This is a genomic window from Bartonella sp. AP58NXGY (assembly GCF_042195785.1).
Lineage (GTDB): Bacteria > Pseudomonadota > Alphaproteobacteria > Rhizobiales > Rhizobiaceae > Bartonella.
The window spans coordinates 1-57,671 of the sequence record NZ_JBHIOY010000007.1; the positions used below are offsets into that span (position 1 = coordinate 1).

39 protein-coding genes, 1 other RNA gene and 5 pseudogenes (1 of these 45 running past the window's edge) are annotated in these 57,671 nt (G+C 38.4%); 23 read left to right on the forward strand and 22 right to left on the reverse strand.

Going from position 1 to position 57,671, the window contains the following annotated elements; all coding sequences use genetic code 11:
* Positions 1–122: pseudogene (locus ACFINC_RS05800) on the reverse strand (phage tail protein); the annotation flags it as partial.
* 196 nt (positions 123–318) lie between these two features.
* Between ACFINC_RS05800 and ACFINC_RS05805 the strand changes: the two are divergent.
* The 10 genes and pseudogenes from ACFINC_RS05805 (at position 319) to ACFINC_RS05850 (ending at position 15,764) form a co-directional block, all read left to right on the forward strand.
* A complete protein-coding gene (locus ACFINC_RS05805) occupies positions 319–1,485 on the forward strand; it encodes a tyrosine-type recombinase/integrase (RefSeq protein WP_375616497.1) in 1,167 nt (388 codons plus the stop codon).
* 209 nt (positions 1,486–1,694) lie between these two features.
* Complete coding sequence (locus tag ACFINC_RS05810; RefSeq protein WP_007347209.1) at positions 1,695–1,895, forward strand: AlpA family transcriptional regulator; 201 nt, start codon at positions 1,695–1,697, stop codon at positions 1,893–1,895.
* Between the two features lie 97 nt (positions 1,896–1,992).
* Positions 1,993–2,340 (forward strand): annotated as a pseudogene (locus ACFINC_RS05815) (virulence-associated protein E); the annotation flags it as partial.
* A 107-nt stretch (positions 2,341–2,447) separates the two neighbouring features.
* Positions 2,448–4,046, forward strand: a complete 1,599-nt coding sequence (locus ACFINC_RS05820) for a YfjI family protein (RefSeq protein WP_375616498.1) — start codon at positions 2,448–2,450, stop codon at positions 4,044–4,046.
* Between the two features lie 665 nt (positions 4,047–4,711).
* A complete protein-coding gene (locus ACFINC_RS05825; RefSeq protein WP_375616499.1) occupies positions 4,712–9,682 on the forward strand; it encodes a DEAD/DEAH box helicase in 4,971 nt (1,656 codons plus the stop codon).
* A gap of 1,455 nt (positions 9,683–11,137) precedes the next feature.
* Entirely contained in the window at positions 11,138–11,902 is a 765-nt protein-coding gene (locus ACFINC_RS05830; RefSeq protein WP_375616500.1) for a hypothetical protein, read from the forward strand.
* Positions 11,903–11,984: 82 nt separating this feature from the next.
* Positions 11,985–12,242, forward strand: a pseudogene (locus tag ACFINC_RS05835) (hypothetical protein); the annotation flags it as partial.
* 135 nt (positions 12,243–12,377) lie between these two features.
* Positions 12,378–13,304 carry a D-2-hydroxyacid dehydrogenase family protein gene (locus ACFINC_RS05840; protein WP_375616501.1) on the forward strand — a complete coding sequence of 309 codons (927 nt, stop codon included), beginning with the start codon at positions 12,378–12,380 and terminating at the stop codon, positions 13,302–13,304.
* Between the two features lie 230 nt (positions 13,305–13,534).
* A pseudogene (locus ACFINC_RS05845) lies at positions 13,535–14,356 on the forward strand (MFS transporter).
* Between the two features lie 610 nt (positions 14,357–14,966).
* Positions 14,967–15,764, forward strand: a complete 798-nt coding sequence (locus ACFINC_RS05850) for a TauD/TfdA family dioxygenase (RefSeq protein ID WP_375616502.1) — start codon at positions 14,967–14,969, stop codon at positions 15,762–15,764.
* Positions 15,765–16,434: 670 nt separating this feature from the next.
* On the opposite strand, the gene ACFINC_RS05855 is transcribed toward ACFINC_RS05850, so the two are convergent.
* Together ACFINC_RS05855 and miaA are read right to left on the reverse strand one after the other, a co-directional pair.
* Positions 16,435–18,234, reverse strand: coding sequence for an acetolactate synthase 3 large subunit (locus ACFINC_RS05855; RefSeq protein WP_375616503.1), 1,800 nt, complete (start codon positions 18,232–18,234; stop codon positions 16,435–16,437).
* A gap of 267 nt (positions 18,235–18,501) precedes the next feature.
* Positions 18,502–19,374, reverse strand: coding sequence for a tRNA (adenosine(37)-N6)-dimethylallyltransferase MiaA (gene miaA / locus ACFINC_RS05860; RefSeq protein WP_375616504.1), 873 nt, complete (start codon positions 19,372–19,374; stop codon positions 18,502–18,504).
* Positions 19,375–20,080: 706 nt separating this feature from the next.
* On the opposite strand from miaA, the pseudogene ACFINC_RS05865 reads away from it, so the two are divergent.
* Positions 20,081–20,269: pseudogene (locus ACFINC_RS05865) on the forward strand (2,3,4,5-tetrahydropyridine-2,6-dicarboxylate N-succinyltransferase); the annotation flags it as partial.
* Between the two features lie 436 nt (positions 20,270–20,705).
* Here ACFINC_RS05865 and ACFINC_RS05870 read toward each other — a convergent pair.
* From ACFINC_RS05870 to ACFINC_RS05890, 5 genes are all read right to left on the reverse strand, one after another.
* Complete coding sequence (locus ACFINC_RS05870; protein WP_375616505.1) at positions 20,706–22,232, reverse strand: Do family serine endopeptidase; 1,527 nt, start codon at positions 22,230–22,232, stop codon at positions 20,706–20,708.
* Between the two features lie 151 nt (positions 22,233–22,383).
* Positions 22,384–23,322: a protease modulator HflC gene (hflC, locus tag ACFINC_RS05875; RefSeq protein WP_375616506.1), complete on the reverse strand. Its 939-nt coding sequence runs from the start codon at positions 23,320–23,322 to the stop codon at positions 22,384–22,386.
* A gap of 2 nt (positions 23,323–23,324) precedes the next feature.
* Positions 23,325–24,464: an FtsH protease activity modulator HflK gene (gene hflK, locus ACFINC_RS05880; protein WP_375616507.1), complete on the reverse strand. Its 1,140-nt coding sequence runs from the start codon at positions 24,462–24,464 to the stop codon at positions 23,325–23,327.
* A gap of 118 nt (positions 24,465–24,582) precedes the next feature.
* Positions 24,583–25,092: a dihydrofolate reductase gene (locus tag ACFINC_RS05885; RefSeq protein ID WP_375616508.1), complete on the reverse strand. Its 510-nt coding sequence runs from the start codon at positions 25,090–25,092 to the stop codon at positions 24,583–24,585.
* On the reverse strand, positions 25,089–25,883 hold the full coding sequence (locus ACFINC_RS05890) for a thymidylate synthase (RefSeq protein WP_375616509.1): 795 nt from the start codon (positions 25,881–25,883) through the stop codon (positions 25,089–25,091). The genes ACFINC_RS05885 and ACFINC_RS05890 overlap by 4 nt, the downstream gene beginning before the upstream one ends.
* 220 nt (positions 25,884–26,103) lie before the next feature.
* Here ACFINC_RS05890 and ACFINC_RS05895 point away from each other — a divergent pair, with 220 nt between their 5' ends.
* The 3 genes from ACFINC_RS05895 to ACFINC_RS05905 all read left to right on the forward strand — a co-directional run bounded on the left by ACFINC_RS05895 (position 26,104) and on the right by ACFINC_RS05905 (position 31,731).
* Positions 26,104–27,411, forward strand: a complete 1,308-nt coding sequence (locus tag ACFINC_RS05895; protein ID WP_375616571.1) for an MFS family transporter — start codon at positions 26,104–26,106, stop codon at positions 27,409–27,411.
* Between the two features lie 1,157 nt (positions 27,412–28,568).
* On the forward strand, positions 28,569–29,879 hold the full coding sequence (locus tag ACFINC_RS05900) for an MFS family transporter (RefSeq protein WP_375616510.1): 1,311 nt from the start codon (positions 28,569–28,571) through the stop codon (positions 29,877–29,879).
* Positions 29,880–30,423: 544 nt separating this feature from the next.
* Positions 30,424–31,731, forward strand: coding sequence for an MFS transporter (locus ACFINC_RS05905; protein ID WP_375616511.1), 1,308 nt, complete (start codon positions 30,424–30,426; stop codon positions 31,729–31,731).
* A gap of 74 nt (positions 31,732–31,805) precedes the next feature.
* On the opposite strand, the gene ACFINC_RS05910 is transcribed toward ACFINC_RS05905, so the two are convergent.
* Positions 31,806–32,111 carry a DUF2853 family protein gene (locus ACFINC_RS05910; RefSeq protein ID WP_375616512.1) on the reverse strand — a complete coding sequence of 102 codons (306 nt, stop codon included), beginning with the start codon at positions 32,109–32,111 and terminating at the stop codon, positions 31,806–31,808.
* Positions 32,112–32,207: 96 nt separating this feature from the next.
* Here ACFINC_RS05910 and ssrA point away from each other — a divergent pair.
* The 5 genes from ssrA to ACFINC_RS05935 all read left to right on the forward strand — a co-directional run bounded on the left by ssrA (position 32,208) and on the right by ACFINC_RS05935 (position 36,205).
* Positions 32,208–32,564: a transfer-messenger RNA gene (gene ssrA / locus ACFINC_RS05915) on the forward strand.
* A gap of 182 nt (positions 32,565–32,746) precedes the next feature.
* Positions 32,747–33,292 (forward strand): SspB family protein, encoded by a 546-nt coding sequence (locus ACFINC_RS05920; RefSeq protein WP_375616513.1) that lies wholly within the window; start codon positions 32,747–32,749, stop codon positions 33,290–33,292.
* Positions 33,293–33,300: 8 nt separating this feature from the next.
* Positions 33,301–33,483: a DUF4169 family protein gene (locus ACFINC_RS05925; RefSeq protein WP_375616514.1), complete on the forward strand. Its 183-nt coding sequence runs from the start codon at positions 33,301–33,303 to the stop codon at positions 33,481–33,483.
* Between the two features lie 10 nt (positions 33,484–33,493).
* Positions 33,494–33,745: a ribbon-helix-helix domain-containing protein gene (locus ACFINC_RS05930; RefSeq protein WP_375616515.1), complete on the forward strand. Its 252-nt coding sequence runs from the start codon at positions 33,494–33,496 to the stop codon at positions 33,743–33,745.
* Positions 33,746–33,865: 120 nt separating this feature from the next.
* On the forward strand, positions 33,866–36,205 hold the full coding sequence (locus ACFINC_RS05935) for an ATP-dependent helicase (protein ID WP_375616516.1): 2,340 nt from the start codon (positions 33,866–33,868) through the stop codon (positions 36,203–36,205).
* 51 nt (positions 36,206–36,256) lie between these two features.
* Here the strand turns inward: ACFINC_RS05935 and ACFINC_RS05940 are convergent, their stop codons facing one another.
* The gene (locus ACFINC_RS05940) at positions 36,257–36,886 is read right to left on the reverse strand and encodes a DapH/DapD/GlmU-related protein (protein WP_375616517.1); all 630 of its coding nucleotides are present in this window, start codon (positions 36,884–36,886) and stop codon (positions 36,257–36,259) included.
* Positions 36,887–37,025: 139 nt separating this feature from the next.
* On the opposite strand from ACFINC_RS05940, the gene ACFINC_RS05945 reads away from it, so the two are divergent.
* The 4 genes from ACFINC_RS05945 (at position 37,026) to ACFINC_RS05960 (ending at position 41,952) form a co-directional block, all read left to right on the forward strand.
* On the forward strand, positions 37,026–37,607 hold the full coding sequence (locus ACFINC_RS05945) for an SCO family protein (protein WP_375610503.1): 582 nt from the start codon (positions 37,026–37,028) through the stop codon (positions 37,605–37,607).
* A gap of 26 nt (positions 37,608–37,633) precedes the next feature.
* On the forward strand, positions 37,634–38,503 hold the full coding sequence (locus tag ACFINC_RS05950; RefSeq protein WP_375616518.1) for a 50S ribosomal protein L11 methyltransferase: 870 nt from the start codon (positions 37,634–37,636) through the stop codon (positions 38,501–38,503).
* 17 nt (positions 38,504–38,520) lie between these two features.
* Positions 38,521–40,347, forward strand: coding sequence for an aminopeptidase P family protein (locus ACFINC_RS05955; RefSeq protein WP_375616519.1), 1,827 nt, complete (start codon positions 38,521–38,523; stop codon positions 40,345–40,347).
* 909 nt (positions 40,348–41,256) lie between these two features.
* A complete protein-coding gene (locus ACFINC_RS05960; RefSeq protein ID WP_375616520.1) occupies positions 41,257–41,952 on the forward strand; it encodes a hypothetical protein in 696 nt (231 codons plus the stop codon).
* A 417-nt stretch (positions 41,953–42,369) separates the two neighbouring features.
* Here the strand turns inward: ACFINC_RS05960 and ligA are convergent, their stop codons facing one another.
* From ligA to ACFINC_RS06020, 12 genes are all read right to left on the reverse strand, one after another.
* Positions 42,370–44,529 (reverse strand): NAD-dependent DNA ligase LigA, encoded by a 2,160-nt coding sequence (ligA, locus tag ACFINC_RS05965; protein WP_375616521.1) that lies wholly within the window; start codon positions 44,527–44,529, stop codon positions 42,370–42,372.
* Between the two features lie 112 nt (positions 44,530–44,641).
* Entirely contained in the window at positions 44,642–46,303 is a 1,662-nt protein-coding gene (gene recN / locus ACFINC_RS05970) for a DNA repair protein RecN (protein ID WP_375616522.1), read from the reverse strand.
* A 6-nt stretch (positions 46,304–46,309) separates the two neighbouring features.
* A complete protein-coding gene (locus ACFINC_RS05975) occupies positions 46,310–47,203 on the reverse strand; it encodes an outer membrane protein assembly factor BamD (protein ID WP_375616523.1) in 894 nt (297 codons plus the stop codon).
* 157 nt (positions 47,204–47,360) lie between these two features.
* Positions 47,361–48,245, reverse strand: a complete 885-nt coding sequence (lpxC, locus tag ACFINC_RS05980) for a UDP-3-O-acyl-N-acetylglucosamine deacetylase (RefSeq protein ID WP_375616524.1) — start codon at positions 48,243–48,245, stop codon at positions 47,361–47,363.
* A 212-nt stretch (positions 48,246–48,457) separates the two neighbouring features.
* Positions 48,458–50,215, reverse strand: a complete 1,758-nt coding sequence (ftsZ, locus tag ACFINC_RS05985) for a cell division protein FtsZ (RefSeq protein WP_375616525.1) — start codon at positions 50,213–50,215, stop codon at positions 48,458–48,460.
* Between the two features lie 65 nt (positions 50,216–50,280).
* The gene (ftsA, locus tag ACFINC_RS05990; RefSeq protein ID WP_375616526.1) at positions 50,281–51,582 is read right to left on the reverse strand and encodes a cell division protein FtsA; all 1,302 of its coding nucleotides are present in this window, start codon (positions 51,580–51,582) and stop codon (positions 50,281–50,283) included.
* Complete coding sequence (locus ACFINC_RS05995; RefSeq protein WP_375616572.1) at positions 51,579–52,490, reverse strand: cell division protein FtsQ/DivIB; 912 nt, start codon at positions 52,488–52,490, stop codon at positions 51,579–51,581. Before ACFINC_RS05995 ends, ftsA begins: the two co-directional genes overlap by 4 nt.
* Positions 52,478–53,398: a D-alanine--D-alanine ligase gene (locus tag ACFINC_RS06000; RefSeq protein WP_375616527.1), complete on the reverse strand. Its 921-nt coding sequence runs from the start codon at positions 53,396–53,398 to the stop codon at positions 52,478–52,480. The genes ACFINC_RS05995 and ACFINC_RS06000 overlap by 13 nt, the downstream gene beginning before the upstream one ends.
* Before the next feature lie 239 nt (positions 53,399–53,637).
* Positions 53,638–54,615: a UDP-N-acetylmuramate dehydrogenase gene (murB, locus tag ACFINC_RS06005; protein ID WP_375616528.1), complete on the reverse strand. Its 978-nt coding sequence runs from the start codon at positions 54,613–54,615 to the stop codon at positions 53,638–53,640.
* Positions 54,593–56,020 carry a UDP-N-acetylmuramate--L-alanine ligase gene (gene murC / locus ACFINC_RS06010; RefSeq protein WP_375616529.1) on the reverse strand — a complete coding sequence of 476 codons (1,428 nt, stop codon included), beginning with the start codon at positions 56,018–56,020 and terminating at the stop codon, positions 54,593–54,595. The genes murB and murC overlap by 23 nt, the downstream gene beginning before the upstream one ends.
* Positions 56,004–57,140 carry an undecaprenyldiphospho-muramoylpentapeptide beta-N-acetylglucosaminyltransferase gene (murG, locus tag ACFINC_RS06015; RefSeq protein ID WP_375616530.1) on the reverse strand — a complete coding sequence of 379 codons (1,137 nt, stop codon included), beginning with the start codon at positions 57,138–57,140 and terminating at the stop codon, positions 56,004–56,006. Before murG ends, murC begins: the two co-directional genes overlap by 17 nt.
* A protein-coding gene (locus ACFINC_RS06020) for an FtsW/RodA/SpoVE family cell cycle protein (RefSeq protein WP_375616531.1) crosses the window boundary here: on the reverse strand, positions 57,133–57,671 show its 3' end. 616 nt of this gene lie beyond the right edge of the window; 539 of the gene's 1,155 nt are visible here — the last part of the coding sequence; its start codon lies off the right edge, out of view — the gene reads right to left on this strand; it ends in the stop codon at positions 57,133–57,135. The genes murG and ACFINC_RS06020 overlap by 8 nt, the downstream gene beginning before the upstream one ends.

The window sequence follows — 57,671 nt, forward strand, 5'->3', positions numbered from 1 at the left end:
TGCATCATCACACGGGCGCTCTTGTTTACACTGCTAGGATGCTGCCCTTCTGACCAATCAATTAAAGCATCACAACGTGTATTATCCGCCGCTCTAAGCGACCAATCATAAATCGTCGACATCTCTCATGAATCCTAATTTCGGCAACACATTGATTTATAATGATAATTTACTGTTTTGCATATTGAATGAGAGGACTGAATATAGTAAGATTTTCTTATTCTAAACCCTCTCAGATTGAATCAATTCATATCACTTGCTTGCACGTCATAAGCGGGGTTGGCGTATGGGTAAAAACTATAGAAGAAAGGACTAAAAATGGCTCTTATGAACCGTCTTAATGCAAGATCTGTCGCAACATTGGGGGCTGGAAAATATAATGATGGTGCCGGCTTGTTACTTCATAAGCGTAAAGATGGTGGTGCTCAATGGCTTTATCGTTATACCATTCACGGGCGCCGCCGTGAAATGGGCTTGGGTGCCTTAAGACATGTTTCTTTAAAAAAAGCCCGTGAATTGGCAAACCAATGGCGTTCTGTTTTGCATGAGGGTCGTGACCCCATTAAAGAACGTGAGAAACAAAAGCGTGAAGCAATGCGTAATCTCCATTATTTAAAAGATATTGCCTTGGATACTTTTGAAAGCCGTAAAGCTGAATTAAAAGGTGACGGTAAAGATGGACATTGGTTTTTACCATTACGCCTTCATATTCTCCCTAAATTAGGCTGTCTGCCCGTTTTTGAGATTACGCAAACAGAAATACGCAATACCCTTGCTCCTATCTGGCATACAAAAGCTGATACCGCGCGTAAAGCACTGAATCGTCTTAATCTTTGTCTCAAACATGCGGCTGCCTTAGGATTGGATGTTGATTTACAAGCTGTAGAAAAAGCACGCGCGCTCTTAGGCAAACAACGTCATAATGTTATTAATAGACCAGCCATGGATTGGAAAGATGTGCCCGCTTTTTATCAAACGCTTTGCCAAAAAATAACTATGACACATTTGGCTTTGCGTTTGCTTATTCTGACAGGTGTTCGTACTAATCCCTTACGTCATATTCGTGAAAATCAGATTGATGGGGATATATGGACAATTCCTGCTGAAAATATGAAAGGAAGACGTGATACAACAAAAGAGTTTCGTGTGCCCCTATCATCTGAAGCATTAGATATTTTAAAACAAGCGCGTTTGCTCTCTCGCAATGATTTCTTTTTTTCTGCTAAAGGTCGCGGTCCCCTTGGTGTAAATTGTATGGCTCAATACATGCAACAAACTGGTCTTAAAGCCTGCCCCCATGGTTTTCGCTCTAGTTTACGTGATTGGCTTGCTGAAACAACCGATGCCCCCTATGAGGTCGCTGAAACTATTCTAAGTCATACGGTAGGAGGACAAGTAGAGCGTGCCTATCGTCGTACTGACTATCTAGAACAGCGCCGTGTCTATATGGATAAATGGGCGGCTTATGTCACTGGTCAATCTTAAGATATGGGGTGAATAACCCCATGATCTGTGGATAACTTTCTCTCTCTTCTCTCTCATTCTTTCTCAATAAGACTCATAATTTATCACATCAATAAAACTATGATAAAATATTGTTTTCTATAAATAAAATACCTTCAAAAATGAACCAAAATGTGCTTAATAAATAGGCATGATTTGTTTCTATTTTTTAAGAATGAAAGGATTTTAGAATGACAGAAAATGATATTCTTTTAACAGACCGTGAAAGTGCAAAATTGCTTCATATGAGTGTCTCAACATTTCGCCGTCATGTCACCAATGGCTCTCTCCCAAAACCTTTAAAATTTGGTTTTTTATCCCGTTGGTTACAATCGGATCTTTTGAATGTAATCGAACAAGCAAAACAGCAACGTCAAAGTGACGCGGCATAAAAAAACCTTGTCACGTAAGGACGGACAAGGCTTTCTCAAACTCATCAATCTAGAGATAGCACAATCCGTCCTATGATGCAACGTTATAGGATTTAAAATGATGTGTTCTTTTAAGAATGCGCAAGGTATCACACGTGCTTTGCGTGGGGTTTGGCATGGGCGTTATGGAACAGCCCGTTGCCCTGCTCATGAGGATAGGCTGCCTAGCTTATCTATTTCTAATGGAAATGATGGGCGTCTTTTACTTTATTGTCATGCTGGCTGCTCTTTTAGAGAGATCATACAAGCGCTTATTAGAATTGGCTTGCTTGGAAAACAAGCTTATGCTCATACGCTTTCTTTCTCAAAACAGTTTTGTGCTGATCTCAAACGAGTAAAACAGAAAGCAGAGAGAGCAAAAGCAATTTGGCAACAAAGCCAACCAATCAAAAAAACTTTAGCTGATTTTACCTTTGCTACGCGTGCTTATAGCCAAGCCTTTGAGGTCCTTATAAGGCAAGCCCCGCATAATGCATATTTTTACGATCTCCTCTATTTTCTAAGGTAAATAACATGATACAAGATAATAAAAATATTTTAGAGAATAATACTCCTTTAAATGATAACGATAATGGCTCTTTAAATGATAAGACTTGTTTAGAAGCCATTCCTTATAAGCAAGCATTGCAACAAAACGGTTGGGGGGAATTAAAACCACTTGAATATACTCTCTTACCCGTCGAGTCTTTTCATGCTGCGCAAATGCCTTTAACTTTAAGTCGCTATGTTTATGACGTTGCTGACCGTCAACAAGCGCCTCTTGATTTTGTGGCTGTCGCTGCTTTGTGTGGCTTGGCTGCTCTCATTGGCAATGGTGTGCGGATTGCTCCAAAACAACATGATGATTGGAAGATTGTCCCTAATCTCTGGGGCGCTCTTATTGGTCAACCTTCAACCATGAAAACACCTACCATGCAAGCCGCTTTAGCGCCTATCACTTGCCTTCAAAAGAAATGGTATAAAGACTGGCTAAAGCAGAAAGAGAGACAAGAAATTGAAGAGATACTTGAAACTTTAGACAAGTCTGAAAAGAAAAAACAAGCCCATAAAGCAATCAAAAAAGGAGATCTTGAAACAGCCCATGCTCTTTTGTCTGAAACCCTCTCTAAAGACAATGCGCGTGATGATGATATCTCTCGTTTTATTGTTAATGATGTGACCGTTGAAAAGCTTGGGGAACTTTTAAAAGAAAACCCCCGTGGTCTCTTGATGGTGCGTGATGAATTATCCGGTTTCTTAACAGATATGGAACGGAAGGAATATCAAACAGAGCGTGCCTTTTATTTGGAAGCTTTTAATGGAGATGGTCAATTTACTTATGACCGGATTGGGCGTGGAACCATTTTTATTCCCAATGCAACCGTCTCTATTATAGGGGGCATTCAACCCTCTCGCATTCTCCCCTTTATACGCAATGTTTTATATGGCAAAGGCAATGATGGTTTCTTACAACGCTTTCAAATGCTGGTCTTTCCCGATGAGACAAAAGATTGGAAATGGGTTGATAGACCTCCCAATCAAGAGGCATGGGAAACTTATGAAGGGGCATTTCGTTCTCTTTATGATAAACCCCTTGGTTCACCAGAACACCCTCTTGTGATGCGCTTTTCTGCTGAAGCTCAAGAGATCTTTCGTGAATGGATGCAAAAGATTTTTAAAGAAGCCAAAGAGAATAACCTTTCTGAAAGCTTACAAGCGCATCTTTTGAAAATGCCTAAGACCATAGTAAGTCTTGCGTTGATTTTTGAATTAACCGAAGGGGGTCGTTTTGAAATCAATAGAGATGCCCTTCAAACAGCCTTGCGATGGGAAAAATATTTGTTCAGTCATGTCAAAAGGCTCTATGCGGCGGCGGATAGCTTAGCAACAGAGGGGGCAAAATTGATTGTCGAGCGCTGTGATCATTTACCCGATGTCTTTACTTTACGTGATATTCATCAAAGAAGTTGGACGCATTTAAAAGATAATCAAACCGTTAAGCAAGCTTTAGAGCTTTTATGTCGCTCCAATCATATTCGTCAAATATCAGTGGAAAATAGCTCTCAAAGCGGTCGACCGACCATACGCTATGAATGGCATCCTTTCGTTAAAAACAACAGCATCAAGCAATGAAGCCATTGTAATTTTTTGTTGTCCTTAAAACCTTCAAAGATCTTATCGTACCAACAAAGGGTTTACGAAGTATCTTTGAGGGTTTTTGTTTTATCATTTTTTAAAGAAGAAACATAAAGAGTCCTTTTAACCTTGTGTCAAAGATATCCAAAACACAACCTCTATAGGTTTTGACGGGGTTTTGAGTTTTGAGGGTTGCTGCTATTATGTAAAAAAACGATAAAAATTAAAAATGTTATTTTTCAATGTGTTAAGATTTTACAGATCTTAAAAAAACAACTCATATTGATAACACAACCTATAAATTCAACTAATAATATACGTTTTGAGGGGGTTTTGACGGTTTTTACACCTTCAAAACCTATAAGCAAAATTCGTAATAAAACTTATCAAAATACTCATTCTGATATTTTAAATCCCATAGCGCATTTATCTTGATTAACCCGTGAAACGAACAGCAAATTTTACTACTTTGCTGATCTTATCCCATGTCATGGGCTGTTGATAAGCAGCCTTTATGAAATTTATTTGAAAAAATATCGGCTTTTTTTATCAGTTTTTTCCCATTTTTATCGTTATTTGCTTTAAATGCATTTAATTGAATTCGTTTTGATTCTTTTGATGATTATTGATCATATCATAAGGCAAGGGATTTTTATTACAATATGCTGCAATCTGTTAACTCTGATAATGAACACGTCACTTTACGCTCTCTGTTGGAATTCTACCGTAAAAAGGCAAAATCACCCCGTGAATTGGGAACGCTGTTTGAAAACCTTGTAAAGGTTTATTTAGCTGAAGACCCGTTGCAAAAGCAAGAATACGAAAAGGTTCAAACTTATTTGGAATGGGCGCAAGAGCATGATGAAGATGGGCGTGATATTGGTATTGATTTGGTCGCTACAATCCGTGATCAAGGAGGATATGCGGCTATTCAATGTAAATGCTACGATGCTTCTCACATCATTAAAAAAGAAGATATTGATAGCTTTATCGCTGCCTCTGGGAAAAAGATTTTTACGCGTCGTATTCTCGTTGATAGCACCGAAAGCAATTGGAGTGATAATGCTAACAACACTTGTGATGGTCAAGAAGTTCGTATTCAACAGATTAATCTGTTTGATTTAGAAAACAGTCAAATTGATTGGGGCGCTTATAAAGAACAAGGACAAGCCGTCCTTAAAGAGCAACCGAAAAAAAAGCTTTTAGATCATCAGATAGAAGCGCTTGAAAGAGTTTGTGAAGGTTTACAAGAAGCAGACCGTGGCAAGCTTATTATGGCATGTGGTACGGGTAAAACATTCACCAGTTTGAAGATAGCAGAAACCATAGCAGGAAAAGGCAAGCGTGTGTTGTTTTTAGTGCCCTCCCTTGCTTTGATGTCACAAACAATCCGTGAATGGACCCTTGATACAGAAATCCCCTTGCGTTCCTTTGCGGTGTGTTCGGATACACAAGTAGGCAAACGTCGTAAAAGTAAACAGGATGATGAATCTGGTCTTGATGCATCAGATCTTGTCTTGCCGGCAACCACGGATTCACAAGAGCTTGCGCGTAAAGCCAATAAGACCTCTCTTGATGTGATGACTGTGGTCTTTTCAACTTATCATTCCATTCAAGTGATTTCGGATGCACAAAAGGAATATGATTTACCCGAATTTGATCTGATCATTTGTGATGAAGCACACCGTACGACTGGGGTTGTATTGGGAACAGACAAGCATGAATCTGAATTTATCAAGGTTCATGATAACAGCATCATTCGAGGTAAAAAACGTCTGTATATGACTGCAACGCCTAAGATCTTTGCTGATAGTGCCAAAAAACAAGCCCATGAGATGAATGGTATTCTGGCGTCTATGGATGATGAAGCGCTTTATGGAAAAGAGCTTTACACTTATACATTCTCAAAAGCCGTTAAGAATGAACTCTTAGTTCCTTATAAGATTATTATCTTGGGTGTTAATGAAGAGGAAGTGAGTGAATCCATTCAACATCTGATGACCGATGAGAATTATGAACTTACTCTTGATGATAAAACCAAGATCATCGGCTGTTATCAAGCTCTTAGCAAAATAGATCTAAAAGTTGATCTGAGTGATGACCCTAACCCTATGCGGCGGGCTTTGGCTTTTTGTAGAGATATTAAGACTTCTGAACGTATCCGTGATACCTTCAATTCTCCAGAAATACAGAAAGAATTATATAATCTTCATAAGCTCTATAAAGAGACGCCGCCTCTTCAGTGTACCTTTGCTCATATCGATGGAACGCAAAGTGCCAAGAAGCGCAATGAAGCTCTTGATTGGTTAAAGGAAGATGCGGGAGAGCATGTCTGCCGTGTGTTAACCAATGTAAGATGTCTTTCTGAGGGTGTTGATGTTCCTGCTCTTGATGCGATCATGTTTTTACACCCGCGCAAAAGCCAAGTGGATGTGATACAGGCGGTGGGGCGTATCATGCGCCGTGCCAAAGGCAAGAAAAGAGGCTATATCATTTTACCCGTTGGGGTGCCGGCTGGGATTTCTGCTGAAGAGGCTTTAAAATACAACAAGAGATACAGTGTTGTCTGGCAAGTGATCAATGCTTTGCTTTCCCATGATGAGAATTTCGAAATCACCCTTAACCAGATGATTTTAGGGCAAGACGTTAGTGATGTTTTGGAGATTAGCGCCTTAAAGAGCATGACAGCGGTTGAGGATAAAATCTATGTTTATGAGAAACCAGAAAGCGCGGGGCTTGAGATTGGAAAAGCAGCCTATGAACCACAAAAATACATTCATAGTGTTACAGGAAGATTACCCTTTTATAAAGAGTTTCCCAATGCCCTTAAAACCCTTTTGGCTAAGAAATTTACCCTTGCCGATTACTGGGGCATATGGGCTGGCAATGTTGCTGAGATTGCACAAAATCATATCAATCGTCTTAAAGACATACTTTCTGATGAAAACAGTGAAGCCTTTCATGCTTTTGATGCCTTTCATAAGGAACTAAAAAACAATTTAAACAGTGAAATAAAACAAGAGGAAGCCATTGAGATGTTAGCACAACATCTTGTTACGCGTCCTGTGTTTGAAGCTTTGTTTGAGGGCAATGAATTTGTGCAAAACAATGCTATCTCACAAGCCATGGAAAAGATTTTAGCTGAGTTAGATAAAACCAATATCAAGCAAGTATCAAAAGAGTTACAAGAGTTTTATGACAGTGTGAAATTCCGTGCCTCTGGGATTACCTCCCCCCAAGCAAGACAAAACCTTATTATCAAGCTTTATGAAGATTTTTTTACAAAGGCATTTAAGAAAACCACCGATAGGCTTGGGATTGTTTATACCCCCGTTGAGGTTGTTGATTTTATCATTCATTCTGTTGATGATGTATTGCGTAATGAGTTTGGAAAAAGCTTGGGGTCACGGGGTGTCTCTATTCTTGACCCTTTTACAGGTACAGGAACCTTTATCACAAGGCTATTACAATCCAATCTCATCAAACCAGAGGATATGGAATATAAATTCCGTCATGATATCCATGCCAATGAGATTGTTTTGCTTGCCTATTACATAGCTGCGATTAACATTGAATCGACTTATCATGGTCTTATGAAAGGTGAATATATTCCTTTCAAACATATTGGTTTGACTGATACGTTTCGGATGCTTGAAGAGAAAAACTTGCTACAGGAATTATTCAAAGAAAACAGTGAATATTTGGAACATCAAAAGAAACTGGATATTAAAGTTATCTTTGGTAATCCTCCTTATTCGGTAGGACAAAAAAGTGAAAACGATAATGCAAAAAACACCTCCTATCCTATACTCGATAACCGTATTCGTGAAACTTATGCTGCTCAATCGAATGCAACAAATATGCAAGCTCTTTACGATAGCTATATCCGTGCTATTCGTTGGGCTAGTGACCGTATTGATAATGCTGGCGTAATTGGTTTTGTCACAAATGCAAGTTTTATCAATGGAAGTTCCATGGATAGCTTACGAAAATGCCTCGTTGAGGAATTTAGCAGCCTTTATATTTTCCATTTGCGGGGAAATGCGCGGACTTCTGGAGAACAACGTAAGAAAGAAAGTGGTGGGATTTTTGGTGAAGGATCACGAGCTCCCATTGCTATATCTATTCTCGTAAAAAATCCAAATGCACAACAGCATGGTAAGATATATTTTCGTGATATTGGAGACTATCTCAATAGAGAAGAAAAGCTCACGATAATTGAAAAATTTAGGAGTATTGATGGCATTACACGGAGCAAAGAAGGTTGGCAAATAATTACACCGGATAAACATGGAGATTGGATTAATCAACGTGATGATAATTTTAAAGCATTTTTAGCCATAGGTTATAAAAAAGGTCATGGTAAAAAACTTTTTGAAAACTTCTCTCGTGGCATTATGACAAGCCGTGATGCTTGGGCATATAACTCAAGCCGTGAAATAGTGGCAAAGAATATGCATAATATGATTGCTTTCTATAATAGTGAAGTAAAACGTTTTAACAATACTTATTTATCAGCTGATCATAAAGTACGTGCAAATGCTGTAAACGATTTTGTCAATTCGGATGAGAGCAAAATAAGTTGGAGTTATAATCTCAAAAAAGATTTAGTAAAAGGAAAGTTTTTCAACTTTAAGGAAAAGTGCCTTACCAAAAGTTTGTATCGTCCTTTTACTAAGCAGTGGCTTTATAGTGATTCTGTTCTCAACTGCGATGGTGCTTATCAGACGCGTATATTCCCGACAGGACAAGTGGTTGAAAATAAGATGATACAACTTACAGGTATAGGAGCAAAGAAAAACTTTTTTGTACTGATGATTAAGACTGTATCTGATCTCCAAGTGATAGAGAATGGTCAATGCTTTCCACGCTATATTTACGAAGATACTACAGTTTCAAAAGATAAAAACAAAAAACAATCCCATTTATTTACAAACTCTATAGAGGAAAACAAAACATCTGGTTTACAAAGGCGTGATGCTATAACTGATGAAGGATTAGCACATTTTAAAGCGGCTTATCCTAATGAAAAAATCACTAAAGATGATTTATTCTATTACGTTTACGGTCTACTTCATTCGGAAGATTATCGTGCCCGTTATGCTGATAACCTCTCTAAAGAACTACCTCGTATCCCTTGTGTAAAGAGTGCTGATGATTTTTGGAAGTTTGTGACAGCAGGGCGTGAACTGGGACATTTGCACGTAAATTATGAAACTGTAGAGCCGTATCCAGTGACCTTTAAAAAGGGTAATCCAAAAGTTACAGAGATCTCTAATCCCGAAAAATTCTATTATGTAACTGAAATGAAATTCGCAAAAATTAAAAATAGTAAGGAAAAGGATAAATCAACAGTTATTTACAATAGCAATATCACAATAACAGATATCCCTCTTGAAGCTTATGAGTATATAGTCAATGGTAAACCCGCTCTTGAATGGGTTATGGGGCGTCAATGCGTTAAGACTGATAAAAAGAGCGGCATTGTTAATGATGCCAATCGCTATGCTGTTGAAACCGTTGGCAACCCTGCTTACCCATTGGAGTTGTTTCAAAGGGTTATTACCGTAAGTTTAGAAACAATGAAAATCGTAAAAAACTTACCAAATTTGGTATTAAGAGAAACTGAATAACTTATAAAGCATGCTCATATAATGGGTATGATAAACTCACAAGGGGTATAAGGTCTTATACCTATAGGTTCTATACCCCTTTATACATTGCTTACATACAATCTTTAAAAGGATAATTTATCATGCGTTATTCTAAAAAGAAATCATTTGCACTTTTAGATACTCTTATTTGGATTGCTTTAAGACTTTTAAGAAATCCACTCTTAAATAGAATTAGATTTTTTTACATTGCCTTTAAAAGATTATACCGTAATTTAAAATGATAGCTTTATTGTTTTCAAAAGCTTTGTTTAAAGAGAGTTATGTATATTCATTTTGCTTAGAGGTTTTGAAGGTGTAAAAACCGTCAAAACCCCCTCAAAACGTATATTATTAGTTGAATTTATAGGTTGTGTTATCAATATGAGTTGTTTTTTTAAGATCTGTAAAATCTTAACACATTGAAATATAATGTTTTTACTTTTTATCATTTTTTTACATAATAGCAGCAACCCTCAAAACTCAAAACCCCGTCAAAACTCATAACTATAATGATCTTGATAGCATCTCTTATGAGTTACAAGCTATCTTTTGAAAAGCTTTAAAGGATCATATGATTTTCATAAAGCACGTTGTAATCAATTCTCTAAAATCATAAGGTTATCATTCAAAAGAACTGATTAAAATTCATAAAAGGGATTTTGCTAATCTCTATAATTATCAGTTTCTATTGAGATGTTTTCATAACAATCTATAAATCGTAATTATCCTATATCCTATTTATCGTTTCTCTTATGAAAATGAAAAATGATGCGGTGGCTATAAAGCAGATAACAGCTATAGAGAATGCATAAAAACAGCAAGGTTTTATAATCATAATGCAAATGAAAGCATTGATTATAAGAGTGCCCTTATAAAAAGCTGTTAAGTTGCAAATGTGTTATAAACAAAATTCACAAAAAAAATTAAAATTCATTTAGTAAAAAAGCTAATAGGTTATAAAGCTAAAAAAAACGCATTATGAGAGCGTTTCTAAATATTATAAATGTATAGATTCAAAAAACAGCGCAATCGTTTCTAAAGCCCATAATATAGATTTAAAAGCATATAAATATAAAAGAAGCAATTCATAAGAACATGATAACATTAATACATAATGCGATTTAAAAAATACAAAAAATATCAAAAAAGATAAAATATTATTTGACAATAAATACGTATTTTGTTATATAAATAATCAAGTGATAGAAACACTTAACGATTAGCGGATAGGTTACGAAACAACCTCTCCCATGTCTTTAAAATACTGACTATCTTTTATGCTATGATTAGCATATATGATGATTTTGTCGGGTGTAGTTACGCCATACAATACTCTTATGAGAAAAGCGTAACAACGGACTAATCGCCGTGTTTCTAGCGCCCGATGCTCTTATAGGGTGTCAATAGAAACTTTCTAACGATTAGGTTTTAAATATGACAAATATATCAAACAACACCCCCGTTCTCTCTAACATTGCAAATGAAACCACGCTTGTTAATAAACAAGAGCCTGCAAAAAAATACGAATTTATTGATGATGGTGAATATATCGATGGTCATTTCTTAACGCGTATTAGAGCCTTAAGAGATTTTGATGATGTAAAAAAAGGCGACCTCGGGGGCTATATTGAAAGTGAAGATAATCTCTCTCATGAGGGAAATTGCTGGGTTTATAATAAAGCACGCGTCTTTCAAAATGCACGGGTTTTCGGAAATGCGAAAATCAAAAGCTTTTTTGTTGACGTCTATGGCAATGCTCAAATTTATGGGAATGCTATTTTTGAAGGAAGGACATTAAAGGACAATGCTAAACTTTCAGGCAATGCTCATGCTAGCAATGCCGTTGTAATTGAAGGCAATGCACAACTTTATGATAATGCCTATGTAACTGATTATGCTCATATTTCTGATAATGCCGTGATTTGTGATAATGCCCATGTTGGGGGTAATGCAAAAATAAGTGGCTCTGCTTATATTTGTGATGATGCACGGGTTTTTGATGATGCCATGGTTTGTGATGCTCTTATCTCAGGTAATTCTTATATTCATAGCAATGCCTCTCTAACTGCTAATGAAGATATTTGTGATGATGCATATCCAGAATTTGGTAGTGAAGATGATTATTACCGTCATGAGTATTATGCTGATTGTGAATGGTACTATGACGATGATAGCGAATATGAAAATGATGCTGCGTAAATAACGCGCGGGCGCGGCGGGGGCGCCCTCTTTTAAACATCTCATTTTAAAATTTATCAAATATGAACTTAGGAAGATACCTATGTCCACTATAACTGTATCTAAAAAATATGAATTAACTAATGAAAATCATACTTTTGAAGGGATTACTATACACCGCATTCGTGCTTTAAGAGATTTTGATGATGTTAAGGCTGGTCAATTGGGTGGCTTTATTGAAAGTGAAGATAATCTCTCTCATGATGGCAATTGCTGGGTCTATGATAATGCTGGTGTTTTTTGCAATGCTGTCGTTTCTGATAACGCAAAAATACGTAATGATGCCATTATTGCTAGAAATAACAATGAAATCAAGGGGGATAATTGTTAATAGGCTTGGCGTTATGTCAAAATATCAGTGGTGATATTGCTTTTTGGTTGTTTTAGAAATGAAATAATGAACTCAAATATTGATGAATGAAACAGGAGGTTTAAATTGAAAATATTAATTCCAGATGACTATCAAAAAGCTACCCTAACATTACAGTCTATTACAAAATTAATGAAATCGCATGAAGTGCTGGTTATAAATAATTTAGCTAAAGAATATGATTTAGAAGATAGGCTCAAAGAGATAGATATTCTGATCTTAATCAGAGAGCGGACTATAGTTGATAGAAATCTTCTCCTGAAACTGCCAAATTTAAAATTAATCTGCCAAACAGGCCCTATAGGTTCACATATTGATATAGAAACTTGTAGAGACTTAGGAATTGAAATATTAGACGGTGGTGGAGATCCAACTTCTGCTGCTGAATTTGCGTGGCTCTTAATTATGTCTGCGCGTAGAAAACTCTGTAAATCTGTATCTGATATGAAAAAAGGACGATGGCAAACAACATTTGGCAACCAAATGAAAGGGGCTACTCTTGGAATATTCGGGTTTGGCCGTATTGGTAAAATGGTTGCTCAATATGCTCAAGCTTTTGGCATGTCCATTTTGGTTTATGGGAGCGAGCGTTCAACGCAAGAAGCAAAAAATTTAGGTTATCATTTTACGCATTCAAAAGATGAATTTTTTACACGTCCTGACGTTATATCCGTCCATTTACGTTTAAGCGATAAAACCAGAGAAATCATAAAATTAAATGATCTATTGAGCATGAAACCTCATGCTATTTTTGTCAACACAGCGCGTTCAGCTTTGGTTGAAAAAGGGGCGATAGAAAAAATACTCAGTTTGGAAAATTCAACTTACTTTGCACTGGATGTTTATGACAGCGAGCCAATATATGAGAGCAAATTATTGCAATCAGATAGAGTTCTTTGCACACCGCATCTGGGCTATGTAACTGAAGAAAGCTTTGAGAGTTATTTTGAAAAAGCTTGCCAAAATATAGCTTCTTTTATGAAGAGCACTTAATGCCGGCTGAGCCAATGTTTGTAAAATTTATCTTATATCGCTAGCGTATCAAATTTGTACGACACATAATAGCTTATTTCCTTAAATTAAGCATATTCCTTAGCTTTCATATTAATACCAATCGTATTGACAGATTTTTATGTAATCAGCATAAAATACCTCATTTATTGCTGCAATCATTATTAAAAAGGCTACCTCATTGGAATACACTTTAATTGGAGGGGGGCATAGTGAGCAATAATAAATTTATAGAAAACAATTATTATAGATGGATTGTATTACTTGTTGCCACTATCGTTCAAGCATCAGCCTGCTTCTTTGTTCAAGGGATTGGTCCTTTAGCTGAATTTTTTAAGAAGGATTTCTCGCCTAGTGACTCTCAGATAGGTTTGCTGTCTTCAGCAGCGCAGTTCCTACCTATTATTGGATTACTTGTAGCTGGTGAATTACTAGACAAGTTTAACGAGCGCTATATTATTGGAGTTGGCGCACTCAGCGTTTCTATCGCTCTTTTATTGGGAGCAATTGCAGAAAACTATATTTCCCTTTTGGTTTGTTTGCTCATTGTAGGGGGATTTTATAGTTCTGCTCAACCTGGTGGCGCTAAATCTGTTTCTGCATGATTTCCACAATCGCAGCACGGATTTGCAATGGGAATAAGGCGAGCGGGGCTACCATTAGGTGGGACATTAGCTGGGATGGTTCTTCCTGCGAGTGCGCTTGTCTATGGCATACAAGGTGCGTTTTTGGTCGGTGCCATCGTTTCTTTTTTAGGGGGATGTATATTTATTATTTTTTATCACTCACCAACAAAAGTTGTAGCTATCGTTCCAGAAAGCAAGGCAAAAGTTTCGTTCTATGCAAATGTAAAGTCTCGTCTTGCGATGTTAACTGCACCGCATATGAAGAATATTATTTTTTCAGGCGTTTCACTTGTGATCGTTCAATATGTTTTAACCATTTTTATAACGATTTATTTTTATAGAATCGATCACCTGTCTTTAGTAGAAGTGCTTATTTATTTTTTGTCTTACAAGCTTCTGGTGCCTTAGGAAAAATTATTTTAGCAGCGTGGAGTGATCATTGTAGAAAAGAACGATTTTTTCCTGTCTTGTTTTGCGTGATTGCAGTCGTTTTTGGATTTTTAATATTAATTTTAGGCATGAGTGGATCCATAATTTATTTAACTATTTTATCTGCTTGGTTAGTTTTTGGGGGAATGGGATAGTATGGCCCTTGGGTTGCTTATATTGTAGACTCTTCGCCGAAAGAAAGCGTTAGCTTTTCTCTGGGTTTAGCAATGTTTGTAAATCAAATCGCAATTATTACTGCTCCACCATTATTTGGATTAATCCAAGATTTTACAGACACTTATTTACTAACATGGCTGATTTTAATTATTGTTTTTTCACTTTTCTTAATAAAAAAGTAGGGGAATATAATTGGGGAGGAAATTATAATGATAAATGAAAGTACTTTTGAGTTGAGCAATGTCGAAAGAGATAAACTTTGGGAGGCTTTAGGCCATGTTATTTATGATCCATACAGTGGTATTGAATATTCGGTTGAGCTAAAAAATAGCATTTTCGCTGCTATCTCATAGAATATTGATAATTCTTATGAATCAAAAGATGCCGATTACCCCTAGACCATATTTAATCTTTGAAAACCTATCCTATTGATAGACAAATTAATACGTCACCTAATCCTTATAATTTAGATGTGTCTTGTAAAAGTGGCTATATTAGCAAAAATTTAATTATGATGTTTTCTTTATTGATCGGAAAGCCTTATTCAATTAAGTTTGAAGGCGAACATATAGCAAATAACCTAGTTCCTTTAGAAGATAATAAAAAAGATTATACAGGATTAGGATCTGAAATTGAGTTAGATTTTCATATAGAAAATGCTGCACTAAAATTTATAACGGGTTTAAATTTATCTCCTGAAGGGGTCCTTTTATCTGGTGTTCGCAATGATGTTGATGGTCCGTTAACGAGAATATTTGATGCACGTCTAGCTTTAAAACTTTTAAGTGAGGAGGATTTGAGGAGCTTAAAGGATAATTTATACATAATTAATGTTCCTTATAGATGGAGAAAAAATGGGGTAACCTCTACAAGTAAAGTACCCCTCGTTCAAGGGGATGGTGAATTCCCAGATATCAGCGCTGTTTTTTATCCAGGCATGTTAGAACCACAGTCAAAAAAAGCCAAGGAAGCTTTAGATCATTTTTATGAAGCTATTAAGGCTGTATCTTTTGGAATTGATGTACAACCAGGAAGATTATTATACATTGATAACAGAATGGCTCTACACTCTAGAGATAAATTTTCTGGATCATTTGATCGTTATAAAAATCCAATGCGGTGGATTCAAAGAGTGTTTGTGTCTGCAGATTTATGGAATCATAGATATGTAGAACAAATAAAAGAAAGAGTATTTGATTTTCAATGCTAATGTCCTGATAATGATATAATGGTGAGTATTATTCTGGTTTATATATATTGACGATACATCTCATATGTATAGATTTCTCCCACATAATCAGGTGAGGTTACTACCTGATTATAAGCTGTGGTGGCCAATTGATGCTCTATGGTTGCATTTGATCTTTATTATTTCTTCCCTTCCTTTCAAGCGCTAAGGGAACTCTCCTATCAAGCTCTTGAAAGAGCGATTTGGAATAATTTCATAAGGCGAAATAAAAACATAGTGACAAACTTTTCTATTGTTTTCACAAGTATGACGGCTTGCATGGTTGCCCCCTTCAAACACGGAAGCTTTTTTCTTGCACGATGGAATCTTTCATATATGAGACAACATAATTAATTTATAACAGATAATTCAATGTATTATCTAAAAAATGCGCCGAAATAGCTATTAATGTGAACATATGAATTAAAAAAACAAACATCGCGTACAAATAAATTCACACATAATTGAGCACACGGCTTATAACATTTTTTAGATGAACAAATAATAATACACCCCATGTCTTTAAACAAAGAATGAAAATCATAAAATAAGCTCTAAGGATAATAGGGACTCTCCACAAAGAAGAGATAGAGATGAAGACTCCAAAGACTTCATCATCACCATCCTTCACTATTTTATTAATATATTCATTTTATACAAGAATCTTTCCCTCAGAAGAAATAGCATTTGCCACAGCTTCCTCGCTTGCCTCATCAGGTAATAACATCTCATTATGAGCGCATCCCGATGGAATCATGGGAAAACAATTTTCTAAATGATAAACACGACAATCAAAAAGAACAGGTTTATCACAGTCAATCATCTGTTGAATTTTATCATCAAGTTCATCGGGTTTTGAACAATAAATTCCCACGGCTCCATAAGCTTGTGCCAATTTCACAAAGTCAGGCATAGACTCCGTATAAGAATGAGAAAGACGATTACCATGCAGCAATTGCTGCCACTGGCGAACCATTCCCATATACTGATTATTTAAAATAAAAATTTTTACAGATGTGTTATGCTGAATAGCTGTTGCAAGTTCTTGAATATTCATCTGAATGGAAGCATCTCCAGAAATACATACAACAAGTGCATCAGGATGCGCTATTTGAACACCAATCGCGGCTGGCAGACCATACCCCATCGTTCCAAGTCCACCAGAAGTCATCCAGTGTTTTGGTTCATCAAAGTGATAATACTGCGCTGCCCACATCTGGTGTTGTCCAACATCTGTTGTAATATAAGGACAGACATCTTTGGTCAGAGCATAAAGTCGTTCAAGAGCATATTGCGGCATGATGACATCTTTTTTCTCCGCATATGCCAATGAATTACGAGCTTTCCAACGGTTAATTTGCGTCCACCACGCCTCACGGACTTCACTGTTAAACGCTGGTTGCTGTATCTTTAAGAGTTGCGTCATATCTCCTAAAACACAAGCCACATCACCAATAATTGGAACTTCTGCTTTCACAATTTTATTGATAGAAGAAGGATCAATATCAATATGAATAATACGCGCATGAGGTGCAAATGCATCAAGGCGCCCCGTGATACGATCATCAAATCGTGCTCCAACGGCTAACATAACATCACAATCATGCATGGCCATATTAGCCTCATAGGTTCCATGCATTCCCAGCATTCCAAGCCAATTTTTGCCAGAAGCAGGATAGGCACCAAGTCCCATGAGTGTTGATGTAATCGGAAAATCTCCCAATTGAACCAAATCACGCAAGAGCTGTATAGCTTTCATCCCCGATGAAATAACACCACCACCAGAATAAATAACAGGACGTTTTGCCTCAACTAAAAGAGAAACAGCAGATTCGATAGCCTTAATATTCCCTTTCAACGATGGAGAAGAATGCAAAGTTTCCTGAACTTTAGGTGCTCTATAAAATCCTGAAGCAAATTGAACATCCTTAGGAATATCAATCAAAACCGGTCCTGGACGCCCCGATTGAGCAAGAAAAAAAGCTTCATGAATAATTTCCGCAAGATCATTGACGTTTTTGACCAGCCAATTATGCTTCGTACAGGGCTTTGTAATACCAACCGTATCAGCTTCTTGAAAGCCATTTGTTCCAATTATTGTTGTCGGTACCTGACCAGAAAAACAAACAAGAGGGATAGAATCCATGAGTGCATCTTGTAAAGGTGTAACAGCATTCGTTGCCCCTGGACCAGAAGTCACAAGCATAACACCTACATTTCCAGTGCTGCGTGCATAGCCTTCAGCCGCATGCCCTGCCGCCTGTTCATGGCGCACTAAAATATGCTGGAGTATATCTTGATGATAAAGAACATCAAAAATAGGTAAAACAGCCCCACCAGGATAACCAAAAATATGTTTAACCCCTTGATCTATAAGAGCCTGAACCACTATTTCAGCGCCAGACATTATTTTTCCATCTGCACTCTCTTGCTTTCTTGGATCATTTCTCATTTTTCCCACTCACCTACTTGATAGGACAATAAAAAAGCCCCTAACGGAGCCCATAAAAAAAGACCCCAAAGGAGCCTATTACACAACACATATTGTATGATCACCCCACTATTGCAACGCATAAAGTATATAAAAACATTCCTTATAGAAAGATTTTTAATTCCATTGATACCATTCGTCAATAAAAAATTATATTTTCTAAAAAATTTCTCCTTCACGAATTATCTTTTATCTTTCGCAATTTTTCTGCAAAGCTCCAGTTTTTCATCAAGAAATAAGCATCCAATCTTCATCAAATTGATTACGAAACCATGTCATTTGTCTTTTTGCATACCGCCTCGTTTGTTTTTTCACATCTTCAAGAGCATTCTCAAAGCTTCTATATCCATCCAAATAAGCCATAAATTCAGGTATACCAATAGCCTTCATTGCTGGTAACGAAGGAGAAAGCATAAGATTCTTCATGGCGACCACCTCTTCTAACGCTCCTCTTTCAATCATAGAGTCCAAACGTTTATGAATGCGTTCATAAAGCAGAGGGCGTGATGGCATGAGAAGAATTTTTTCAGCGAAATTCGACGCAATGAGAGGCGTTGTTTTTTGCTTCTGCCACCAACTGAGCTTCTTACCGGTTGCATCATAAACTTCCAAAGCACGAACAATACGCTGTCTATCTTGCGAAGAAATTTTTTCAGCAACACCAGCATCAATCTGTAACAACTGGTCATAAAGACTTTCAGGTCCCTCTTGATCAAGCAGCAGACGCCATTTCTGCCGCACAACATCTGGAACATGAGGAATTTCCGAAATCCCCTCTAAAAGAGCACGAAAATAAAGTCCTGTCCCACCAACAAAAATAACTGATCTTAAAGAAAAAGTAGCCAATAGCTTTTCAACATCACACAACCATTGCCCTACTGAATAATTCAACGTAGGACTCACATGACCATAAAGATAATGGGGAACAATCGCAGTATCAGCCTCTCTCGGTCGTGCTGTTAAAATATTTAAAACATCATAAACCTGCATTGAATCAGTATTAATAATGAGAGCATTTTTTTCTTGAGCCATGTGCAAGGCAAGTTCTGACTTCCCACTCGCCGTTGGCCCCGCTATTAATGTAATCGTTCTCTGTGTCATGAATAGCACCCCCTACCTATCAGTAACTTATTGCAACATGCATGACAGTCCCCTAAAGCCGCTGTATTTTCTCTCCATGATCATAAAGTAAACACTTTAAACAAAAATACGAACACAAATTCTTTTTAATACAAAGAAAATCTCATGAAACTTATTAAAAAAACAAATGAACTTAATAACAACATCAAAAAAATTTCAAAGCATTTTTGTTATCATCATTCAATAACAATCCACAGCTATAATAATTCTTTCCATTACATCAAAAACATACTCTTTGTCATCATTGGTGAACATAATACGGAAGCTTAATCTATACAATCAAACAGCTTTATTTTGTCCTATAAAAAAAGCATTCTAGGCTGATTTATAATAAGAGCCTCAAAAATTTTCTTCTTCACCCTCTCTTTTTTTTTACAACTATTTTTTTATCCCTCAAAGAAAGGTATCAATATCTATAACTGATTGAATATAATATAATTTTTCCCCAAGATGACTTTTTTAAACTGAAGTGAAAAAACATTCGCTATAGCACACCAAGCATAATCATAAAGCACTGCAAATCCCATGGAACAAAACACTCTTTATATTTACAATAGCATTTTTCAATTTGGATGAGAATCTCCAATATCATATGATTTCCTCATTTTTCTCTTCTCATAAAGCATCATATCAATACCATTGGCGTACACATCACAAACAGAGATAAAAATCGACAAAGATTATTGATCGTACAACAGGTGAAATTTTTATTGGTAAAGTACCAAGCCTATTCAATGGTCGTGCTAGATTTTCTCTCTGGAAACCATTACCAAATGGTAAAGCGAATCCAAGCCTTTATTGTTTTGCTATAGTAAAACGCGTTGATCAAAAAACACGAAAGAAAAACATTCATTAATGATCTTTGACACAATGAGACACAGTATTGATTTATAATGATAATTCATTGTCTTGAACTTGAAAAACAACCTCGAACAAAAGAATTCTCTCATTTCAAATCTATTCTATGTTGAATCAATCTTCCCTCTTGCACACATCACAAGTGGGATTACCGTGTGGATAAAAACTATATAAGAAAAGATTAAAAATGCCTATAATGAACCGTCTCACTGCAAGAACTGTTGCAACATTGAGAACGGGTTAATGCTATATGATAGTGCCAACTTATACTTTTATTCAGCATCAAATATGATTGTTCTCAATGGATTTTATGTTACACAATCCATGCTCTCCGCCATGAAATGAGTGTGATAAATATTAGAGGCTACATGCCAAACTTACAAAATACCCCATATACTAAAGCTGCTAAAAAACAAAAAATAATTTTTCAAACATCAATCCATTAAGATCGTTACGAACCGTAACTCTCCATCTGGACGCGCAACAATAAAGAGAGCATTTTTGCGTCCAGCTTCACGTAATTTATGAATACGTTTTTTAGCCTCATCAATTGTTGTGATAGAACTCTGATTGATATCAACAATCACTTCACCAACGCGAATACGCTTTTTATCCGCTGCGCTATTTTGTGCAACAGATGTCACCACTAGTCCTCGAAGTTTATCTGAAATTGAATAACGATGACGCAAATCCTCTGTCAGTTCAGATAACGTCATTCCCATAAACTGCATTGTCACATTTTCCAACAGATCTTGATTTTTTTTATCATTAACTTCTTCTTTTGTATCTTCATTTGGATCTGTTTCAACCAAACGTCCAAGCTTAACTTTTACTATTTTTTTTTGCCCATTCCGTAAAATAGTAACATCCACCACTTCTCCTTCTGAACTCTCTGCAACTAAACGCGGCAAATCACGTGCATGCTTAATTTTGGAATCTCCAAAGGAAAGAATAACATCTCCGGTTTGCAACTGGCTATTATCTACATTATTTTCTTTTGTCTGTTCTATTTTACCAGCCACCAATGCCCCTACAGCATCATCTAATTTTAAACTTTTTGCAATATCCTCTGTCACCGGCTGAATACGAATAGCCAACCAACCACGCCTTATTTCGCCAAAATCACGCAATTGATTAATAACAGAAAGGGCCATATCCGATGGAATAGCAAACCCAATACCGATAGATCCTCCCGAAGGTGAAACAATTGCTGTATTAATGCCAATGACTTCACCATTTCTATCAAATAACGGACCACCAGAATTGCCCCGATTAATTGCTGCATCTGTTTGAATAAAATTATCATAGGGACCAGCATTAAGGTCACGGTTACGTGCAGAAATAATGCCAACCGTTACACTTCCACCAAAACCATAAGGGTTTCCAATAGCCATAACCCAATCACCAATACGTGCCTTTTCTGAATCACCAAAACGCACAGCTTTTAATTTTTTACTTCCTGCATCGACTTGAAGCAACGCCAAATCAGTTTTGCTATCCTTTCCAAGAAGCTTTGCCTTTAATTTTGTTCCATCCGTAAAATTAACTTCAATATCATCAGCATCAACGATAACATGATAATTTGTAACAATAATCCCTTTTTGCGCATCAATTACAAAACCAGACCCTAAAGAACGCACTTTTTGGAATTGACTATCTTTTTGACCATCTTTAGGTGTAAAAAAATCACTAAAATATTCCTCCAACAATGAATCTTTTGGGATAATGGGTACCGCAGTATTTTCATCCTGTTCTGTTCCTTCAACAGTCTGTGCTGTGGAAATATTCACAACTGTTTCCAAAAGCTCAGAAGCTAAATCAGGAATAGAAAGCAATGCCTTGCTTGTCTCTGCGCCCCAAGACAAACTCACTGATCCTGATATGAACAAAGTCACAAAAAAAACAATTCTTGTGATAAAAAACTTCAAAAACGTACTTTTACTCACGACACTTCTATCCATGATATGCCTTTAACCAAAGCCGTAAAGAGCCCTACTAAATTTATCTATGTAAAACCCGCACGGCTCGATACTCTCTACCACTTTTATCATAAAAGAAAATGCTCACTGATTATTCTTTTCATGCAAAATCTCGTATCTGCAATCCATTATTTTATCTATTCTCTCCCGATTTTGAATCAGTTTTACTAAGTCCAGTATTCATTGTCGGTAAGAATGCTTTATTTGCCTGCGGCGGATTACGAAAATAGAAAAAGAAATCCTCATTTGGTGAAATCACCATCGGTGTTTTCTCTAAATTCTTGTATTGTTCCATCGCCAACCAAAAATCGTAAAAAGACGGATTAGCCTCCCGCGCATTCAATAAAAGACGAATACTTTCAGCTTGACCTTCACCACGGGTAATTTCAGCATCACGCTTTGCCGCTGCTACAATTTCTTCATATTCACGATTAGCTTCTGCTACAATACGATCTCGTTCTTGTTGACCACGAGCTCGAATATTTTCCGCAGCAGCTTCACGTTCAGCTGCCATTTGCCGATAGACATCTTCTGAAACAGCATCGGTCAAATCGGTTTTACGAATACGCACATCAACAATGGTAATACCCAACGAGCCTGCATCTACAGAAAACTGCTTCTGTACCTCAGCCATCATCGCTCCTCGTTCATCCGATAAAGCTGCTTTAAATTCTCGCTTACCATAAACAGCGCGCAAAGCATCAATAAAACGCGGCGCAAGATTTTCACGGGCTGCAATTTGCGGCCGTCCAGAAGCAATGCGCTGTAAAAACAACTTAGGATCTGTAATACGGTAAATAAAGAATGCATCCACTTCATAATACGCCCCACCACGAACCTGTACAGATTGTGTAGGAACATCGTAACGCAATAACCGATTATCAACAATGATCATCTTATCGATAAAAGGCGCCTTGAAATAGATTCCAGGATTAGATTCTACCTGAACAATTTGTCCAAAACGCTTAATTGCTACTTGTTGACGAGGATAGACGATAAAAACGGACATCCACAAAATCATCAAAACAAACACTATAGCACTCAAAACAAACAAAAAACGAGATTGCTGCATAATTAATCTCCTCCAGAAATGCGAGAATCTAAGAGTACTGCAGGACGCATTGATGTTGCCTTTACTTTTTCCGATGATTTGCTACGCAACAATTCGTTCAAAGGTAAATAAGGCACCGCTGGAGAATTTGCTTGATCAAGAACCAGCTTATTGGGTGAAGACAGAATCCGCCCCATCGTCTCCATATAGAGACGGTAGCGCGCAGCTTCTGGTGAAACCGCAGCCTCACGCGCTATCGCTTGAAAACGTTCAGCACGCCCTGTTGCTTCTTCAACCATTTGCGCCTTTTCACCTTTTGCGATTTCCCGTGTGCGTGAAGCTTCACCATTTGCTAAACCAATTTTCGTAAAACGCACACGATTCCCCTCTTCAATCATTCTTCCACGTTCCTGCTCCGCCTGCTGAACAGAATTAAACGCAGCAGCAACCTTTGTCGGAGGAGCAGCTTCACTGATAGATACACGACTTATTTCAACACCAAGCTGATATTTATCTACAGTCAACTGGATAATCTTTCTAACGTCATTAGCAACTTCTTCTTTTTTATCACGTAAAACATCATCAACCGGCCGCGAACCAATAACCTCACGCATTGCACTCTCGGCAACTTGGCGAACCGTTCCCTCTTGATCATTCACATTAAATAAAAACTGACTAGGGTACGCAATCCGATAGTAAACAGAAAAATTAACATTAACGATATTCTGATCACTCGAAAGCATTAAGCCATCACTTTGTTGCGCCTGACCAGGCTTTCCACCAATCGCGATTGTTTTTTCCGTTAAAGGTACTTTCATATAAGTCTCAATTGGCCAAAAATGAAAATGCAAGCCATCACCAATAATGCCTTCTTTAGGGATGCCAAAGCGCAGCTCTACCGCTTGTTCATTTTGCTGAACAATATAAATTGACTGGTATAACCAAAAAAACGCAATAAGCAGAAGGAATAAAACAGAAAGACTACTTCTCCCAAATTGTTTAAACTGATCCTGCCCTTTGCGCAAAATATCATTAAGATTAGGACCATTTTCGCTACCATGATTGCCACCAGAACCAAAGATATTCTTAGCTGGTGTTTTTTTGTCACCACTGTTTTTATCGCCACTCCACGGGCCACCACCATTTTGATTTGTCCAGGGCATTATCACCTCTTTAACTGATTACCACTACTCGAACACCAACCATTTGCTTGATCTTATAGGGTGCCTATTACCTCATTATAATACAACTGATAACCCCTTCCACTTCATATTACAAAAATTATTTCCGCTCATAAACAACAAAACGTGTCGGATGACTATCTTTATCCCCTTTTGGAATATCTTGTGTTTGCACAATAGTCCACTTTTCTTTATCAAAAACAGGAAAAAAACTATCACCTTCTATAGAAGCTAAAACTTCTGTAAGGAATATTTTATCAGCCATAGGCAATCCTTGTTGAAAAATTTCTCCTCCCCCAATAATAAAAATTTCCTTTACATCATTTTGAGAAGCAACGCTTGTTGCAAGAGAGCAAGCTTGCGATAAAGAGTGAGCAACAACAGCCCCTTCAGCGTTGAAGGTACAATCACGCGTAACGACGATATTTGTACGCCCAGGTAAAGGGCGCCCAAGAGAATCCCAAGTTTTTCGCCCCATAATAATGGGCTTACCCAATGTCAAAGCTTTAAAGCGTTGCAAATCCGTTGATAAATGCCAAGGCATGGCACCTTCACGACCGATAACACCATTTTCTGCAACCGCAGCAATGAAACAAATGGAAATCATCATATTGCTACCGGCGCTTTAATATGGGGTTGTGCTTCATAATTAAGCAATTCAAAATCCTCAAATTGAAAAGAAAAAAGATCTGTTACCACTGGATTTATGCGCATAGATGGCAAAGTATTTGGTCTACGAGACAATTGATATTTTGCCTGTTCAAAATGATTAGAATAAAGATGAGCATCCCCCAGAGTATGAATAAAATCACCTACTTTAAGACCGCTTACTTGCGCAATCATCATCGTTAACAATGCGTAGGACGCAATATTAAATGGAACACCTAAGAAAATATCCGCCGAACGCTGATAAAGCTGACAGGACAATTTCCCCTCCGCAATATAAAATTGAAAAAGACAATGGCACGGAGGTAAAGCCATTTCCTCTATTAATGCAGGATTCCAAGCAGATACAATCAAGCGACGAGAATCTGGCATTTCCTTAATCATTGTTAAAAGATTACTAATTTGATCAATATGGCGCCCATCAGGAGCAGGCCAAGAACGCCACTGATAACCATAAACAGGACCAAGATCTCCTTTTTCATCAGCCCACTCGTCCCAAATTGATACACCATGCTCTTTCAACCATGCAATATTTGTATCACCTTTAAGAAACCACAAAAGCTCGTAAATAATTGAACGTAAATGTAGTTTTTTTGTCGTCAACAATGGAAATCCTGCTTGTAAATCAAAGCGCATCTGATATCCAAAAATAGATCGCGTTCCAACGCCCGTCCGATCTGTACGATCAATACCCTGATTTAAAACGTGGGATAAAAGAGCCAGATATGATTTCATGAGGGTATTATGTCCGATTCTCCTCATTATAGAAAATAAAAACTGTAAAATTCGTACAAACATAATTCAAATCTTTATCCGAAAACATCTTACACAAGAAATTATCGTGATCTGACTAAAATTTTTATACAAAAGATAAAATACTATAGACAGCTTCTTAAGAAAAGAACATAGAGTGATAATGAACAAAAATGGTGAACGTGAAATGAAGGGATTGACTATGGAAAAACAAGAATCTTTAGCACCACATGATACGCAAAAACGTATCTGGGCTATTGTGTCCAGTGCATCAGGTAATCTAGTAGAATGGTATGATTTTTATGTTTATTCTTTTACATCCATTTACTTTGCATCACAATTTTTTCCCTCAGATGGCGATGTCGTTGCACAACTTTTAAAAGCCGCTGGTGTCTTTGCTATTGGTTTTCTTATGCGCCCAATCGGCGGATGGCTCTTTGGCTTCATTGCTGACCGCTATGGACGTAAACGCTCAATGCTTATTTCTGTTGGTATGATGTGTGGTGGTTCTTTCTTAATCGCCATACTTCCTACTTATGAAACTATTGGAATGGCAGCAGCAATTCTTTTACTTTTACTCCGAATGCTTCAAGGACTTTCTGTCGGGGGTGAATATGGTACGACAGCCACTTATATGAGTGAAGTGGCACTCAAAAACCGCCGTGGATTTTTTAGCTCTTTTCAATATACCACACTGATTGGTGGACAACTTCTAGCCAGTCTGGTTATATTCATTCTAGCACTTTATCTTACAGAGGATCAACTAAAAGCGTGGGGATGGCGTATTCCATTTGCCATTGGTGGCCTAGGAGCAGTTGTTGCAATTTACCTCCGCCGTACACTTCATGAAACAACCACAGAAGAAAATCGTTCTAAAAAGCAAGCTGGTAGTCTTTTAGAGCTTCTACGCAATCACAGAAAAGCTTTTTTTCTAGTTGTTGGCTTTACAGCTGGGGGATCGCTCACATTTTATACCTATACAACTTATATGCAAAAGTATCTGATCACAACCACCGGCTTTGATAAACATACTGCAACAACAATCATGACTGCTGCGCTCTTTGTTTTCATGTTACTTCAACCTGCATTTGGTTTTATGGCTGATAAAATTGGAACAAGAACTTCACTGCTTATTTGGAGTGTTTTATCTATTATCTTTACGATTCCTGGACTTCATGTAATTGGTAACACTAATGAAACATGGATTGCTCTATCAGTCATTATTGGAATGCTATGCATTATGAGTTTTTATACGTCCATCTCTGGTATTGTAAAGTCAGAAATGTTTCCCGCTTCAGTGCGAGCAACAGGTGTTGGATTCTCTTATGCTATTGCCAATGCACTGTTTGGCGGCTCTGCTGAATACGTAGCGCTTGAATTAAAAGACCTTGGATACGAATCTGTCTTCTATTTTTATATAACTGGCATGATGATTATTGCATTCATTGCAGTTCTCTTGATGCCCGATGCGCGCAAAAAAGGATATTTACAAGGAGACGATATTCATTAACTTTTGATGTTAACAAAAAAGCCCAGTATTCTGGGCTTTTTGTAATTCTTTCCTATAGAAGTTTAAAGCGCACGATTTTTTATCTCTTCAAAAACCTAAAGAAGAAATTTTCTCTCTTGCATATACTGCTTATAAAAATAAACAGCTGCATATTATTATTAATAAATACTTCTTTTGCTGAAGATAAAGAACTTTTGATTTATTTTAATACCCCCATTCCTAATCAAAATGGAAGCAAAACGATTATCTTGCAAGAAATTTTATCAATAATAAAGAGAATACCTTACCTTAAGTTTTTGTTTAATACGTTCTTAAGTCCCCTCATACAAAGCAGCAAATTGATTTATAGAGTGTTCATTGTTTTGCATATTGAATGAGAATTCCCGAATATCGTAGGATTCTCTCATTTCAAACCTGTTTATCTTGAATCAATCAAAACCATTCGCTTGCACATCACAAGCAGGATGAGTGTGTGGATAAAAACTGCACAAGAAAGGACTAAAAATGGCTCTCATGAATCATCTTAAGTCAAGGGCTGTCGCAACATTGGGGGCGTGGCAAAAAAGCCACCCATGAAAAACAGAAAATACTATTATGCTATGAATCCGCTCACTTTTTTAAGAAACATTTCTCAATGCACCCAACTCCATTTCACGAAGGCACCCGTGAATGACATAATGTAAAAGCCCCGTAAAGTATAAACATGGGCATTACTCTCTTTACACTTAATAAAAATGCAAGCCCCTATCATTATACTATTGACGAACTCTTAATATTGTACTCCCCCTTAACACTTAAGATCATTCATAAAAAGTATTTTAACTGATACACCAACCTCGCATGCAATAGTCAATAACATCATTTTACGAAACAACATCAAGCATATAAACTAAAGAGTATTATATCTTCATAAACACTCTCACATGCAAATAATTCACAATCAAACAAAAAATAATATTTCCTTAAGGATAGTAAAAAGCTCATGATTTACGCAATATAACAACACCGTAAGCCCCAAACAACATTAATAGCTCTAGAAAAAATCTTTACAATGATATTTCTCTAAAAAATTATCGTGATACAATAGCATTTTTATAATGCACATCGTAAACAACTTTAAAGAGAAAAAAATTATAAATCTAAAAGGGGAATATTTCATGAATAACCAAACAATTTTAGATCCACATGATACAAGAAAACGTATTTTTGCTATCATATCGAGTGCATCAGGTAATCTGGTAGAATGGTATGATTTTTATGCTTACTCCTTTGCATCGGTTTATTTCGCTTCACAATTTTTTCCTGAAGATGAGGATATCGTTACACAACTGTTAAAAACTGCAGGAATCTTTTTTATTGGCTTTCTTATGCGTCCAATTGGAGCATGGCTTTTTGGCTTCATTGCTGACCGCTATGGACGTAAACGCTCAATGCTTATTTCTGTTTTTATGATGTGTGGAGGCTCTTTTCTCATTGCCATACTTCCCACCTATGAAACCTTGGGAATAACAGCAGCATTCCTTCTCCTTTTAGTTCGTATGTTTCAAGGACTTTCCGTTGGCGGTGAATATGGTACAGCAGCAACATATATGAGCGAAGTTGCGCCCAAAAACCGTCGTGGTCTCTTTGCTTCTTTTCAATATGCAACAACGATCTCAGGTCAACTTCTGGCAAGTTTTATAATATTTATTTTAGCCATTTACCTTAACGAGGATCAATTAAAAGCGTGGGGATGGCGGATTCCCTTTGTCATTGGTGGTTTTGGAGCAATCGTTGCAATTTATCTGCGTAGTTTTCTCCATGAAACAACAACCCTCAAAAGCCGCTCTGCAAAACATACTGGTAGCCTTAAAGAGCTTTTTCGTAATCATAAAAAAGCGTTCTTTTTGGTTGTTGGTTTTACAGCTGGCGGATCACTCACATTTTATACATACACCACTTATATGCAAAAATATCTGATAACAACTACTGGCTTTGATAAACAAACCGCAACAACAATAATGACTGCCGCCCTCTTTGTTTTTGTGTTACTCCAACCGCTTTTTGGTTCGCTAGCCGATAAAATTGGAGCAAGAGCTTCACTCATCAGTTGGGGTGTATTATCCATTATCTGCACCATTCCTGTACTTAAAATGATCGGGAATGCCCATAATCCATGGACAGCACTCTTAATCATTATTGGAATACTCTGTATTATGAGTTTTTATACGTCCATTGCTGGTATTATAAAAGCAGAATTATTCCCTGCTTCAATCCGAGCAATTGGTGTTGGATTTGCTTTTGCCATTGGCAATGCACTGTTTGGTGGTTCTGCTGAATATGTAGCGCTTGGATTAAAAAATATGGGACACGAATCTGTTTTCTTTTATTACATAGTTGGTATGATGGTCATTGCACTCATCTCTATTCTCCTTATGCCCGATATAGATAAAGGAGGATATCTCGATAAGGACGATAGACTTCATTAAACTTATTTTCTGGATAAAAAAGCCCAAAAAATTGGGCTTTTTTTGATCTCCTCTCCACCCTAATAAAGAACGAAAAGCCCACCCCGTATTCGTCTTACAAACAACTCATACGGAAAACCTTATCTGAGCCTTACCTCACCCTCCTAAATGATGATGTGTTATGATACAACAAGATAAGTAAGGACACAAAAATCTCCTTTTTCATTATTTAAGCTTTATTAAATATTTTCAGTTTTGGGGCTTTCCGCTCATAAAGACCATCTCTTCTATGATCTTCCGGTATGATGCCAATAATTGCATTCTTCTCATCAAGTTTAAAGGTATCTTGATCTACTTTTCAATGTTCTCTCCCTTTAAATGCAATGTGATAACTTTTTATTCTACAACACAAGTAAAAATCTTAAAACGAATGACAATAGAACTCTAATAAATCATCTTAAAGAGTTTCCCTAAGAAATTGTTATAATACAATTGAATTTTTCTGGAAATCATAAACAATTATGTTTAGAAAATATGAACTATAAATCCAAAAGGGGAACAATTCATGAAAAATGAAACAACTTCAGCATCACAGGATGCAAGAAAACGTGTTTTTGCTATTATAGCAAGCGCATCAGGAAATCTCGTAGAATGGTATGATTTTTACGTTTACTCATTTGCATCAATTTATTTTGCATCACAATTCTTTCCCTCCGATGGTGATACGATTACGCCACTGTTAAAAACCGCAGGTGTGTTTTTTATTGGCTTTCTTATGCGCCCTATTGGAGCTTGGTTTTTAGGATTTGTCGCCGATCGTTATGGACGTAAACGCTCGATGCTTATATCCATTTTTATGATGTGTGGTGGCTCTTTTTTCATTGCCATACTTCCCACCTATGAAACCTTGGGAATAACATCAGCAATCCTTTTACTTTTAGCTCGGATGATGCAAGGACTTTCAGCGGGTGGTGAATATGGTACAGCAGCCACTTATATGAGTGAAGTTGCCCTCAAAAAACATCGTGGGCTTTTCGCTTCTTTCCAATCTGCCACTCTTATTACAGGTCAACTTCTTGCCAGCTTCATTATATTTATTCTAGCATCTTATCTCTCTGAAGATCAGTTAAAAGCATGGGGATGGCGCATTCCTTTTGTAATTGGTGGTTTCGGGGCAGTGATTGCGATTTATCTGCGTCGTTCTCTCCACGAAACAACCACGAAAGAAAGCCGCTCTCACAAACACTCTGGCAGTCTTAAGGAACTTCTCACCAAGCATACAAAAGCCGTTGTCGTAATTGCATGCTTTGCATCAGGAGGATCACTCACATTTTATACCTTTACGACTTATATGCAAAAATATCTGATCACAACCACCGGCTTTGATAAACATACAGCAACAACGATTATGACAGCTGTACTATTTATTTTCATCCTATTCCAACCCATAGCTGGTATCATAGCCGATAAAATTGGAACAAAAACTTTACTTATCATTTGGAGTATACTCTCTGTCATCTTTACATTTCCTGGACTCTGGATAATCGGTAATACGCATAGTATATGGGTTGCCTTTTCCGTCATTATTGGCTTGCTCTTCATTATGAGCATGTATACATCCATCTCTGGTGTCGTCAAATCAGCAATGTTTCCCTCTTCAATACGCGCATTAGGCGTTAGCATCTCTCATGCCATTGGTAACGCCTTATTTGGTGGTTCTGCTGAATACGTTGCGCTTGGGTTAAAAAAGTACGGTCATGAATCACTCTTTTATTTTTATATAACTGTCGTGATGATCATGGCATTCATTGCTCTTCTCTTTGTTCCGAGTATGCGTAAAGGAGGCTACCTCCAAGAAAATGAAAAACATTAACGCACTCTATAAACAAAAAAGCCCAAACAATTTTGGGCTTTTTTATTATTGAGCAAAATTTAGTTTAAAATTGTTTAAATTTTATGAAGTGCATTAAGTTGCTTAGCAACTAGATAATAAAAAGTCATACGACTTTTTCTACGCTCTCCAGACATCATCTCTGCAACTTTTGAGACAGCCATTTTAGCACTCTGTTCATCAGCTTCTAAAACATCTTGAACCCATTTTTCAACACGTTCTAACTCTTTTGGATCTGATGTAGCAACAAGCGCTGCATCCTGTTTTTTCATCACCAAAGCTAAACGATGGCTAAGTCGTTCTACTGCTGCTTCATCAGGATTTGGATCATATAGTTTAATATCTGCTAGATTATTTGTCATTTTTCATCATCTCCTCTCCAAAAACGAGCGGCCTATACTTTAAAACCGCATCATATAGCTCCATAAATAACTAGAGGATTAAAAATATTAACAACCCCCCTTTTCCTGAGACCATTCTTCATCTATATTTAAGAGGCTGGCTTACCAGCTATGGTAATAAATGGACGGTGAAATAAACCTATTGGACCCGGGGGCGGTACCCGGCGCCTCCACCAAAGTATAAGAAACCCAAATTATATTTTGCTGGGGGCGAAATAGGATCGACAAGGGTGTAAAGATCGCTCTTTTACTCGGCATTGTACCACCGTTATCGGGCTAAATGAGTAGTTGCAAATGACAACTATGCGGAAGCACGTCTCGCCGCTTAAAGTGGTGTGAATGTTTCAACTTGACTCTTAAACCGTCGCAGGTTTAAGCGGGGTTCGAAGGCACCTGGCAACAGAAGCCTTCACTTTTTTAAATGTTATTGATTGATCTTTCAGGCATTATCAGACATTATTTATCTTAGAGTTTCGTGTTTTTTCAATTCATTGAGGTGCATCGTAGATAAAATATTGCTAGTTTTAAAATACATTTCTATTACACAACATCAATACGACCCATTCTGCTACGTGAAATAAAAGGAATAAACTTCGATGGTTAAAGATCAAATCCGTTACGATATTCTCGTTCAGGATGCGCTTCGTGGAGTTATCCGTAAAGTTTTATCGGAAGTTTCTAAAGCTGGTCTTCCGGGAAATCATCATTTTTTTATAACTTTTTTGACGAATTCCCCAGGCGTTAAAATTTCTTCTCGGCTAAAAAACCGCTATCCTGAGCAAATGACAATCGTCTTGCAACATCAGTTTAGAGATCTCAGTGTTTCAGAAACAGCCTTCGAAGTAACCCTCTCTTTCAGGGAAATAACAGAAAAACTGGTGATTCCTTTTACTTCCATTCAGGTCTTTTATGATCCTGTAGCAGCATTTGAAGCAGCATTTGATCTGCCCTCAAGTCTTACCTCTGGAGAAAGTGAAAATTCAGAAAACACCTTACCTGCACCCATTACTCTATCAAACAAACAAAAAAAAGAAAATACGCTCACAAAAGAACAAAATCTCAGTACCAATAAAGAACCTTCAAATAACGATACAAAACAAAGTGCTGATGTTGTCTCTTTAGATTCTTTTCGGAAAAAATAAACTTTCTCATGCCTGAATTAATTAACCTTCGCCAATTTCGAAAACAAAAAAAGCGTACAGAAAAAGCTCTTCGCGCTGAGCAAAATCGTTATCGTTTTGGACGAACAAAAACTGAAAAACTTTTTGAGCAACAAAAATCTTTAAAAACGCAAAAATTTCTTGATCAAAATCGTTTACGAAATGACGAATAAAGGTAGAAAAATGCACGAAAATAATTCTATCGATTGGTCAAAAGTTATTCCACAAAAAATATCTGTTCGCATTGATGGCCATGCAACAAGCGTCTCTTTAGAACCTCCATTTTTAGATATTCTAAAAGATATAGCCCGCCAAAAAGGACAATCTTTAGCCTTTATTATCACTGATATCGATAGCAAAAGACCACAACAAGTAAATCTTTCGGCCTCGTTACGCGTTTATGCCCTTCAAAGCGTTCTCGCCCAACGTCTTTAATATTTGTGTTTATTTTTTTACGTTCTCTTTCTGTCTGTTCAACTGAAACTGTTGTGACTTTTTAAGAGAAGTGTTTTTAATCTAGAAATTCAACGAAAAAAAGATTACAAAAAAGGTATAATGAGTAATTTTTCCGATCACACCATACCTTTCTTTGAAGAAGATTCCCCTCCAGACCATGATAAGAAGAGCTCTGGTTTTTTCTCCCATACTCTAAAAGAACAAAAATCATATAACACAGACTATTTAGAACAACTCAATCCAGAACAGCAACAAGCTGTTATGAATACTGAGGGACCTCTTTTAGTTCTTGCAGGTGCTGGTACAGGAAAAACGCGCGTTTTAACAACCCGTATTTCTCATATTTTACGCTCTGGACTTGCCTCTCCTCAACAAATACTTGCTGTCACTTTCACCAACAAAGCAGCCCGTGAAATGAAAACACGTATTGGTGAACTTATTGGAGAAGTTGTTGAAGGGATGCCTTGGCTTGGAACCTTTCATTCCACTGGAGCTAAAATTTTACGCCGTCACGCAGAGCTTGTTTATTTAAAAAGAAACTTTACAATTCTCGATAGCGATGATGTTCTTCGACTTTTAAAACAACTTATTCAAGCTGAAGGATTAGACGATAAGCGTTGGCCCGCACGAAACCTTGCCATGATGATTGACTCTTGGAAAAATCAAGGACTCTCACCAACACATATCTCAAAAAGTGATGCTCATTCCTTTGGTAATGGCATGGGACGTGAACTTTATCACAGTTATCAAAATCGATTAAAAGATCTTAATGCTTGTGATTTTGGTGACCTTCTACTTCATTCTATCTCTATCTTCCAACATAATCCAGATATTCTTCGCGAATATCATTCTCAATTTCGTTATATTCTTGTCGATGAATATCAAGATACAAATACAGCACAATATCTTTGGCTTCGCCTTTTGGCACAACATCCTCAAGGTCAACATGTTAATCTTTGTTGTGTTGGCGATGATGATCAATCCATTTATGGATGGCGTGGTGCAAAAGTCGAAAACATATTACGTTTTGAAAAAGATTTTCCTTCTGCTAAAATTATTCGTCTAGAACGCAATTATCGCTCAACATCTCATATTCTTAAAGCTGCCTCCCATCTCATTGCGCATAATGAAGAAAGACTGGGAAAGGTCCTTTTTTCTGCTCAAATAAAGAGTGAGGAAGAAAAAGTAAAAATTCATTCAGCATGGGATTCAGCAGAAGAAGCACGAGCAATCGGTGAAGAAATCGAACGCGCACAACAAACTGGTCATGCATTAAATCATATGGCTATATTAGTACGGGCATCATTTCAAATGCGTGAATTTGAAGATCGCTTTGTAACACTTGGCCTTAACTACCGCGTCATTGGTGGCCCACGCTTTTATGAACGAATGGAAATACGTGATGCCATGGCTTATTTACGCGTTGTTGTCCAACCAGCGGATGATTTAGCTTTTGAGCGTGTTATTAATACACCGAAACGCGGCATAGGAGATGCAACCCTGCGCATTCTTTATGAGAGTGCACGTGCACGTGCTGTTCCTCTCTTTTCTGCTGCCGCTGACATCATTGAAACAGACGAGCTAAAACCTAAAGCACGCAGTGCATTACGAAGCCTTATTGAAAACTTCCGCCGCTGGCAAAATATGCTTCAAGACACTCCTCATAGAGAACTTGCCGAAATCATCCTTGATGATTCTGGTTATACAACCATGTGGTTAGAAGATCGCTCACCAGAGGCTCCTACACGACTAGAAAATCTTAAAGAAATGATTCGTTCCATGGAACAATTTGAAAATCTTCAAAGTTTTTTGGAACATGTTGCACTCGTTATGGAAACAGAAAATAATGAAAATATGGATGCAGTCAACATCATGACCCTTCATTCAGCCAAAGGGCTTGAGTTTGAAACAGTTTTTCTTCCAGGTTGGGAAGAAGGACTCTTTCCTCATCAGCGCTCATTAGATGAAGGTGGACGTTCAGGATTAGAAGAAGAACGGCGTCTTGCCTATGTGGGACTGACAAGAGCAAAACAACATTTGCATATCTGGTTTGTATCTAATCGAAGAATTCATGGATTTTGGCAATCTGTTCTTCCCTCCCGTTTTCTAGAGGAATTACCAACAGAACATATAGAAGCCATAGCAATGGAAACATCCTATGGTGGTTATGGAAAATCTTCCTTTCAACATTACGATTCCTTTTATAATGATTATGCAATACCAAGACAAAAGCATGCACAAAAAAACAAGAATATTGAAGGAAAAGTTATCGCTCAATCAATCTCTCATGCACCATCAGATTTTTCTGTCAATGATCGGATTTTTCACATAAAATTTGGTTATGGTCATATTACAGCAATAGACGATCATAAATTGACAATAATGTTCGAAAAAGCCGGAGAAAAGCGTGTACTGGATAATTTTGTAAACAAAGCTTAAATAAAAAGCAAACCACAATCGTTTTTTTAAGAGACAACTTTATTTTAAATGTCATTGCCATTTGCGAACAAAGGCTTCGATGGGCAAATTCTGCATATCAGGCAATGCTGTGTGGATTTTATCAAGCGGCCAATCCCACCAAGCCATATCTAAAAGGCATTCTATCACATGATTGGGAAAACGCATCCGCAATCGCTTAGCAGGCACCCCAACGACAATCGTATAAGGCATAACATCTTTCGTTATAACAGCGTTCGCGCCAATGATAGCGCCATGACCAATTGTCACCCCAGGCATAATAACCGCACCATGTCCAATCCACACATCATGCCCAATAATAACACGTTTTGCACAACGCCTTTCACGAAAACCACTATCTAATGCCATATAACGAAAATATTCGTTTGGACGATAGGTTATTTTATGCGTTGAAACGCGCTCCATGGGATGCTCCAACGCATTCACACGGACATGAGATGCAATAGAACAAAAACGACCAATATCGCTGTAAATAGCCTCACTGTTACGTTCTAAATAAGAAAAATCTCCAACTATTACATCACGCAAAACTACCCGCTCATTAATTTCCACATAGCGCCCTAATTTACAACCATGCAGCTGTGCTGTCGTATGGATACGAGGCTTACTTTCATGAAATCGAAGATCGTTTTCAATATTCATTATTGCCTTCCCTCAATTGTTTCATCAATAGATATGGAAAGACATACCAACCAAACCAATAAAATCAACCGTGAAACAAACATTGCAAAACAAACCAGCCAATGCTAGAATTTTTTGACACTTTTAAAAGAGACAAACTATGAAAAATGTACTCCGCATTTTAGGGCTAACAGCTATATTTCTTACGGGAATTTTTATTTATGATGCATTTATAAATAAGCCTTTAGGTGATAACTTTACGCTCACTGATTCAAATGGAAAAACGATTACTGAAGCGGATATTCGAAGCCAGCCTTCAATAATTTTTTTTGGCTTCACTATGTGTCCTGAAATCTGTCCCACCACACTGATGAATCTTGATCAATGGCTTACAGCGCTTGGACCTGAAGCTGATAAGTTAGGAGTATGGTTTGTGACTGTTGACCCCGAACGTGATACACCAGAAGTACTCCATAATTATCTCAGCAATTTTAACAATAAAATCGTTGGTATCAGTGGAGATCCTGATAAAGTTCATAAAATGGCCAATTCTTTTAAAATTGTTGCTGAAAAAGTTCCTGGAGAAGATGGAAACTATACTTATAACCATACGGCAGCAATTTTTTTACTCAAAAAAGGTGGAAAATTAGCGGGTGTTATCCGTTATGACACGAAAGAAAACGATAGCGAATTAAAAGATGCAATCGCCATTGAACGGCTAAAAAAACTCATATCAAACTAAAAAAGCCAATCAAAAGAAAGAACAGCATGTCGCAACAAATTCGCTTCTATTATACTGCTTTTAAAAGTGAAGCAGAGCAATTTTATACCCTTATAGAAAGAGCTTTTGATGAAGAAGGATATCCTCTTGCTCTTATAGAGATAGACGAAAAAAATTCTATATATGAGCTTTCTCTATATGTTGATCAAGACAATCAAGAAGACGCATTGAAACGTTTTGCAAGCGTTCTTTCTATAGATTCTGATAAAATTAATATGGAAGTTTTACCCAATATTGATTGGGTACAAAAAAGTCTAGAAGGACTAAAACCTGTACATGCTGGTCCTTTTTTCCTTCATGGAAGTCACAACAGAAACGCCATTCCAGCTAATGTTCTCCCTATTGAAATTGAAGCAAATCAAGCCTTTGGAACAGGACATCATGGGACAACAGCTGGTTGTTTGGAAATGATTGCCAAAGTAATGAAACACGAAAATCCACAAAATGCCCTTGATCTTGGAACTGGTAGCGGAGTCTTAGCCATTGGCATAGCAATGCTCAAGCCCATTAGTATTCTCGCCTCCGATATTGATCCTATTGCTATTCAAGTTGCACAACATAATATCGAGCTTAATGGCGTAAAAGAGTATATTACAGCTGTTACAGCAACAAGTTTTACCCATGAACACATTGCAACACGTGCGCCTTTTGATCTCATTGTTGCCAATATTCTTGCCAATCCTCTCATTGAACTTGCGCAAGAAATGGTAAAAGCCCTTAAAAAAGGGGGATCACTTATACTCTCTGGAATTCTTGAAGAGCAACACGCCTACGTTTTAGATACTTATATAAAACAAGGACTCAAGCATATCGAAACATACCACCGTCAAGGATGGGTAACGATACATCTAAAATAAATGAAAAGGACGTCGTTATGTATCAATCTTTTGAGGCGACAACAAATCCCACGCATGCTGCAAAACGCATTGCCTCCCTTCGTAAAGAACTTGATCGCCTTGGACTAGATGGTTTTCTTGTTCCACGGTGCGATGAACATCAAGGAGAATATGTCCCCCCTCATGCTCAACGTCTTAGCTGGCTAACCGGCTTTACTGGTTCAGCTGGGATTGCACTGATTTTAAAAAACAAAGCCATCATATTTACAGACGGGCGATATAAGCTCCAAGTTCGCCAACAAACTGATCCTGATATTTTTGATTATGAGGATCTCATAACTTGCCCTCCTTCACAATGGCTTGAAACAAATGGAAAAACACTTTCTATTGGCTTTGACCCATGGCTTCACACCATTACTGCTACCGATATATTGAAAAACGCATTAGAAAATAAAGCAGGCGGAAAACTTGTAGCAATCCACTCCAATCCTATCGATCTTATCTGGCATGATCAACCCAAATTACCGCAATCTGCCCTATCAGTTCATCCTCTCAAATATGCAGGATGCAGCTCAGATGAAAAGTTGGCATTGATTTGCAGATATATACAAAAAGCAAATGCAGATGCCTTTATTTTTACAGACCCCTCCTCCATTGCATGGACATTTAATATACGGGGTAATGATGTTTCCAATACGCCTTTTTCCCTTTGTTTTGCTCTCATTCCCATCCAAGAAACACCAGCCTTATTCATTAATAGCAAAAAACTTGGTGGAGAACAGAAACAATATCTGGAACGTTATACAAAATTATATGAACCAGAACAGCTTATTCCAAAGATTAAAGAATACGCGCAAAAAGGGATAGCTTTTGCCTTAGATCCACAGTTAACATGCGAAAAATTACGAACTGTCATTGAAGAAGAAAATAACTCTTTCATCACACTTACCGACCCTGCTGCTCTACCACGTGCCATTAAAAATGACACAGAACTCAATGGCGCACGCAAAGCACACCTACGCGATGGTGTTGCCCTAACCCGTTTTTTTTCTTGGTTAGATAAACAAATACCAGGGTCAATAAGTGAAATTTCTGCTGCTCAAAAATTAGAAGAATTTCGCATAAATACAGCAAACGAAATGGGAGAAAAACTTAAAGATCTTTCTTTTGATACAATCTCAGCCGCAGGAGCAAATGGTGCCATTATTCATTATCGTGTAACAACGCAAACAAATAAACAACTCAATGCTGGTGAACTTTACCTTGTTGATTCAGGTGGACAATATCGTGATGGCACGACAGATGTCACACGCACAGTAGCAATTGGCAATATTGGAGAAGAAGAAAAACGCTGTTTTACTCTTGTCCTAAAAGGCATGATTGCGCTTTCAACTGCAAGATTTCCAAAAAGCACACGCGGACAAGACATTGATGCTCTTGCACGCATTGCATTGTGGAAAGCTGGCTTTGATTATGCCCATGGCACGGGGCATGGTGTTGGGTCTTATCTTTCTGTTCATGAAGGACCACAAAATATTTCCCGTAAAGGATGCCAAGAACTTATTCCCGGTATGATTCTTTCAAATGAACCAGGATATTACCGCGAAGGTGCTTTTGGTATCCGTCTTGAAAATTTGATGATTGTGAAACCAGCACAAAAAATTGATGGCGGAGATATAGAAATGCTTTCGTTTGAGACTCTTACACATTGCCCCATTGATCGACGGTTAATCCTTCCAGAGCTTTTGACACAAGAAGAACGACAATGGCTCAATGATTACCATGCGCGCGTTTATCAGATGAATGCACCTTACTTAAATGAAGAAGATAAAAAATGGGCAAAAGAAGCAACAATGCCCCTTTAAATCAATCAACGTATAACCTTTACTCTTTCTACAAAACACGGGACATTCTCTTTTAAAGGGAAAAATATGCATCTGCGTCAGGAAATACAAAAAATATTTCTAAAAGATCCTTCAAATTTTTTGCTGGCATGGCAAGAGGCGTAATATGACGGGTGAGAAGAGTGAAATACGCCCGCATGTGGTAATGCTTATCTTGGCGATCACCATCTAGACACCATTATATCTCTATTTTCTTTATATGAAAACTTTCATTATATTTTGTAATCCTCCGCATCGTATTTCTAAAACACCTATTGTAACCAACTTATTACGCTGTTTAGATTCAAAAATTCTGCATATTTATTCGAATAAATTTTATCTTTTTGTTTGCTTCATAATGATAATTTACATTTTTTAAATTCTTGAATCATTTTCAATAGCTGCAATTCCTTATAATACATATTGATACAATAAAATAGAATCTGCTATGAAATAAAAATTAAGTATTTAGAATTTAAAAGAAGGAGCATGATGCTAACATCAGCGTTAAAGTTTTTTATTTATTTGCACAGTTAACAGTACAATAATTATTTTCTAGACTATTACTTATTGTTGAAAATAACGTTACCCACAATATAGATAGTTTCCAACTGCACAGTATGAAAACGACATATATGGAGGTACATGTTTTTACCTGAACGTATTATTCAGCTAAAAAATTAACAACAACAGAGGATATGAAAAACTACATAACACAAAAACAGTCACATAAATAAAGGAGATTCAAGCTCTCTACAAAATTTCACAAATACTTTGAAAAAGACACAATAAAATATGTATCTTACGGCTTATCATAGTAACAAACTTTAAGCATAGATCTTAATAATCTATATTCTTATCCAGTATTTTAGCAATAAAGTGATTATCCTAATGCGTGTAATTTTATTTTGTTCCGTAATATTATTATTTGGATACTATATTGGACCTTCTGTATTGAGTGAAATTACTAAATTTAAGCGAGTTCCTATTGCTGTATTTTCTGAAAATCAAGTCATTACTCCAAATCAGTACGATAAATTATACGAAGAGTACGTAAAGACACAATATCCTGATAATATATACGAAGAACGCCTAGAAATTGCGAAAAAATATCTGGATAATAAAAGTTATGGTGTATATCATGTTCTAAGCCCTGGTATGATAGTGCTAATTCCTGAAAATATAAATCTTATCCATGCGAAAGTTGTTTGGTGTGCATGCCTTGTGGACTTATTACAGGGAGAGTATACTAAAAAATTTCCAGCATTATCTCTACCTACCTACATACATAAGCTACGTTCTCAATATAATTGGAAAGAAAGCGATTTCATTTGGGCAAAAAATTTGGTCATGAACTCGACAGATCCAATGTTTGGATATGCACGAATGGTATTTAATTCTGAAATATTCTCAGTCCAAATACTAGCTCTAATAAACGAAATTTCCGATGCTGAGAAATTTGAGAGAGATGAAGGAAGTCAGGAAAAAAATTATGCTGCTAGACGCATTAGCGAATATCCGAAATTTTGTAATGAAATTGGACAAGTGTACCATCTAATAATGCCTGATAAGTATAGGTACCAGTAATCTTTTATAAATTAAACATAATAAACAACTCGCAGTTATATCCCTTATTCATTTATAGCGGAATGTTTTATTATATTTTGTAATCTTCCGCGTTACATTTCTATTACGTCATTATAATCGGTTTATTACGGCATTTTGGATTAAATTCTACATATTTGTTCAAAAATTTTACCTTTCTTCACAGTAATAATTTATATCTTTTACTAATAATAACCTTGCATATTCTTCATCATAATAGTTTAAGTTTAATATTTAAGCTCAGCGTTAATCCTTTTTAATAACTTAATAAATATCAAAATATATTGGCGTTCTATGTTTGCAAAAAATAGCCCCTTTATCTCCTTTTTGATTCCAGCTCCCCCAAATGTAAGAGAGATAACCACACAAACAGCATATGCATCTTCTAGAAAACATCCTCTAAACATTATGTTTCTCAATCAGCTGTAGCCAAGCCTCTTCATCGATAACCTCAACACCTAATTCTTCAGCTTTAGCCAATTTGGAGCCCGCTCCAGGTCCTGCAACAAGAAGATCTGTTTTTTTAGAAAGTGAACCAGATGTTTTGGCCCCTAATCGCTCTGCCAATGCTTTTGCTTCATCACGTGACATATGTGCTAAAGTTCCTGTAAAAACAATAATCTTCTCCGCTATTGGTGAAGCAGCTATCATGATAGGTGCCTCATCAAGAGGTGTTACTTCTTCAAGCAAAACAGACAAAACTTCACGGTTATGCGCTTCTCTATAAAAATCAACAATTGCGCCCCCTACCTGTGGTCCAATTCCTTCAATATTGATAAGTTCCATCCAAGCTTCATTGCCTTCTTTGTTTTCCTGCTCACATGGCATAAATGCTTCCATAGCCGCCGTTTCAAAAGCTGTATAATTTTGATATGCTCGTGCAAGGCGGCGTGCATTCACCTCTCCAACATGACGAATCCCCAATGCAAACAAAAAACGGCTTAAAGGAATTTCGCGGCGTGCATTAATGGCATCATACAGTTTCCGCACTGAAACAGTACCAAAACCTTCCATATTTTCCAAACGGATCAAAGACTTTTCTTGGCGCCGTTCTAAAGTAAAGATATCAACTGGTGTATGAATACAAAGCGCCTCATCTTGAGCATGGAAAAAAAATTCTACCTGCTTTTTACCCAAGCCTTCAATATCAAAGGCATTGCGTGAAACAAAATGACGAATACGTTCAATCGCTTGTGCAGGACAAATAAGCCCACCGGTGCACCGACGCACCGCTTCTCCTTCTTCGCGAACAGCATGACTCCCACAAGCGGGACACAGATGAGGAAAAACAAAAGCAGAAGCATCTTTTGGACGTTTTTCAGCAATAATATCAACAATTTGAGGGATTACATCACCAGCGCGTTGTACAATCACGGTATCGCCTACACGGATATCACGCCCTTCACGAATGGGCTCTCCTTTATGGCCAATTCCCTTAATATAATCCTCATTATGCAAACTGGCATTGGTCACCACCACCCCACCAACAGTAATAGGTGTAAGGCGTGCAACGGGCGTCAAAGCTCCCGTACGACCGACCTGAATATCAATATCTTCCAAAAGCGCTATCGCTTTTTCTGCTGGAAATTTATGGGCTATCGCCCAACGCGGCGAACGAGAAACAAACCCCAAGCGCTTTTGGAGCATCAAATCATTAACCTTATAAACAATGCCATCAATGTCATAGCTTAAAGAATGACGGCGTTCTTCTATATCACGATAATAGAAAATAATTTCTTCTACTCTCTTAAAGACTTTTATTAATGGATTGATAACAAAGCCATATTCTTTTAGCTTTTTCATCATCTCTATTTGACTTTCTGCAAATACTTCACTCACTTCACCACAAGCATAAGCAAAAAATTGAAGCTTTCTGCTGGCGGTTATCCGTGAATCAAGCTGACGGAGAGAACCAGCCGCCGCATTTCGAGGATTGGCGAAGGTTAACTTTCCCTTCTCTTGTTGGCTTATATTAAGAGCTTGGAAATCTTCCCGTCCCATATAAACTTCGCCGCGAACCTCGATTACCTCAGGAAAATCACCTTGCAAAACTTGTGGAATATCAGCAATTGTTCGAGCATTTGCCGTCACATTTTCACCGACAGTTCCATCCCCACGCGTTGCCGCACGCACAAGCCGCCCCTTTTCGTAGCGCAAAGACAAAGATAAACCATCAATTTTTGGCTCCGCTGTTATTTCCAATACTTGTGTTTCTGGAAGACGTAAAAAACGACGAATACGCTCAATAAATTCAGTAACATCTTCAAAGCTAAACGCATTATCAAGTGAAAGCATAGGCTGTGCATGAACAGATTTTTCAAACTTTTCAGAAATTGGTGCCCCAATTTTATGTGAAGGAGAATCAACACGAATAAGCTCTGGAAAAAGAGCTTCAATTTCTGCATTACGGCGGCGCAAAGCATCGTATTCTGCATCAGAAATTTCAGGCTGATCATCACGATTATAAAGCACATCATGACGTGCAATTTCTTTTGCCAACCACTCTAATTCACTTACTGCTTCAACAGCTGTGAGATTTTTAACTGCATCTTTGTTCATAAAATCTATTCCAAATTACGAGTTACTGCCATAAAGACTTCCACGCTTCCTCATAAAGTGAATCGCAAATAAAAATAAGCTTTCCAGTATTTTTATCACTGGCTAATTACCTTTATGCGAGAAGCTTTTGAGCCGCTGCACGCGCTTCTTCAGTAATCTGTTCTCCTGCCAACATACGAGCAATTTCTTCTGCACGTTCATGCTCTTCCATTTTATGAATAGCAGTAACAAAGCGTCCTTTATCATGACTCTCAATTTTCGAAATAAGAAAATGACCATGCGCTTTCGATGCAACCTGTGGTGCATGCGTAATAGCAAAAACCTGAACACGTTCTGATAAGCGTTGCAATCGTTGTCCAATAGCAGCTGCAACAGCCCCCCCAACGCCTGTATCAATTTCATCAAAGATCAGCGTCGGTGCTGATCCTCGATCAGACAAAACAACTTTTAATGCCAACAAAAAACGAGACAATTCACCGCCAGAAGCCACACTAAGCATCGGTCCAGCTCGTGTTCCAGGATTTGTTCGCACCCAATATTCAATACGATCACATCCCTCTGCACTCCGCCTTTCCACATCACTTTGCATTTCAACAATAAACTCGGCCCTCTCTAATTTCAATGCAGGCAACTCAGCCATCACGCTTTCAGACAAGTGTTTTGCAACCTCTTGACGTTTTATTGACAACGCTTGTGCTAACATATCATAGTTTTTTTGTGTTTGTTTTGCCTCATTTTCAAAACGTGACAATATAGTCTGAGCCTCTTCAAAGTCAGCCAGTTCAGCATCCATTTTATCGCGTAACTGAACCAATTCATCAGCAGAAACTTGATATTTACGAGCAAAACCCCGAAGAGAAAAAAGACGTTCTTCTATCCGTTCCAATTCATCAGGTTCAAAGTCCAATGCTCGTATTGCCACCTCAATACCTTCTTGTGCTATTGCAAGTGCATGCAATGCCTCATCAATAGATTTTACCACTGGTGCAATAAGCTCTTGTGCTTCAGGAATTTTACGCTCCAAACGCCTCACCAAATTGGAAAGCACTGGGATTGGTGATTTTTGACCCGTTAAAAGATCATCCGCTTCTTTTATATCCGTTGCTATTTTTTCTAATTTAAGCATATCGGCACGGCGAAGAGAAAGAGCATCTTCTTCACCAACTTGAAAATCAAGCTTTTCAAGCTCTTCTACACACGCACGAAGATAATCAACCTCACGTACAGCGCTCTCTACTTTAAGACGCTGCTGTTGCAAACGCTCCTCACATTCACGCCATGTGTGATAACATTGGCGCAAATTTTCCACTTCATCCTCAAGCCCACCAAAGGCATCTAATAATTGGCGATGTGTAGCAACATCAACCAGCGCACGATCATCATGTTGTCCATGGATTTCAACCAGCAAACGGCCAACACTCCGCATCAATGCAACACTAGACACCTGATCATTGATAAAGACACGGCTACGTCCATCACTTGATTGCACACGTCGTAAAATAATATCGCCCTCATCATCAAGACCATTCTCACGAATAAGCTGACGTGCAGGATGTGAAACAGACACATCAAAAACAGCCGTAACCTGCCCGCGGTCAGCACCATGACGTACAAGCGAAGCATCACCCCTCCCCCCCAGAGCAAGTGATAAAGCATCAAGGAGAATAGATTTCCCCGCACCTGTTTCTCCAGTTAAAACCGTCAACCCCGCCGTAAAATGAATATCGAGCGTTTCGATCAAAACAATATTATGAATCGAAAGCTGTACCAGCATATAAAATCAACGTGCCCTATTCTTATCACCACCTAAAGCATGTGAGATCCAAGAAGATTTATGCTCATGTGGTGATATTTTATTCTTTTGCAATAAACTATAAGAAAATTTATACCACTCACTTTTGGGATAATTACGTCCTAAAATAGCTGCTGCCGTTTGCGCTTCCGCCGTTAAACCAAGAGCTAAATTAACTTCCGTTAAGCGGAAAAGTGCTTCTTCAATTTGATTTGTATCGGAATACTCTTCAACTACAGTACGAAACCGTCTACTTGCAGCAAGGTAGCGCCGCCCCTCTTCATAATAGCGGCCAATCTGCATTTCTTTACCAGCTAACTGTTCGCGCCCAAAACGTATTTTATCCTTAGCATCCTTGACATATTCAGAATTTGGATAGCGCTCTATAAGAAGCTGCATAGCAGCAATAGCGCGTTTCGTATCACGTTGATCACGCGTAACATCGGGAATCCGACGGAAAGAAGAAAGACCAATAATATAGTATGCATAAGCCGAGTCAGTCGACCCTGGATAAAGCGTAATATAGCGTTGAGCCATACTAATTGAATCATCATACTTTCCGAGTCGATAATTTGTAAAAGCGCCCATCACAAGAGATTTGCGCCCCCAGTCTGTATAAGCATACTGTTTTTCAATCTTCAAAAACTTTTTCGATGCATCTCCAAGCCGCCCACTCTCAAGACTAGCAAGCGCCTGATTATAGAGAACATCTGGTGGATCCATTTTCAAAACATAAGCAGACGGATCAAGAGTATTTTTCTCTTTAAAGAGACATCCCGCTAACATACAGGTGCTTCCTAAAAGTACCACCCCCAATATCTTGCGTACAATGTTAGATTTTCTATATGTCATATTTCCAATGCACACATGAAATTTTTTCATAATTTTCCGGCCTCCAGAGAATATCACCTTGTAGCAAAAACAATTTATCAAAGGTTTTATACCATATCACTTTAAAATCCACATAACCAATTTAGCAGTTTAGGTCAATCATCCCCTTAAAAATCAAATAAATGATAAAAAAATCTTGTCAATTTTTTTACTCTTTCTCTAAAAAGCTTTTTTCATAATATGATTCGTCTGCCAAAACAGCCTTCACCAATTGCGCATTAATTCTATGCCCACTACAATAAGAACGAAATAATCCAATAAAAGGCGCCCCAAGCAAAGCAGTATCACCAATCGCATCAAGCATCTTGTGCCGAACACATTCATTCTCCCAATAAGGGCCATCGGAATTTAAAATTTTGTCATCAAGGCCGATAACAAGAGAATTTTCCAAAGAAGCGCCTTTTGCCTTTCCAGAAAGCCGTAATTTTTCCACGTCTTTGATAAAACCAAAAGTGCGTGCCCGTGACAAATCATCTCGAAATCCTTGTGTGGTAAGATCAAAACTGAAATGTTGCTTACCAATAGCAGAAGAAGGAAAAGAGATCGTTATATCAAAACGACGTCCATCGAATGGCAAAAGCTCTGCAACACCATGAGCTCCTTCAACCCGCACCGGCTTTTTTATAATGAAATAAGAACGCAATGCATTTTGCTGTACAATACCAACATCTTCAAAAGCTTGGCAATATAGCCACGCTGAACCATCCAAAATAGGAATCTCATTATGTGACACTTCAATAATAAGATTATCCAAATTATAAGCAGCAATTGCTGCCATCAAATGTTCAATTGTTTCAACCCTTACATCTCCATCTCCAAGTACTGTTGATAATTCAGTTTCTCCTGTTTGCGATGCATGGGCTTGAAATATTTTCTCTGTTCCGTCTAATCCACAACGCCTAAAAATAATACCACACCCAACATCCGCTGGACAAACCTTTACCACTGACAAACAGCCACTGTGAACGCCAATCCCCTTAAATGTTACTGCTTTTTTAAGAGTAGACTGATATTTTGGAACCAAATTCATCATATCATTCTATTGAATTTCTTTTCTCTCTTTTAATAAAGTTTATAAAACTATAAAAAATACTCATAGTAAATAATAAAAAACCCGCTTAATGATAAGCGGGCTTAAAAAAACAAAGTCCTTTACCCAAAAACAGCAGTATATTTTACTGTATAATTTTTGACTCAACATCAAAGAGGATACATAATTCTTTACTTTACCTTATTTTTCATCAATTAATTTGCCTGACGACGTAAAAATGCTGGTATTTCCAACTGATCTTCTTCACTTATAAAAGTACGCTGATCTTGTGGTACCTGAGGATGCAACTCACCAGAACGACGTGGAACATAAACAGAAGCATCTTGAGAAAGCGCCTGAGAATTTTTATTATAAACATGAGACTCTTGCTGCTGAGACGATCTAACAGCAGGCTCCAGCCTCGCTTCTGGCTCTGCCTCCTCACGGTGTGTCAAGCTCTGTTTCAAACGCTGCCAAAGATTACGAGGACCTTGGTCGGTTACAGATGTTCTTTGACTTTGTCTATGAGCAACAGGAGGAAAATCCTTTAGCTCAGGCATACGCATTGGTGAGCGCACTTGCATCTGTTGTACTTGCTTTTCTTTTTGCTTCACAACGCCTGTCATCTCATCAAGCACATGCGCTGTTGCCTCCATGCTTACGGGGGCCGTCATAGGCTGTTGAGAACCACGGCTTACTTGCATACGTGGCACATTTGATATCTGCTCCTGCACAGCATTTGAACCATAAGCAACAGCTTTTGTGGCACTTCGTGTCGCAATTGCTTCTACAGGATGCGCAAAAATTTGACTTTTAGGACGGAACTGTTCTCCTGTTGATTTCCCCTTTTCTATTTCAAGTGATTCGATCACTTCTACCATCGACTCAGAACGCAAGGGTGATGACTGAACATGAAAAGAACTGTGTGGCGTTCCAGGATCACTTTTGCGCATTGAAGAAGCTGGTCTTTGAAGCTGAGGATGAGAGGATTGAACCACATCACTAACCTCACGATCAATACCGGTGGCAACCACAGAAACACGAATAACACCTTCTAGTGACTCATCATCAATGGCCCCAAAGATTACATTCGCATCCGCATCCACTTCTTCACGAATACGATTAGCAGCTTCATCAACCTCAAAGAGAGTCATATCACGACCACCCGTAATAGAAATCAACAAACCACGCGCCCCACGCATAGAGGTATCATCCAATAATGGATTCGCGATAGCAGCTTCAGCAGCAGCCAAAGCCCGCCCTTCACCAGATGCCTCACCAGTTCCCATCATAGCTCGGCCCATTTCATGCATAACAGAACGAACATCAGCAAAATCAAGGTTAATTAAGCCCTCTTTAATCATCAAATCCGTAATGGAAGCAACACCAGAATAAAGCACTTGGTCAGCCATAGCAAAAGCATCAGCAAATGTTGTCTTATCATTTGCAATACGGAAAAGATTTTGATTGGGAATAACAATCAATGTATCGACAGACTTTTGTAATTCTTCAATACCAGCCTCTGCCGTTTTCATACGACGTGCCCCTTCAAACTGAAATGGCTTTGTCACCACACCAACGGTCAAAATACCCTTTTCACGCGCTGCGCGAGCCACAACAGGAGCAGCCCCTGTTCCAGTTCCTCCCCCCATACCAGCAGTAATGAAAACCATATGAGAGTCCGCAAGATGATCAATAATTTCATCAATACATTCCTCTGCGGCTGCTTGTCCCACTTCCGGTAGAGCACCAGCACCCAAACCTTCTGTCACAGCTGCGCCAAGCTGGATAACACGTTCAGCCTTTGACATAGCCAAAGCTTGTGCATCCGTATTTGCGACAACAAAGTCAACTCCTTGAAGGCCAGCATTAATCATATTGTTCACGGCATTCCCGCCACCACCTCCAACACCAAAAACGGTAATGCGTGGCTTCAATTCCGCGATATCTGGCCGATGCAGATTAATCGTCATTTTCTTTTCCTTCTCATAAGACACCGCAAGCCAAAGCGATGAAATTTTTATCCAACTAGACTTAACTAAAAACTCTCACGCAACCACTGACCAACACGCTGAAAATACCCACGCGTGCCCATCGATAAATGATTTCCTGCCGTCTGCATTGTTTTTTCTTCAAAACCCACCAATTGCGGATAAATTAACAACCCAACAGCAGATGTAAACGCCGCCCCTTTTGCAAGAGAAGGAAGCCTCGAAATACCTAAAGGCCGCCCGATACGAACATTTCTTCCTAATATAGTACGTGCCATTTCTGGCAATCCTGTTAACTGACTTGCTCCGCCAGTCAAAATAACACGCTTACCAATGATGTAACCAAAGCCTGAACGATTTAAACAATCACGTACCATCTCTAAAATTTCTTCAATACGCGCACAAATGATACGCCCAAGAACAGCACGAGGATATTGAGTTTCACGCCGTTCACTCCCAATTTCTGCTACATTAATCATTTGCCGCTCATCTGCACTTGTTAGAAGGGCTGAACCATAAACAACTTTCAAACGTTCCGCCTCTGTAAGTGACATAGAAAATCCACGCGCAACATCAAGAGTGACATGATGTCCCCCAACAGCAAGAGCATCTGCATAGATAAATTTTCCCTCAAAAAACACTGAAAATGTTGTTGTTCCACCACCAAAATCAATACATGCAGCACCTAAATGCGCCTCATCATTCATCAAGACAGCAAGACCACTTGCAAAAGGAGTGGCAACCATTGCTTCAACACTCAAATGTGCACGATTAATACAAGTTTCTAAATTACGCAAAGATGCTGTTTCCGCTGTTACCACATGCACATCGACACCAAATGTTTCCCCTGCCATGCCAATAGGATCAGAAATTCCTTTTTCCCCATCCAATACATAAGAAACTGGAACCGAATGCATAACATGACGTTCAGCATCAAAGGCTTTGCGCGAAACATCTGAAAAGGCCATACGCATATCACGCTTGGTGACTTCACGACCATTCAAATGGACCATTCCATTAATCAAAGCGCTTTGTAACCGACTTGAGGAAAAATTCACAATCACTGAATCCACCACCAAACCAGCCATTTTTTCTGCCGCATCAACAGCCAAGCGTATTGATTGCTCTGCTGCAAACATATCCATCACAACACCAGATTTAATACCGCGTGAACGCTGCACTCCAAAGCCCAGAATTTCTATAGAGTGTGTACGGCCATGCAAATAGTGTGCATGCTTCAAAGGACGCAGACAAGCAATAAAACAAACAATCTTACTTGAACCGATATCAAGAACCGTTAAATAACGTGTTTTACGTCCCCCCAGATGATGTGATCTGAGCAATGTCATAGGCTTCCTGCCTTTCGCGCTTTTAAAATACGTTCTTCTTCTGCTACAGTAGCATTATAACGCTCCAACGTTTCATCTGATAAAGAAACAGTAATCCGATCAGCAAGGCGTAAATCAACACTGAGAATATCTCGAGATAAAAGATCTTGCATTGTACCGGACGAAACAAGAGAAGAAAGCCTTTCAAGCGCACCACTTTCAGGCAACATAACGCGCATTCCGTTATCCAAAACAAGATCCCAACGCCGATCCCCTACCCGCACGAAAGCACGAACACGATTATATATTTCCGGATAAACTAACAGCGCTTGAATAAACACTTTAGCAGCATTTTGCGCCCCCTGCCCAACCACAAGCGGCAAATTCCAAACATTTTTCCCTTTAAAGGGCACAATAACACGACCTGTATAATCAACGATATCGACCAAGCCATCGTGTTGCCAAATGGCATAGGGTTCACGCTCCACGATGGAAATCCGCATTCTATTAGGATAAATCTTCTGAACATTAGCGGATTGAACCCAAGGCTGTTTTTCCAAAAGAGAGCGTGCTCTTTCAACATCAAAAGTGAATATAGAGGATGCAACATCAAGTTTTAAAATTTTCAAAATATCTTGCTTTGCTAAGCGATTATTCCCTCTTATATCGACATCTACAACCACAAAACCAATATCTGATATTATCGTTTTTACGATCACACCCATCTGACCACTGGATGACAATCCATAAAAGGCCGTCACCAAGAAAAACCATACAACAGCAAAAGAGCCAAAATGGCGTGGAATATGAATATTGACAAAAACAAACTCAAACATAAACCGAAGAAAACGACGATAAAGACGTGGCAAAGCCGGCACTGAAAGCACCTCCATCGGAATATTCGTTTTATTAATACTCAACGCATGCATGATGCGTCCTCCACTATCCATTGAACAATATCGCCATAAGTACGACCGCTCGCTTTTGCAATATCAGGAAGAAGAGACGTCGATGTCATACCGGGTTGCGTATTAATTTCAAGCCAAACTAATTCTCCTGTTTTCTCATCAAAACGAAAATCAGAACGGCTAACACCTCGACACCCTATCGCCTGATGGGCTGCTAAAGACATTCTTTGCACACTTTGGTAAATATTTAGTGAAAGTTGTGCAGGACAAATGTGAAGAGAACCACCCGTTTTATATTTTGAGTCATAATCGTAGAATGGAAAGTGCTGACTAGGAAGAATTTCACACACATCCAGCACTTCGCTCCCCAAAACAGCACAAGTCAATTCACGACCAGGAATATATTTTTCAATCATCACCTCATCCGCATATCCCCACTCAGCTCCCCCAATATTATGCGGCGGTGCAGCTTCATTTTCCTGTACAATGACAACACCAAAACTTGATCCTTCACACACAGGTTTAATTACATAAGGAGGCTCCATGGGATGCGCTTGCCCAATAGCAAAACGGCTCATAATACGAGAAGGTGCAACACAAACACCAACACTTGCAACGATAATTTTTGCACGTCCCTTATCCATTGCCAAAGCAGATGCCATCACACCAGAATGGGTATAAGGAATTTTTAAATACTCAAGAATCCCTTGAATCCGGCCATCTTCACCAAATGGACCATGCAATGCATTGAAGGCAATATCAGGCTGCAACTGTTCAAGAACAGAAGCAATATGAGCGTCAACATCCACGCGGCTCACGCGATACCCCTGCATTTCAAGAACATCAGCACAAGCCGTCCCTGAAGATAAACTTACAGACCGTTCAGAAGAAAAACCTCCCATTAATACAGCTATATGTTTATCTTTCATAATAAATCACCCTCTTTCGCATACTATATGTAGTCTATATAGAATACATCAGCACCACATACAGGAAAAAACAAAGTTTATCCTTGCGAATCAATAACCTAGCATTTTGCATAATGAATCAGACTCAACAGCTTGATGCAAGAGATTCTTTGTTAATTTATTGATTCTTAATAGAATTTTTTTATTATCTCTTTGAAATGACTCAATTTTTTATTTGCACTTTTTTAGTGAACAATAAATCACTGAAATGGATCAAAAGAAGAAACACTTCGACCGCGCTCAAATTGACCTATACGCTCTATTTCCCATTGTAAAAGATGGGCTGAATGTGCAAAAACACGTGCACGCACTGTTTCTCCCAATGTTTCAAGATCATATCCTGTTGCTTGCCCTGTATTGATCATAAAATTACAGTGCATTTCGCTCATCTGAGCACCACCAATCCGTAAACCACGACACCCTGCCTCATCAATCACGCGCCACGCAGATATATTCTCAGGATTTCTAAAAGTTGATCCACCGGTCTTTTCACGAATAGGTTGCACTGCTTCCCTATGGAGGGCAACTTCATCCATAGCAGCACGAATATCATCTTTATTACCGGTTTGTCCTTCTAATAAAGCAGCAGTAAAAATAAACCCTTCAGGAATATCACAATGGCGATAGGAATAATGCATATCTTTCAAACTCAAAATATGACGTTTTCCTTTACGATCCAGCGCATAAACCTCAACAACACGTGCTGCGGTTTCAACACCATTTGCACCCGCATTCATTTTGAGTGCCCCTCCAAGACCACCAGGAATACCGTGATAAAAATGAAAACCTGCAATTTCTGCCTTTAAAGCAGCGGTAGCTAAATGTTTATCTGCCGTACCTGCACCAACTAAAAAACGTTTTGGAGAAACTTGTTGCACTTGCCCAAAACCTTTTGGCGAAAGACGAATCACAACACCAGGAACCCCCCCATCACGCACCAGAAGATTAGAACCTATTCCTACAATTGTTACAGGAACAAATTCAGGCAAATTTTGAAGAAAGAGAGCCAAATCTTCTTCATCAACAGGCTGATAAAAAAGTTCTGCCAACCCGCCCGTGCGAAACCACGTTATCTTACGCATCTCAACATTAGGTGTAAGTTTTCCTCTCACGCCACCCAACAGCGGTTGCAATTGCGCCAATAGCGCCTCACCATCAATGTGCTGAAAATTTATCATGACCATCAAGTACCGACAACTGATGAGGCAATGCACACGCCCATTGTGTGATATTGCCAGCACCAAGAAAAACCACATAATCCTCTGCCTGAGCAAATGTTGAGACAAGAGACACAACATCTTCCAGACCATGTATTAAGCGCACATCACGATGACCCGCCATTTTAATATGCTCTACCAATTCTTGAGAACCAAATCCTACAATAGGCTCTTCACCAGCCGCATAAACGGGCGTAATCAACACTGTATCTGCATCATTAAAACAAGCAGCAAAATCATCAAATAAATGATACAAACGCGAATACCGATGGGGTTGTGCAATCGCAATAACACGCCCTTTTGCACTCTCACGTGCAGCACGCAAAACAGCCTTTATTTCAACAGGATGATGTCCATAATCATCAAATATTTCAATGCCACGCCAACTTCCTGTTCGCGTAAAACGCCGTTTTACTCCGCCAAATTCTGCTAAGCCCCTTTTTATAGCTTCATTTGAAATGCCAAGTTCATGCGCAATAGCAATCGCCGCCGTTGCATTGGCAACATTATGCTGCCCTGCCATGGGCAAAAGCATATTTTTCAACTCGATCTTTCTTCCTGTTTTGCGTGAACGAACAAGAACATCAAAATGCGTTTTTTGACCATCCATCGAAAGATTAAGAAAACGAACATCCGCTTGTGGATTTGCACCATAAGTGATCACCCAACGATCATCAATACGGCCCGCCAATGACTGAACCTCTGGATGATCAAGGCACAAAACAGCAAAACCATAAAAAGGAACATTTTCTACGAATTGCCGAAAAGCCTCACGCACAGCATCAAAACTTCCATAATGATCCAAATGCTCAGCATCAATATTAGTAATAACAGCAATATCAGCAGGCAGCTTTAAAAATGTACCATCACTTTCATCAGCTTCAACAATCATCCAATCGCCATCTCCTGTCCGAGAATTCGTCCCATAAGCATTAATAATACCGCCATTAATCACCACCGGATCAAAATGACCAGCATCAAGAAGGGCTGCAACCATTGATGTGGTTGTTGTTTTACCATGTGTACCACCCACCGCAATTGCACGCCGAAACCGCATCAGCTCCGCCAGCATTTCTGCACGTCTGACAAGCGGTAAATGTCTTTCCTTTGCAGCAATATACTCAGGATTTGTTTTTTTAACGGCAGTAGAAAAAACAACAACCTCTGCATTCCCTAAGTTTTCAGCACAATGACCTATATGAACGTTAATTCCTTTTTTCCGCAAACGTTCAACATTTGCACTCTCAACTTGATCTGACCCTTGAACTTTATAGCCAAGATTATAAAAAACCTCTGCAATTCCACTCATGCCGATCCCCCCGATTCCGATAAAATGGATAACGCCTATATCAAGTGGCATTTTCATCAAAAAGCTCCTCTTTTATATCTGACAACAATCGCCCTGCAATTAAAGATTCAGCCATATCAGCAAGGCAACGTGTTGCGTGAGGTTGCCCAACTTTTTTTGCAGCAAGCGCTTGTTTTTCCAATAAATGGGGCGTACGCAAAACTTGCGTTAAAAGAGAAGAAAGCTTTTGTGCACTTAAATCTTTTTCTAATACAATTTGCGCACCACCTACACAAGCAAGCAGAGCTGCATTGGCAGCCTGATCATGATCTAAAGCATGGGGATAGGGAACAAGCAAAGCAGGTCTACCAATCACCGCTATCTCACAAACGGATGAAGCCCCAGCGCGCGACAAAATAAAATGAGCATGTGCCATACGTTCAGCCATATCATCAAAGAAAGGAGCAACCTCTGCTTGTACGCCCATATCACGATAGATTTTGATCAACCCTTCTGCTTCACCGCGAACTTGCTGCACAATTCGCAAGCGTTTACGGTTCTTATCATCGAGTAACGCAATGGCTTCTGGAACAATATGTGAAAAAGCAGAAGCCCCTTGGCTACCACCAAAAATCAAAAAATTAAATGGCTTTTCCCCCTCTGAAGAATGATAAGGAATTTCGGCCGCCTTCAGCACAGCCTCACGGACAGGATTCCCCGTTAAAAGCGTTTTATGGGCATAAGAGCCATTTGGCGACAATAAACCACCAGCGATTGCACGCACAAAAATTGCCAACATCCGATTGGCACGCCCCATAACAGCATTTTGTTCATGAATAAATGTCACACGCCTCGTTAAGGCCGCAATAAAAAGAGGAGGAAAGCTCGGATATCCCCCAAATCCTCCAACAAGAACAGGACGTAATTTATAAAACAACGCCAACGATTGTCCCATGCCCCTTAACAGAGTCCAAAACGTCTTTATCAGAGCAAAAGGATGGCGGCGTATAAATGTTGCCGATGAAACAATATGTGTATGCTCTTTATCAAAGCACCGAACAAAAGGGCGTGCTCTTTCATCTGTTATTAAATGAACATCATATCCACGCTCCTTTAATTCAACGCCAAGGGATTCAGCAGGAAAAAGATGTCCACCTGTACCACCCGCCACCAAAACAATAACTTTTTTATCATTCATAAGGCGTATCCAAGACAGAAGAGGAAGAAAAAGCTGAAAGGCGCGCTTCTGGCCAACGACGTGTTAAACTGAGCAAAATGCCCATTGAAAAGGCAATTGCCACCATCGATGAACCACCATAAGAAATAAAAGGCAATGTCATGCCTTTGGGAGGAATTAAGTGAAGATTAACGGCCATATTAATAGCTGATTGAAAGCCAATCATCATTGCTATGCCAGTAATACCAAGACGTATAAAGCAATCACGTGTATTCATTGCTATATACAATGAACGCATAACGATAAAACCAAAAAGCATCATAATTAGTAAACAAAGAATAATACCATATTCTTCAGCAGCAACGGAAAATACAAAATCTGTATGGCTATCAGGAATAATACGTTTTACTGTTCCTTCTCCGGGACCTTGCCCAAACCAACCACCATTCAAAATAGCCTCACGTCCGACATCTACTTGAAAGGTATCTCCTTCACCTGTCAAAAAACCATTGATACGCTCACGCACATGATACAGAAAAAGATAAGCTAAAA

Coding starts and splice junctions, on each gene's coding strand:
- ACFINC_RS05805 (WP_375616497.1), top strand. CDS start 319: ATGGCTCTTATGAACCGTCTTAATGCAAGATCTGTCGCAACATTGGGG.
- ACFINC_RS05810 (WP_007347209.1), top strand. CDS start 1,695: ATGACAGAAAATGATATTCTTTTAACAGACCGTGAAAGTGCAAAATTG.
- ACFINC_RS05820 (WP_375616498.1), top strand. CDS start 2,448: ATGATACAAGATAATAAAAATATTTTAGAGAATAATACTCCTTTAAAT.
- ACFINC_RS05825 (WP_375616499.1), top strand. CDS start 4,712: ATGCTGCAATCTGTTAACTCTGATAATGAACACGTCACTTTACGCTCT.
- ACFINC_RS05830 (WP_375616500.1), top strand. CDS start 11,138: ATGACAAATATATCAAACAACACCCCCGTTCTCTCTAACATTGCAAAT.
- ACFINC_RS05855 (WP_375616503.1), bottom strand. CDS start 18,234: ATGAGAAATGATCCAAGAAAGCAAGAGAGTGCAGATGGAAAAATAATG.
- miaA (WP_375616504.1), bottom strand. CDS start 19,374: ATGACACAGAGAACGATTACATTAATAGCGGGGCCAACGGCGAGTGGG.
- ACFINC_RS05870 (WP_375616505.1), bottom strand. CDS start 22,232: ATGGATAGAAGTGTCGTGAGTAAAAGTACGTTTTTGAAGTTTTTTATC.
- hflC (WP_375616506.1), bottom strand. CDS start 23,322: ATGCAGCAATCTCGTTTTTTGTTTGTTTTGAGTGCTATAGTGTTTGTT.
- hflK (WP_375616507.1), bottom strand. CDS start 24,464: ATGCCCTGGACAAATCAAAATGGTGGTGGCCCGTGGAGTGGCGATAAA.
- ACFINC_RS05885 (WP_375616508.1), bottom strand. CDS start 25,092: ATGATGATTTCCATTTGTTTCATTGCTGCGGTTGCAGAAAATGGTGTT.
- ACFINC_RS05890 (WP_375616509.1), bottom strand. CDS start 25,883: ATGAAATCATATCTGGCTCTTTTATCCCACGTTTTAAATCAGGGTATT.
- ACFINC_RS05895 (WP_375616571.1), top strand. CDS start 26,104: ATGGAAAAACAAGAATCTTTAGCACCACATGATACGCAAAAACGTATC.
- ACFINC_RS05900 (WP_375616510.1), top strand. CDS start 28,569: ATGAATAACCAAACAATTTTAGATCCACATGATACAAGAAAACGTATT.
- ACFINC_RS05905 (WP_375616511.1), top strand. CDS start 30,424: ATGAAAAATGAAACAACTTCAGCATCACAGGATGCAAGAAAACGTGTT.
- ACFINC_RS05910 (WP_375616512.1), bottom strand. CDS start 32,111: ATGACAAATAATCTAGCAGATATTAAACTATATGATCCAAATCCTGAT.
- ACFINC_RS05920 (WP_375616513.1), top strand. CDS start 32,747: ATGGTTAAAGATCAAATCCGTTACGATATTCTCGTTCAGGATGCGCTT.
- ACFINC_RS05925 (WP_375616514.1), top strand. CDS start 33,301: ATGCCTGAATTAATTAACCTTCGCCAATTTCGAAAACAAAAAAAGCGT.
- ACFINC_RS05930 (WP_375616515.1), top strand. CDS start 33,494: ATGCACGAAAATAATTCTATCGATTGGTCAAAAGTTATTCCACAAAAA.
- ACFINC_RS05935 (WP_375616516.1), top strand. CDS start 33,866: ATGAGTAATTTTTCCGATCACACCATACCTTTCTTTGAAGAAGATTCC.
- ACFINC_RS05940 (WP_375616517.1), bottom strand. CDS start 36,886: ATGAATATTGAAAACGATCTTCGATTTCATGAAAGTAAGCCTCGTATC.
- ACFINC_RS05945 (WP_375610503.1), top strand. CDS start 37,026: ATGAAAAATGTACTCCGCATTTTAGGGCTAACAGCTATATTTCTTACG.
- ACFINC_RS05950 (WP_375616518.1), top strand. CDS start 37,634: ATGTCGCAACAAATTCGCTTCTATTATACTGCTTTTAAAAGTGAAGCA.
- ACFINC_RS05955 (WP_375616519.1), top strand. CDS start 38,521: ATGTATCAATCTTTTGAGGCGACAACAAATCCCACGCATGCTGCAAAA.
- ACFINC_RS05960 (WP_375616520.1), top strand. CDS start 41,257: ATGCGTGTAATTTTATTTTGTTCCGTAATATTATTATTTGGATACTAT.
- ligA (WP_375616521.1), bottom strand. CDS start 44,529: ATGAACAAAGATGCAGTTAAAAATCTCACAGCTGTTGAAGCAGTAAGT.
- recN (WP_375616522.1), bottom strand. CDS start 46,303: ATGCTGGTACAGCTTTCGATTCATAATATTGTTTTGATCGAAACGCTC.
- ACFINC_RS05975 (WP_375616523.1), bottom strand. CDS start 47,203: ATGAAAAAATTTCATGTGTGCATTGGAAATATGACATATAGAAAATCT.
- lpxC (WP_375616524.1), bottom strand. CDS start 48,245: ATGATGAATTTGGTTCCAAAATATCAGTCTACTCTTAAAAAAGCAGTA.
- ftsZ (WP_375616525.1), bottom strand. CDS start 50,215: ATGACGATTAATCTGCATCGGCCAGATATCGCGGAATTGAAGCCACGC.
- ftsA (WP_375616526.1), bottom strand. CDS start 51,582: ATGACATTGCTCAGATCACATCATCTGGGGGGACGTAAAACACGTTAT.
- ACFINC_RS05995 (WP_375616572.1), bottom strand. CDS start 52,490: ATGCATGCGTTGAGTATTAATAAAACGAATATTCCGATGGAGGTGCTT.
- ACFINC_RS06000 (WP_375616527.1), bottom strand. CDS start 53,398: ATGAAAGATAAACATATAGCTGTATTAATGGGAGGTTTTTCTTCTGAA.
- murB (WP_375616528.1), bottom strand. CDS start 54,615: ATGATAAATTTTCAGCACATTGATGGTGAGGCGCTATTGGCGCAATTG.
- murC (WP_375616529.1), bottom strand. CDS start 56,020: ATGAAAATGCCACTTGATATAGGCGTTATCCATTTTATCGGAATCGGG.
- murG (WP_375616530.1), bottom strand. CDS start 57,140: ATGAATGATAAAAAAGTTATTGTTTTGGTGGCGGGTGGTACAGGTGGA.